The 50,788-nt window shown below is 66.2% G+C and carries 46 protein-coding genes (1 of these 46 only partly in view); 15 read left to right on the top strand and 31 right to left on the bottom strand.

The window, feature by feature from the left end; all coding sequences use genetic code 11:
* Positions 1-44: 44 nt before the first annotated feature.
* A complete protein-coding gene (locus ACFQXB_RS17300) occupies positions 45-1,274 on the bottom strand; it encodes an aminotransferase (RefSeq protein WP_377406379.1) in 1,230 nt (409 codons plus the stop codon).
* A gap of 290 nt (positions 1,275-1,564) precedes the next feature.
* Here ACFQXB_RS17300 and ACFQXB_RS17295 point away from each other — a divergent pair, with 290 nt between their 5' ends.
* Entirely contained in the window at positions 1,565-1,900 is a 336-nt protein-coding gene (locus ACFQXB_RS17295) for a hypothetical protein (protein ID WP_377406376.1), read from the top strand.
* An 81-nt stretch (positions 1,901-1,981) separates the two neighbouring features.
* Here the strand turns inward: ACFQXB_RS17295 and ACFQXB_RS17290 are convergent, their stop codons facing one another.
* Positions 1,982-2,776, bottom strand: a complete 795-nt coding sequence (locus ACFQXB_RS17290) for an IclR family transcriptional regulator (protein WP_377406373.1) — start codon at positions 2,774-2,776, stop codon at positions 1,982-1,984.
* A 93-nt stretch (positions 2,777-2,869) separates the two neighbouring features.
* Between ACFQXB_RS17290 and ACFQXB_RS17285 the strand changes: the two genes are divergently transcribed.
* Complete coding sequence (locus ACFQXB_RS17285) at positions 2,870-5,026, top strand: malate synthase G (protein WP_377406371.1); 2,157 nt, start codon at positions 2,870-2,872, stop codon at positions 5,024-5,026.
* Positions 5,026-5,451 (top strand): GlcG/HbpS family heme-binding protein, encoded by a 426-nt coding sequence (locus tag ACFQXB_RS17280; RefSeq protein ID WP_377406369.1) that lies wholly within the window; start codon positions 5,026-5,028, stop codon positions 5,449-5,451. The genes ACFQXB_RS17285 and ACFQXB_RS17280 overlap by 1 nt, the downstream gene beginning before the upstream one ends.
* A gap of 9 nt (positions 5,452-5,460) precedes the next feature.
* On the opposite strand, the gene ACFQXB_RS17275 is transcribed toward ACFQXB_RS17280, so the two are convergent.
* The 10 genes from ACFQXB_RS17275 to ACFQXB_RS17230 all read right to left on the bottom strand — a co-directional run bounded on the left by ACFQXB_RS17275 (position 5,461) and on the right by ACFQXB_RS17230 (position 16,497).
* Entirely contained in the window at positions 5,461-7,266 is a 1,806-nt protein-coding gene (locus ACFQXB_RS17275; protein ID WP_377406367.1) for an ABC transporter ATP-binding protein, read from the bottom strand.
* Entirely contained in the window at positions 7,263-8,027 is a 765-nt protein-coding gene (locus tag ACFQXB_RS17270) for a DUF1028 domain-containing protein (protein ID WP_377406365.1), read from the bottom strand. The genes ACFQXB_RS17275 and ACFQXB_RS17270 overlap by 4 nt, the downstream gene beginning before the upstream one ends.
* A complete protein-coding gene (locus tag ACFQXB_RS17265; RefSeq protein ID WP_377406362.1) occupies positions 8,027-9,811 on the bottom strand; it encodes a gamma-glutamyltransferase family protein in 1,785 nt (594 codons plus the stop codon). The genes ACFQXB_RS17270 and ACFQXB_RS17265 overlap by 1 nt, the downstream gene beginning before the upstream one ends.
* Before the next feature lie 16 nt (positions 9,812-9,827).
* Positions 9,828-10,721: an ABC transporter permease gene (locus ACFQXB_RS17260; RefSeq protein WP_377406360.1), complete on the bottom strand. Its 894-nt coding sequence runs from the start codon at positions 10,719-10,721 to the stop codon at positions 9,828-9,830.
* Positions 10,722-10,723: 2 nt separating this feature from the next.
* A complete protein-coding gene (locus ACFQXB_RS17255; protein ID WP_377406358.1) occupies positions 10,724-11,671 on the bottom strand; it encodes an ABC transporter permease in 948 nt (315 codons plus the stop codon).
* Between the two features lie 69 nt (positions 11,672-11,740).
* Complete coding sequence (locus tag ACFQXB_RS17250; RefSeq protein ID WP_377406356.1) at positions 11,741-13,261, bottom strand: ABC transporter substrate-binding protein; 1,521 nt, start codon at positions 13,259-13,261, stop codon at positions 11,741-11,743.
* Between the two features lie 4 nt (positions 13,262-13,265).
* Positions 13,266-14,027: a FadR/GntR family transcriptional regulator gene (locus ACFQXB_RS17245; protein ID WP_377406353.1), complete on the bottom strand. Its 762-nt coding sequence runs from the start codon at positions 14,025-14,027 to the stop codon at positions 13,266-13,268.
* Positions 14,028-14,182: 155 nt separating this feature from the next.
* A complete protein-coding gene (locus tag ACFQXB_RS17240) occupies positions 14,183-15,397 on the bottom strand; it encodes an MFS transporter (protein ID WP_377406351.1) in 1,215 nt (404 codons plus the stop codon).
* A 36-nt stretch (positions 15,398-15,433) separates the two neighbouring features.
* Positions 15,434-15,847, bottom strand: a complete 414-nt coding sequence (locus ACFQXB_RS17235) for a VOC family protein (RefSeq protein ID WP_377406348.1) — start codon at positions 15,845-15,847, stop codon at positions 15,434-15,436.
* Between the two features lie 41 nt (positions 15,848-15,888).
* Positions 15,889-16,497, bottom strand: a complete 609-nt coding sequence (locus ACFQXB_RS17230) for a CDP-alcohol phosphatidyltransferase family protein (protein ID WP_377406346.1) — start codon at positions 16,495-16,497, stop codon at positions 15,889-15,891.
* 97 nt (positions 16,498-16,594) lie between these two features.
* On the opposite strand from ACFQXB_RS17230, the gene ACFQXB_RS17225 reads away from it, so the two are divergent.
* From ACFQXB_RS17225 to ACFQXB_RS17215, 3 genes are all read left to right on the top strand, one after another.
* A complete protein-coding gene (locus tag ACFQXB_RS17225) occupies positions 16,595-17,803 on the top strand; it encodes an ABC transporter substrate-binding protein (protein WP_377406344.1) in 1,209 nt (402 codons plus the stop codon).
* Positions 17,804-17,902: 99 nt separating this feature from the next.
* Positions 17,903-19,516 (top strand): ABC transporter permease, encoded by a 1,614-nt coding sequence (locus ACFQXB_RS17220; RefSeq protein ID WP_377406383.1) that lies wholly within the window; start codon positions 17,903-17,905, stop codon positions 19,514-19,516.
* On the top strand, positions 19,513-20,163 hold the full coding sequence (locus ACFQXB_RS17215; RefSeq protein WP_377406341.1) for an ATP-binding cassette domain-containing protein: 651 nt from the start codon (positions 19,513-19,515) through the stop codon (positions 20,161-20,163). Before ACFQXB_RS17220 ends, ACFQXB_RS17215 begins: the two co-directional genes overlap by 4 nt.
* Here the strand turns inward: ACFQXB_RS17215 and ACFQXB_RS17210 are convergent.
* Entirely contained in the window at positions 20,153-21,382 is a 1,230-nt protein-coding gene (locus ACFQXB_RS17210; protein ID WP_377406338.1) for a c-type cytochrome, read from the bottom strand. The two genes, ACFQXB_RS17215 and ACFQXB_RS17210, sit on opposite strands and share 11 nt — an antisense overlap.
* Before the next feature lie 154 nt (positions 21,383-21,536).
* Here ACFQXB_RS17210 and ACFQXB_RS17205 point away from each other — a divergent pair, with 154 nt between their 5' ends.
* The 4 genes from ACFQXB_RS17205 to ACFQXB_RS17190 are packed head-to-tail and all read left to right on the top strand — an operon-like array spanning position 21,537 to position 25,677.
* Positions 21,537-22,427 carry a formate dehydrogenase accessory sulfurtransferase FdhD gene (locus ACFQXB_RS17205; protein WP_377406336.1) on the top strand — a complete coding sequence of 297 codons (891 nt, stop codon included), beginning with the start codon at positions 21,537-21,539 and terminating at the stop codon, positions 22,425-22,427.
* Positions 22,420-23,052, top strand: a complete 633-nt coding sequence (gene mobA / locus ACFQXB_RS17200; RefSeq protein WP_377406333.1) for a molybdenum cofactor guanylyltransferase MobA — start codon at positions 22,420-22,422, stop codon at positions 23,050-23,052. Before ACFQXB_RS17205 ends, mobA begins: the two co-directional genes overlap by 8 nt.
* A complete protein-coding gene (gene mobB, locus ACFQXB_RS17195) occupies positions 23,049-23,549 on the top strand; it encodes a molybdopterin-guanine dinucleotide biosynthesis protein B (protein WP_377406331.1) in 501 nt (166 codons plus the stop codon). The genes mobA and mobB overlap by 4 nt, the downstream gene beginning before the upstream one ends.
* Complete coding sequence (locus tag ACFQXB_RS17190; protein ID WP_377406328.1) at positions 23,539-25,677, top strand: molybdopterin-binding protein; 2,139 nt, start codon at positions 23,539-23,541, stop codon at positions 25,675-25,677. The genes mobB and ACFQXB_RS17190 overlap by 11 nt, the downstream gene beginning before the upstream one ends.
* A 3-nt stretch (positions 25,678-25,680) precedes the next feature.
* Here ACFQXB_RS17190 and ACFQXB_RS17185 read toward each other — a convergent pair whose 3' ends face one another.
* The 12 genes from ACFQXB_RS17185 to ACFQXB_RS17130 form a co-directional block, all read right to left on the bottom strand.
* A complete protein-coding gene (locus tag ACFQXB_RS17185; protein WP_377406325.1) occupies positions 25,681-25,836 on the bottom strand; it encodes a hypothetical protein in 156 nt (51 codons plus the stop codon).
* Positions 25,837-25,897: 61 nt separating this feature from the next.
* Positions 25,898-26,980 carry an Mrp/NBP35 family ATP-binding protein gene (locus tag ACFQXB_RS17180; RefSeq protein WP_377406323.1) on the bottom strand — a complete coding sequence of 361 codons (1,083 nt, stop codon included), beginning with the start codon at positions 26,978-26,980 and terminating at the stop codon, positions 25,898-25,900.
* Positions 26,981-27,046: 66 nt separating this feature from the next.
* Complete coding sequence (locus ACFQXB_RS17175; protein ID WP_377406320.1) at positions 27,047-28,063, bottom strand: formate dehydrogenase subunit gamma; 1,017 nt, start codon at positions 28,061-28,063, stop codon at positions 27,047-27,049.
* A 22-nt stretch (positions 28,064-28,085) separates the two neighbouring features.
* Complete coding sequence (gene fdh3B / locus ACFQXB_RS17170) at positions 28,086-28,682, bottom strand: formate dehydrogenase FDH3 subunit beta (protein WP_377406317.1); 597 nt, start codon at positions 28,680-28,682, stop codon at positions 28,086-28,088.
* A 15-nt stretch (positions 28,683-28,697) separates the two neighbouring features.
* Positions 28,698-31,658 (bottom strand): formate dehydrogenase subunit alpha, encoded by a 2,961-nt coding sequence (locus ACFQXB_RS17165; RefSeq protein WP_377406314.1) that lies wholly within the window; start codon positions 31,656-31,658, stop codon positions 28,698-28,700.
* Positions 31,659-31,661: 3 nt separating this feature from the next.
* Entirely contained in the window at positions 31,662-31,874 is a 213-nt protein-coding gene (locus ACFQXB_RS17160; RefSeq protein WP_377406312.1) for a hypothetical protein, read from the bottom strand.
* 81 nt (positions 31,875-31,955) lie between these two features.
* Positions 31,956-32,567 carry a TorD/DmsD family molecular chaperone gene (locus ACFQXB_RS17155; RefSeq protein ID WP_377406309.1) on the bottom strand — a complete coding sequence of 204 codons (612 nt, stop codon included), beginning with the start codon at positions 32,565-32,567 and terminating at the stop codon, positions 31,956-31,958.
* Positions 32,568-32,739: 172 nt separating this feature from the next.
* Positions 32,740-33,411 carry a DUF3306 domain-containing protein gene (locus tag ACFQXB_RS17150; RefSeq protein ID WP_377406306.1) on the bottom strand — a complete coding sequence of 224 codons (672 nt, stop codon included), beginning with the start codon at positions 33,409-33,411 and terminating at the stop codon, positions 32,740-32,742.
* Entirely contained in the window at positions 33,408-33,926 is a 519-nt protein-coding gene (locus tag ACFQXB_RS17145; protein WP_377406304.1) for a DUF3305 domain-containing protein, read from the bottom strand. The genes ACFQXB_RS17150 and ACFQXB_RS17145 overlap by 4 nt, the downstream gene beginning before the upstream one ends.
* Positions 33,927-33,935: 9 nt before the next feature.
* A complete protein-coding gene (locus tag ACFQXB_RS17140; protein ID WP_377406301.1) occupies positions 33,936-34,928 on the bottom strand; it encodes a DUF6352 family protein in 993 nt (330 codons plus the stop codon).
* Positions 34,925-35,497: a DUF6505 family protein gene (locus ACFQXB_RS17135; protein ID WP_377406300.1), complete on the bottom strand. Its 573-nt coding sequence runs from the start codon at positions 35,495-35,497 to the stop codon at positions 34,925-34,927. The genes ACFQXB_RS17140 and ACFQXB_RS17135 overlap by 4 nt, the downstream gene beginning before the upstream one ends.
* Positions 35,494-36,213: a biotin/lipoate--protein ligase family protein gene (locus ACFQXB_RS17130; protein ID WP_377406297.1), complete on the bottom strand. Its 720-nt coding sequence runs from the start codon at positions 36,211-36,213 to the stop codon at positions 35,494-35,496. The genes ACFQXB_RS17135 and ACFQXB_RS17130 overlap by 4 nt, the downstream gene beginning before the upstream one ends.
* A 146-nt stretch (positions 36,214-36,359) precedes the next feature.
* Here ACFQXB_RS17130 and ACFQXB_RS17125 point away from each other — a divergent pair, with 146 nt between their 5' ends.
* The gene (locus tag ACFQXB_RS17125; protein ID WP_377406295.1) at positions 36,360-38,315 is read left to right on the top strand and encodes a 4Fe-4S binding protein; all 1,956 of its coding nucleotides are present in this window, start codon (positions 36,360-36,362) and stop codon (positions 38,313-38,315) included.
* On the opposite strand, the gene ACFQXB_RS17120 is transcribed toward ACFQXB_RS17125, so the two are convergent.
* Positions 38,303-38,542, bottom strand: a complete 240-nt coding sequence (locus ACFQXB_RS17120; protein ID WP_377406381.1) for a sulfurtransferase TusA family protein — start codon at positions 38,540-38,542, stop codon at positions 38,303-38,305. The genes ACFQXB_RS17125 and ACFQXB_RS17120 overlap by 13 nt on opposite strands.
* 370 nt (positions 38,543-38,912) lie before the next feature.
* Between ACFQXB_RS17120 and ACFQXB_RS17115 the strand changes: the two genes are divergently transcribed.
* Positions 38,913-39,839, top strand: a complete 927-nt coding sequence (locus ACFQXB_RS17115; protein WP_377406293.1) for a ring-cleaving dioxygenase — start codon at positions 38,913-38,915, stop codon at positions 39,837-39,839.
* Positions 39,840-39,847: 8 nt separating this feature from the next.
* Here ACFQXB_RS17115 and ACFQXB_RS17110 read toward each other — a convergent pair whose 3' ends face one another.
* Genes ACFQXB_RS17110 through ACFQXB_RS17100 form a run of 3 tightly spaced genes read right to left on the bottom strand, consistent with a single transcriptional unit; the run spans position 39,848 to position 43,325 of the window.
* Positions 39,848-41,878: a TRAP transporter permease gene (locus tag ACFQXB_RS17110; protein WP_377406290.1), complete on the bottom strand. Its 2,031-nt coding sequence runs from the start codon at positions 41,876-41,878 to the stop codon at positions 39,848-39,850.
* A gap of 21 nt (positions 41,879-41,899) precedes the next feature.
* Positions 41,900-42,379, bottom strand: coding sequence for a DUF1850 domain-containing protein (locus tag ACFQXB_RS17105; RefSeq protein WP_377406288.1), 480 nt, complete (start codon positions 42,377-42,379; stop codon positions 41,900-41,902).
* Positions 42,369-43,325, bottom strand: coding sequence for a TAXI family TRAP transporter solute-binding subunit (locus ACFQXB_RS17100; RefSeq protein ID WP_377406285.1), 957 nt, complete (start codon positions 43,323-43,325; stop codon positions 42,369-42,371). The genes ACFQXB_RS17105 and ACFQXB_RS17100 overlap by 11 nt, the downstream gene beginning before the upstream one ends.
* A 181-nt stretch (positions 43,326-43,506) precedes the next feature.
* Here ACFQXB_RS17100 and ACFQXB_RS17095 point away from each other — a divergent pair, with 181 nt between their 5' ends.
* The 3 genes from ACFQXB_RS17095 (at position 43,507) to ACFQXB_RS17085 (ending at position 45,735) form a co-directional block, all read left to right on the top strand.
* The gene (locus ACFQXB_RS17095) at positions 43,507-44,274 is read left to right on the top strand and encodes a DeoR/GlpR family DNA-binding transcription regulator (protein ID WP_377406282.1); all 768 of its coding nucleotides are present in this window, start codon (positions 43,507-43,509) and stop codon (positions 44,272-44,274) included.
* Positions 44,275-44,406: 132 nt separating this feature from the next.
* A complete protein-coding gene (locus tag ACFQXB_RS17090; RefSeq protein WP_377406279.1) occupies positions 44,407-44,724 on the top strand; it encodes an H-NS histone family protein in 318 nt (105 codons plus the stop codon).
* Positions 44,725-44,832: 108 nt separating this feature from the next.
* Positions 44,833-45,735, top strand: a complete 903-nt coding sequence (locus ACFQXB_RS17085; protein WP_377406277.1) for a YihY/virulence factor BrkB family protein — start codon at positions 44,833-44,835, stop codon at positions 45,733-45,735.
* Here the strand turns inward: ACFQXB_RS17085 and ACFQXB_RS17080 are convergent.
* Both ACFQXB_RS17080 and ACFQXB_RS17075 read right to left on the bottom strand, forming a co-directional pair.
* On the bottom strand, positions 45,729-49,562 hold the full coding sequence (locus tag ACFQXB_RS17080; RefSeq protein WP_377406275.1) for a translocation/assembly module TamB domain-containing protein: 3,834 nt from the start codon (positions 49,560-49,562) through the stop codon (positions 45,729-45,731). The genes ACFQXB_RS17085 and ACFQXB_RS17080 overlap by 7 nt on opposite strands.
* Positions 49,562-50,788 carry the 3' portion of an autotransporter assembly complex protein TamA gene (locus ACFQXB_RS17075; RefSeq protein WP_377406272.1) on the bottom strand. 606 nt of this gene lie beyond the right edge of the window, so 1,227 of the gene's 1,833 nt are visible here — the last part of the coding sequence; its start codon lies off the right edge, out of view — the gene reads right to left on this strand; the stop codon is at positions 49,562-49,564. The genes ACFQXB_RS17080 and ACFQXB_RS17075 overlap by 1 nt, the downstream gene beginning before the upstream one ends.

Genomic DNA, 50,788 nt, shown 5'->3' with positions numbered 1-50,788 from the left:
GCCGCGCTAACAGGCCTGACAAGAGTCCGCACTCGATCACAAGTCTAACGTTCAGAAATTCCTTGCAAATGAGGGCGGCATCCACAAGAGAAGGTTCGACGGCTTTGCTTGTCGGCAACCAGCTCCAGCCCCGCGATCAGCCCGGCGCCGCGTACCTCGCCGACGAAGGGATGATCGGCAAAACCTGCCAGCCCTTCCTGCAGCAGCTTGCCCATCCGGTGCGCGTTTCCGATCAGGTCACGCTCTTCGATGATCGCCAGGTTCTCAAGGGCAACAGCTGTGGCGACCGGATGACCCGATGCGGTGAAGCCGTGGCCGAAGGTTCCGATCCGGGCGCTGTTGTCGGCCACTGCCTGATAGATTTCTTCCGTAAAAAGAACTGCGGCCAGCGGCATGTAGGACGAGGTGAGCTGCTTGGACAGCACCATGACATCCGGGGTAAAGCCATAGTGCACCGCGCCGAAGGACGAGCCCAGCCGGCCGAAACCGTTGATGACCTCGTCGGCGATCAGCAGGATATCATACTTGCGGCACAGGGCTTCGATCCCTTGCCAGTAACCCGCCGGCGGGGGCATGACACCACCGGCCGCCATCAGCGGCTCGCCAATGAAGCCCGCGATCGTCTCCGGCCCCTCGCGGAGAATGACGTCTTCGGCTTCTGCCAGCAGGCGGGCGGTAAAGTCGTTCTCGCTCTCTCCCTCGGCACCGAAACGGTAGAAATGTGGGCAGGTGAGGTGGTGCACGGGGATGGCTGGCAGATCAAAGTCACGGTGATTGTTCGGCAGGCCCGTTAGGCTACCCGAGGCGACGGTGATGCCGTGGTACCCCTTGATGCGCGCAAGAAACTTCTTCTTTTTCGTGCGCCCGAGGGCATTGTTCATATACCAGATCAGCTTGACTACCGTGTCATTCGCCTCGGATCCGGAGGAGGTGTAGAACACGCGGGTCAGCGGCGCCGGGGTCATTTCCACCAGCTTTTCGGCAAGCCGGATCGAGGGTTCATGGGCCTTGTGCGCAAAACTGTGGTAATAGGGCAGCTGCTCCATCTGCCGCCTCGCGGCCTGCACAAGCCGCGGCTCGCTGAATCCGACGGCCACGGACCAGAGACCGGCAAGCCCTTCAATATACTCCTTGCCCGCCTGGTCATAGACGTGAACCCCCTCGCCCCGCGCGATGACAAGCGGCCCGTTCACCTCGTGGGCGCGCGCGTCGGTATAGGGATGCAGCGTCGTCGCGATATCGACGGCGGCCAAGGAATTTGAAAGGTGGTTCATTTGGTCTCTCTCTCTCCTGGGAAGGGGCGCAGGGCAGGCGGGGCCCGGCGCACTTCTGGATAGTCTGCGCCAACTGGCGCGGGGTTTCCACTCGTTTCAGCTGCACAAGGCGCAGCGAAGCCGTCACTCCATCTTCATCTTCAAGGGCAATCGCGCGGAAGTTATGTGCATGAATGCGCAGTCCGTGGCCGTTTGGGTCAGTTTTCCGACTTTGTGCGCAAGCCTAGCTTCTTCTGCACGGGCACGGGATGCCCTGTCGCCACAATGGTGGCGGAGTGAAAGGATAGACAATGCAGAAGAAACTCGTTCTCGCAGCGCTTGCCGCATGCGTTTCCGCAGGCGCGGCTTCGGCCGGTCCGATCGGCGCTGGCAAGGCCCAGCTTGCGGCCCAGCTTGGCGTGGATGCCGCTGCCTATTCGGTCGCAGACCTGATCGCGCTGGACGTAGCGCGGCGTGACAACGATCAGCTGGCCGAAAGGTTCATCCTGAACGGCACTGGCAAAGCGGCTGCCAAGCGTTCGGCCGCAACCGTGGGCCGCAATCAACTTGCCGCCAGCCTTGGCGTCAGTGCAGCCGACTACACGCTGCCCGAGCTGGTCAGCATGTTGCCGGCAGGCGACGACTGAAAATGGTGAGGGGCCGCCCGATGGCGGCCCCTCCATTCGACCCCTGCGAGGCGGATGCTGTTGCGCAATAGTGGCGGGCGGCTAGGCACTCGCTTCGTCGGGTCTCCGTCCGCCCAGGTGTCGCGTCAATTCGGCCGCCGCATCGCGCACAGCCGCGCCGAACTCGGGCAGGCGCGCCTCGGTCAGGCGCCCGGCATGGGCCGAGACCGACAAGGCGCAGGCTGGCTCGGACGCCGGACCCCAGACAACGGCCGCAACGCAACGCAGGCCCGGAACGAATTCCTCATTATCCACCGCATGTCCCTGCGCCCGGATCCGGGCGATTTCGGCCCACACCGCATCGGCGCTGGTCAGGCTGCGGGCGGTCATCCTGCGCATGCCGCCACGATCAAGCAACCCACTGATCTCTGCATCGGGCCAGGTGGCAACGATGGCCTTGCCCATTCCCGAACACAGCCAGTGCGCCCGCCCCCCCACCGGTGAAATCGCGCGGACGATCTCGCGGCTTTCGGCCTGATGCAAGGTGGTGACATCGGTCCCCTCAAGCACGCCGAGGTTGGCCGTTTCGCGGGTGCGGTCGCGCAGTCGGCGCAGGATCGGCAGGGCCGGTGCCGCAAAGCTTTGACGGCGCAAATAGGCCGAGCCGGTGCTGAAGGCCTGCCGCCCCACATGCCAGCGCGCCGCAGGGGCGTCGAACTGGGCAAAGCCGCGCTGTTCAAGCGTCGTCAGCAGCCGGTGAACGGTCGAGGCCGCCAGGCCACAGCCCTTTGCCAGATCGGTCAGCCGCAACCCCTCGTCTTCCGCGCCGAGAAGTTCAAGCAGTCTCAGCGCCCGGTCGACCGCCTGAACGGTTCCATCACGCCTGTCGTTGGTCATGGGCTTTTCCGCATCGTGAAAAACTTTGACACTGTTGTGCCATCTGCGCCGTGCCGCGGCTAGAGGACAACCAAGTGAAACAGGAGGATTGGCATGACGACCTATGTGGAACGGGCCGGGCTGAAGGTGGCCGCCGGATTGGCCGATCTGGTGGAAAACCGGGTGCTGGACGGGCTGCCGGTGGAAGCCGACCGCTTCTGGCAGGGCTATGCGACGCTGCTGGAGGATCTCTGGCCGCAAAACCGCGCGCTGCTTGAGCGGCGCGATGTGCTGCAGGCCGCCATCGATGACTGGTTGAAGGCGCGCAAGGGCCAGCCGCATGACGCGGCCGCCTACCGCGCCTTCCTTGCGGAGATCGGGTATCTGCAACCCGAGGGGGCGCCCTTCGAGGTGACCACGGCCAATGTCGATGACGAGATTGCCCGGATCGCGGGGCCGCAGCTGGTGGTGCCGGTGATGAACGCGCGCTTCGCGCTGAATGCGGCGAACGCGCGCTGGGGATCGCTTTACGATGCGCTTTACGGCACCGATGCGCTGCCGGGCGCGGCGCAGGGGCCGGGCTATGATTCCGACCGTGGGGCGCAGGCTGTCGCCTGGGCTGCCGCTTTCCTTGACCGGGCGGTGCCGCTGGACGGGGCCGCGCATCGGGATGTGACCTCTTTCCGGCGCGAGGGCGCGACGCTGTTCGCCGAGGTCGCGGGCCGGACGGTCGGGCTCAAGGATCCGGCCGCCTTTGTGGGTTGGACCGAGGATGGCGCCCGTGCGCGCTATCTTCTGCGCCACAACGGGCTGCATATCGAACTGGTGATCGACCCCGATCATCCGGTGGGCAAGGCGCATCCGGCCGGCCTGCGTGATGTGGTGCTGGAAAGCGCCCTGACGGCCATCCAGGATTGCGAGGACAGCGTTGCCGCCGTCGATGCTGCCGACAAGGTTGCCGTCTATGCCAATTGGCTGGGCCTGATGACGGGAACGCTTGAGGAGACGTTCGAAAAGGGCGGCCGTGCGCTGACCCGGCACCTGAACCCCGACCGGACCTACCAGACGATGGCGGGCGAGCTGACCTTGCCGGGCCGGGCGCTGCTTCTGGTGCGCAACGTTGGCCATCTGATGACCACGGACGCAGTGCTGAAGGACGGCGCCGAAACGCCCGAGGGCTTTCTTGATGCGATCGTGACCACCGCCTGCGCGATGCACGATCTGCAAAAGTCCGAGGGGCCGCGCAATTCGCGCGCCGGCTCGGTCTATATCGTGAAGCCGAAGATGCACGGCCCCGAGGAAGTGGCCTTCGCCAATACGCTGTTCGATCGGGTCGAAGATATCCTGGGCCTGCCGCGCCACACGATCAAGATCGGTGTGATGGACGAGGAACGCCGCACCTCGGCCAATCTGCGCGAGTGTATCCGCGCGGTGAAGGACCGGCTCGTCTTCATCAACACGGGGTTCCTGGACCGCACCGGGGATGAGATTCACACCTCGATGCAGGCCGGGCCGGTGATCCCGAAGGGCGAGATGAAGGATGCCCCTTGGCTTGCCGCCTATGAGAACGGCAATGTCGATGCCGGGCTTGCCACGGGTCTGCGCGGCCATGGCCAGATCGGCAAGGGCATGTGGGCAAAACCCGATGCGATGGCCGAGATGCTGGCCACCAAGCAGAACCATCCGATGGCCGGCGCGAACACGGCCTGGGTGCCGTCGCCCACCGCGGCAACGCTGCACGCGACTCATTACCATGAGGTTGACGTGGCCGCGCGGCAGGATGCGCTTGCCGGGCGGGAACGGGCCAGCCTCGACGCGCTGCTGACGCCGCCGATCCTGCAGGGCCGCAACCTTTCCGACGACGAGGTTCGGCGCGAGGTTGACAACAGCTGCCAGTCGATCCTGGGCTATGTGGTGCGCTGGGTGGATCAGGGTGTCGGCTGTTCGAAGGTGCCCGACATCAACGACGTGGGCCTGATGGAAGACCGCGCGACGCTGCGGATCTCGGCGCAATATCTGGCGAACTGGCTGCTGCATGGCCTGACCACCCGCGATGAGGTCGAGGCTTCGTTGCGCCGCATGGCCGTTGCAGTGGACCGGCAGAACCGGGGCGACCCCGCCTATCGTCCGATGGCGCCCGACTATGACGCCTCGATCGCGTTCCAGGCGGCACGCGAGCTGATCTTTGAAGGCATCAACCAGCCCTCGGGCTATACCGAACCGATCCTTCACCGCCGGCGCCGCGATGTGAAAAAGAAGGAAGCCCTCTGATGCTGACGATCCGCAGACTTGACCTTGCCGATGCCGGGGTGCTGCTGGCCGGCGCCCGGGCCCGCGCCGATGCGATCGGCGTGCCCATGTGCATTGCGATCACCGATGAAAGCGGACAGCTGATCGCGTTCGAACGGATGGACGGGGGCAAGGTGACCTCGGCCACCATCGCCATCGACAAGGCCTTCACCGCCGCCGCCGCCCGCAAGGCAACCCATGAATACGGAACGGCAAGCCAGCCGGGCGCCCCCGCCTATGGGATCAGCTCGGCCATCCAGGGGCGGCTGATGGTTGTGGGTGGCGGGCTTCCCGTTCTGGTCGGCGGCGAGGTCGTTGGCGGCATCGGCGTCAGTTCCGGCACGCCGGCGCAGGATCAGGATGTGGCCCAGGCCGGTATCGACGCCTTCCTGGCCGGGCAGGCCTGACCCGCGCGGTCAGGCCACCATCACGAAATGGCCCGGCGCGACTTCACGATAGTCGCGCTGGGGCGGCACATAATCCGGCGCGCGCACCGGGCTTTTCAGATCGTCCACGGCAAGGTTTCTGCGCACCCCGCGCCGCGCGGGGTCAGGCACCGGCACGGCCGCCATCAGCTTGCGGGTGTAGTCATGTTGCGGATTGCTGAACAGCGCCGCGCGCGGGCCGATTTCCACGATCTCGCCCAGATACATGACGGCGACACGGTGGCTGACCCGCTCGACCACCGCCATGTCATGGCTGATGAACAGGAAGGCGAGGTTGAACTCTTCCTGCAGATCCATCAGCAGGTTGCAGACCTGCGCCTTGATCGACACATCCAGCGCCGAGACGGATTCGTCGGCAACGATCACCTTCGGCCCCAGTGACAGCGCCCGCGCAATCGCGATCCTCTGGCGCTGACCGCCCGAGAATTCATGCGGATAGCGCCCGAGCATGTCGGCCGACAGGCCCACGCGCTCCAGAAGATCCGCCGCCTTGTCCCGCGCTTGCGCCCGGCTGCCCAGCTTGTGATGCAGGAACGGTTCGGCCACAGCCTGCCCCACCGTCATGCGGGGGTTGAGGCTGGAAAACGGATCCTGGAAGATCATCTGCACACTGCGCCGCAGGCCGCGCAACCCGCGGGCATCCAGCCGCAGCACGTCATGGCCATCAAGCTGGACATCGCCCCCCTGCGGTTCCACCAGCCGCATGAGCGACCGCCCCGTGGTGGATTTCCCACAGCCGGATTCCCCCACAAGCGACAGGGTTTCGCCCTGATGCACGGTGAACGAGACGTTCTCGACCGCGTGCACGGCCCCTGTGATCCGGCCGAACAGCCCGCCCCGGATCGGGAACCGCGTGACAAGGTTCCTGACCTCGAGCACAGGGGTCTTGCGATGATCGACGGTATCGCGCATCTCGGTCGGTGCGGTCATTTCGCCGTTGGTCATGTCGACGCGGGGAAAGCGCAGCGGCAGCGCGCGGCCTTCCATCGAGCCCAGCTTGGGCACGGAGGCCAGCAGCGCGCGGGTATAGGGTTCGCGTCCGTTGTGGAAGATCTCGGCCGTGGGGCCGGTTTCCACCTGTTCGCCGCGCAGCATCACCACGGTGCGGTCGGCGATTTCCGCCACCACGCCCATGTCATGGGTGATGAACAGCACCGACATGCCCTCTTCTTCCTGCAACTGCTTGATGAGGTCGAGGATCTGGCCCTGGATGGTGACATCCAGCGCCGTGGTCGGTTCATCCGCGATCAGCAGCTTGGGGCGGGCTGCCAGCGCCATCGCGATCATCACCCGCTGACGCATGCCGCCCGAAAACTGGTGCGGGTATTCGTCAAAGCGCCCCTTGGCATTGGGGATGCGCACCTTTTCAAGCGTGCGGATGGTTTCGGCGCGGGCCTCCTCTGCGGTCATGCCGCGGTGTCGGGTCAGCACTTCGGCGATCTGGCGGCCGATGGTGAAGATCGGGTTCAGGCTGGTCATCGGTTCCTGAAAGATCATCGCCATTTCGTTGCCGCGCACGCCGCGCATCTCGCGTTCGGACAATTGCAGCAGGTCGCGGCCATTGAGGACGATCTTGCCTTCGGTTCGCGACTGGCCCTTGGGCAGAAGCCCCATCGCCGAAAGCGAGGTGACGCTTTTCCCCGAACCGCTTTCGCCGACGATGGCCAGCGTTTCACCCGGCATCACATCGAACGAGATGTTGCGGACAACCGATTTCCATTGGCCATCCACCAGGAACGAGGTGGTCAGGTTCTGCACGGACAGGACGGGGCTCATGGGCATATCCTCAGGTCAGGGGGGGTGGCGAACGAGGCCGAGCTGCGGCCTTCGGCCTTGCGGGCGGCGTCCAGTTCGGCGATGCGGCGGTCGATATGGCTGCGGTCGGTGGCGCCATGCGGGTTCTGCCGCGTGGGAAGCACCTCGGCCACGTGCAGGAAACGTTCCTGCGCCACGGCGTAAAGCCTGCGCAGTTCCGCCAGCGGATCGGCGTGGTCGTCAGCCCGGATCGAGAGCCATGGGTAATCCTGGTCGCGGTGGATCACCAGGGCGGCGGACTGGCGGCCCCGCTTGTCACCGCCTGCCGCCTCGCCGGCCTCCATTGCTGCCAGAAGCCGTTCGGCAAAGGGCAGTTCGGTCAGTGTTTCATAGCAGTCCAGCGTCGCGGCAATTACCTCGGGTCCGGCCAGCATGTTGCCTGCGACCGAAACGCCCTTGCCTGCGACATGGCCGGCCCAGTCGATGCAGGCGCTGCCGGTAAAGGCGCCGGTGCGTCCCTGGGCATCGACCAGATGCAGCTGCCGGTTCGCCCGCCCCTCGTCGGGGTTGGTCACAGCGGCGATGGTCGCCTCGGCACCGAGATCGGGCAGAAGACGCAGCGCCTCGGGCCCGTAAAGCGGGCTGATGAAGGCCTGCGTTGCAACGGCGCCCACGCCGGGCCGCACAAAGGGCACCAGCCCGCCCACCGCGAAAAAGCGGCTGGCGACAGCGACGCCAAGCGCGCCGGTCGTCTCGTCCCGGGCTGCGATGGACCAGGTCATCAGCGGCCCACCGCATAGGCCTGCATCAGCCGCGGCGTGGCGGCCGCGCGCAAAAGCCCGTCGGCGTTGCGCTTGGCCGCGGTCAGTCGGCCGATCGACCAGGGATCTGCCACCGTCAGCCGGTGACCGCGTGCGCGCAGGTCGTCCAGCACGGCCGGCGCAAAGTTCGCCTCGATCGTCACCCCGCCCGGTTCGCGGGTGCGCGGATGGAACGAACCCGGGAAATGGCTGGTGTGGAACAGCGGCATGTCGATCGCCGCCTGAAGGTTTTCGCGGTGGTGGACATGGCGCAGGAAGAACGACAGCTGCCACTGGTCCTGCTGGTCGCCGCCGGGCGTCCCGAAGGCAAGCGCGGGCCGGCCCTCGTGCAGCGCGATCGAGGGGGTGAGCGTGGTGCGCGGGCGCCGCCCGGGCGCAAGCGAGGTGGGCAGCCCTTCTTCCAGCCAGAACATCTGCGCGCGGCTGTTGAGGCAGAAGCCGAGCCCCGGAACGATCGGCGAAGACTGGAGCCAGCCGCCCGAAGGCGTGACCGACACCATGTTGCCCTCGCGGTCGATCACGTCGATATGGACCGTGTCGCCCTTCTTCTCGCTCAGATGGGCCATTGTCGGTTCATAGACCGCACCGATCCCGGACACCCGCTCCAGCATTGCAAGCGTCAGCGCGCGCTGATCCTCGAAGCCGGGGACGACGCCGGGGTTCAGATCCAGTGCCGCCCGGTCGGTGATCGCGCTGCGGCGTTCGGCGTTGTAGCTGGCGGACAGCAGGATATCGAGCGGCACCTCGGCATGGGCCGGATCGCCGTAATAGATCTCGCGGTCGGCATAGGCGAGCTTCATCGCCTCGACCACGCTGTGAACGAAGTCCGGGCCGCAGGGGTCCATCGCGGCGATGTCCATGCCCTGCAGGATCGCGAGCGATTGCAGAAGCACCGGCCCCTGGCCCCAGGCGCCGGTCTTGGCCACGGTCCAGCCGTGATAATCATGCGTGACCGGATCCTCGATCGTTGCCCGCCAGCCGGCCATGTCGTCGGCGCTCAGAACGCCCTTGTGACGTGCGCCGGAGCCGTCCATCACCTCGGTTTCGCGCAGGTAGCCGTCGATCGTCTCGGCAACGAAACCACGGTAGAAGGCGTCGCGCGCAGCCTCGATCTGGGCCTCACGCCCCTCGCGGGCCTCGGCTTCGCGCAGGATACGCTTCCAGGTTTCTGCAAGAGCCGGGTTCCGGAACAGCGATTGCGGCGCCGGTGCGGTGCCCCCCGGAAGCCAGGTTTCATACGAGGTCGGCCATTCGGTGCGGAAGAACTCGCCCAGTTCGGCGATTGTGGCCGAGACACGCGCAAGCGTCGGATGGCCATGTTCGGCATAGTGGATCGCCGGTTCCAGCACGTCGCGCAGCGAAAGCTGGCCATAGTCGCGCAGCATCAGCATCCAGCCGTCAAAGGCGCCCGGGATCACGGTGGCCAGCAGGCCATTGCCGGGGATCATGTCGATCCCTTCGGCCTTGTAATGATCGATGGTTGCCCTGGCCGGTGCCGGCCCCTGACCGCAGATCACCTGAACCTTGCCGGTTTTTGCCGAATAGATCAGCGCCGGCATATCGCCGCCGGGACCGTTCAGATGCGGCTCCAGCACCTGCAGGGTAAAGCCGGTGGCAACGGCCGCGTCGAAGGCGTTGCCACCGATTTCCAGAATGCGCATGCCGACGGCCGAAGCGATCCAGTGCGTCGAGGTGACGACGCCATAGGTGCCGAGGATCTCGGGGCGGGTGGTGAATTCGGTCATGTCCAGTCCTTCGGTTTCATGCTTCGCGCGGATCAAGCGCGTCGCGCAGCCCGTCGCCCATCAGGTTGAACCCGATGACGACCAGGAAGATCGCGGCGCCCGGCCACATGGCCATCCAGGGCGCCTGGGTCAGAAAGTTCTTGGCGGTGTTCAGCATCGAGCCCCAGCTGGGGTTGGGCGGCTGCTGGCCCAGCCCGAGGAACGACAGGCTTGCCTCGGCGATGATCGCGGTCGCGATGGTCAGGGTCGCCTGCACCAGGATCGGCTGGAACGCATTGGGCAGGATATAGCGCGTCATGATCTGCCAGTGGCCCAGCCCGATCGAGCGCGCACCTTCCACATAGTCTTCCTGCTTCACCGCCATGACCTGGCCGCGCGTCAGGCGGATGAAGATCGGCATCGCCGACAGGCCGATGGCGATCATCGCATTGGTGAGGTTCGGGCCCAGAAAGGCCGCAAGCGCAATCGCCGTGATCAGGAACGGCATTGCCAGGAAGGCTTCGGTGACGCGCGAGATGATCATGTCGGTCCAGCCGCCGAAATATCCGGCCAGAAGCCCGAACGGTACCCCCAGCGCCAGCGCGATCCCCACCGAGAACACCCCCGCCATCAGCGAGGCGCGCGCGCCCCAGATCATGCGCGAAAGAATGTCGCGGCCGATGTCGTCGGTTCCCAGCCAATGCTCGGCCGAGGGGGCCTGGCGGATCGCGGTCCAGCTGGTCTGCATCGGGTCGGCGATGGGAAGGAAAGGCGCGGCAATGGCCAGGAAGGTGAAGAACAGCACGATGCCAAAGCCTACGACCGCACCCTTGTTGGCGCGCAGCTTGCGCCAGGCGCGGCTGCCGCTGCGGGGCGGTGCCGGATCGGTGGCCGGAGTGTTCTGGGGCGTGCGGGGGGCGGTTTCGGTCATGCTCACAGGCTGGCCCTCATACGCGGGTTGAGAAGGACATAAAGCACATCGGCGAGGATGTTCATCACGATGAAGCCGAAGGCGGTGAACAGCACGACCCCCTGAACCACCGCATAGTCACGGTTGAACACGGCATCGACGATCAGCTTGCCAAAGCCGGGGATGGTGAAGATCTGTTCGGTCAGGACGGCACCTGCCAGAAGCTCTCCGAACAGCAGCGCCGACAGGGTGACGATCGGCAGCAGCGCGTTGCGGAAGCTGTGGCTCATCACCACGTCGCGGTCCGACAGGCCCTTGGCGCGCGCAGTGCGGATATAGTCCGACCGCAGCACGCCCAGCATCGACGAGCGGGTGTGGCGCATCAGCGTGGCGGCAAGCGCCGTGCCCAGCACGAAAGCAGGCATGATCATCGTCTGGATCGATCGCCAGGGATCGACGAAGATCGATTCATATCCCGAGGCAGGCAACCAGCCAAGATTGACCGAAATCAGCAGGATCAGCATGATCCCCAGCCAGAAGTTGGGAACCGACAGGCCCGACAGCGCCACCAGGTTGGCCAGGTAATCGGTGAGGGTGTTCTTCTTCACCGCAGCGAGGATTCCCGCCGGAATCCCCACAAGGAAGGCGAAGAACATCGACATGACCGCCAGTTGCAGTGTCACCGGCAGCTTTTGCAGGATCAGTTCCAGCACCGGCTGGTTCGTGCGCAAGGATACGCCCAGATCGCCCTGCAACGCATTGCCCAGCCAGTGCAGGTATTGCACCGGAACCGGGTCGTTCAGGCGGTATTTCTCGCGCAGGAACTCCAGCACTTCGGGGTTGCGATCCTCGCCGGCAAGGGCAAGCACCGGGTCACCGGGCAGAAGTTTTTGCAGCGCAAAGACGAAGACCGAGATGATGAGCAGCGTTGGTATCGCCACCAGCACCCGTTTTGCGATGTAGATCAACATGGGCAGTATCCCCAATAGGAGGACCGGGCGAAGGGTTCCGCCCGGTCCGGCGACGTGAAAGAAGGCGGGTCAGCCGTCCTTGCGGACGCCCTCGAGGCGGATCATCCCGTCGGGATAGGGCTCGAAGCCGGTCACGTTGTTGCGCATCCCCCAGATCCAGCTTTGGTGGCCAAGATAGATGATCGGCAGATCGTCGTCGAGGATCGCGCCGGCCTGATCGTAAAGCGCCTTGCGCGCGGCCGGGTCAGTCAGGGTGCGGGCCTCGTTCAGCAGCGCATCAACCTCTTCGTTGCAATACTTGCTGTCGTTGATGCCGCCGCCGCAGCTGACGAACTGATGGATGTTCCCATCGGGATCCACGCGCCCCGACCAGTCGGACCGCGACAGCTGGAAGTTGCCGGCGGTCTGTTCGGACAGAAGGGTCGCGAATTCCGTGGCGCGCAGTTGCACGTTGAAGCCCGCCTCGCCCACCATCGCCTGGATCACCTGCATCTGCTGCATGGTGACGGGGTTGTTGGCGGCCTGGATCTCGACATCGACGCGGTCATGGCCGGCCTCGGCCATCAGGGCGCGGGCGCGTTCAAGATCACGCTCGGGGACGGGGATCGCTTCGTTGAACCAGGGGCTGGTGGGCGGATAGGGCTGGTTGCCGGCCATGTTCGTGCCTTCCGACACGACCTGGTTCAGCGCCTCGCGGTCGATGGCCAGGCTGAAGGCCTGCCGCAACAGCTTTTCCTGCCCCATCGGGTTTTCCGAGCGCGCGCCATTGGCGATGTTCACATAGATCGCCTGATAGCCGATGCCCACCACATCGGCATAGGTCAGGCTGCTGTCAGCCCGCACCGTCGCCGCATCCGAGGCCGCGACCCGCTCGATCATGTCCAGATCGCCCGACCGCAGGTTGGCAAGCCGCACGGTGGTATCCGGGATCGGCAGGTAGATCACCCGGTCGAGGTGGATTTCATCCGCGTTCCAGTAATCGGCAAACCGCTCCAGCACGATGCGGTCCTGCTGCACGCGCTCGACGAATTTGAACGGCCCCGAACAGACCGGCGCGCTGCCGAAATTGGCACCCGCGGCTTCCGCTGCGGTCGGCGAAATCATCATGCCGGCGCGGTCGGAGAGCTGCGCGAGCAACGTCACATCGGGGCTGTGCAGGTGGAACGTCACCTCGTGTTCGCCCGTCGCCTCGACGCTCGCGACCGAGGCAAGCTCGCTCTTGCGGCGGGATTCGGGCAGGTTGATCGACCGCTCGATATTGGCGACCACGGCCGCGGCGTCGAAGGGCGTGCCATCATGAAAAACCACGCCTTCGCGGAGCGTCATCACCAGCCGCGCCGCGTCATCCTGCCATTCCCAGGCGGTTGCAAGCTGCGGAACGAAATCAAGCTCAGGCGTCAGGTCGATCAGCTTGTCGCAGAGCGCGGTATAGACGATCCGCCCGACGAAGGTGCGCGATTCGTCCGGATCCAGAACGTCCGCGTCATCCTGAAGGCCGATGCGCAGCGTCTGTGCCGCGGCCGGTGCCGCCAGCGCTCCGCACAGCAGCGCGGCAAGCAGCGGTGTGATACCGAGAGCTTTGTGTTTCATTATCTTATCCTGTTGGTTGCTGGTGCGTCGCGGCGGCCGCCATTGGTGCGGCCGCTGCAAAATCTGTCGAGCTTTGTTCGAGGAGGATTTCCTGCAGCATCATCAGGTGCTGATGCATCGCCTCGCCCGCGCGTTGCGGGTCGTGGGCGGCGATCGCCTCGATGATCGCCGCATGTTGGGCCTGGGCCAGACCGGCCGAGCCCGCAGTGCTTCGGGCGCGTTCCCGCAGCGCCTGCCATGCCTCATCCTGGCGCACGCGGTTCACCACGTCAAAGAGCGCGAGGAACAACTGGTTGTCCGCCGCCAGAGCAATCTGCCGGTGAAGGGCGCCATCCCACAGTTCGCGGGAATCCGCATCTTGGCTGCTGTCGAGCTTCTGGGCCAGCTCCCGCATCCGCGCGATGTCGGCCGGCCGGGCGCGCAATGCGGCAAGCTGCGCCAGTTGCGGTTCGATCCGCAGGCGGACCTCCATGATCTCCATGTAATCGGTCTCGCTGACGATCGCGCTGACATGATCGCTGAGACTGTCGGGGCGGCGCCCGGCATAGGTGCCCGACCCTTGGCGCCGCCAGATCTGGCCCTCGGCCTCGAGCACCTCGAGCGCGCGGCGGATGGCACGGCGGCTGACCCCCAGCCGTTCTGCCAGCCCGCGTTCTGGCGGCAACTTGCCGTTTGCGCCGAACTCGCTTCGCAGCAGGCTGCGCATCGCGGCCAAGGCAAAATTAGAGTTCTCGTTCGAGGCCGGTTCCGGCGCCTGATCTGTCATCTTTTCGCCATTGGTGCGGACCATTTATCTGATTGGTCCAAACAAGCGGAAACCCGCCGTTCTGGTCAAGCGAATTCTGGACCTCATCAAGGCTGTGGCGCGATTGATGAAAATTTGTGCAGACGCAGGGGCGATTGGTTTTCCGGGTGGCGCTTTCAGCGTCGCCCCTGCGCCATGCGCTGTGCATCGGGATGACGGCGCAGCAACAGCATCGCGGTCACTCCGGCAAGAGGTCCGGGCACCAGCACAAGGAAGGCCCAGCGCCAACTGCCAAGCCAGGTGGCAACAGCGGGTGTCAGCCAGATGGCCAGAACCGTCAGGGCGAAGCCCAGCCCAAGCTGGAGGGCCAGCGCCGAACCGACAAACCGGCTGTCCGCGAGTTCGGTCACCGCGGCGGAAAATTGCGCGGAATCCCCCACGATGGTCAGGCCCCAGATCAGGGCAATGGTGACGAAGGCCCATGTCGGCCCGTCGAAGGCAAGGCCGATCGCCAGCGCCGAACTGCCCGACAGCCCCATGAGGATCGCGGTCGTCAGGCTGCGTCCGATCCGGTCCGACAGGATGCCACCGAGGATGCAGCCCGGCACGCCAGCTGCGACCACCAGAAAGGTCAGAAGCGACGGATTCCCGCCAAGGGCGGCGGGGCTGGCGGCCGCGGCATAGGCCAGAAACCAGCCCCACATCGCGTAAAGCTCCCACATGTGCCCGAAGTAGCCGATATTGGCGAGCATGAGCGCCCGGCTGCGCAGAACCACGCCGAACTGGCGCGGATCAAGGCGCGCTGCGGCAAAGGGATAGGGGCCTTCGCGCAGGGTGAACAGGAACAGAAGCGCGGCCGCCAGGCTGCAGGCCGAACTTGTCGTCACGACCGTCTGCCAGTCGAGCGCCGCGCCAAGCCCGCGAAAGAGATGCGGCAGCGCCGAACCCAGCGTCAGCGCCCCGATCAGCAGGCCCAGCGCCAGCCCGCGCCCCTTGCGAAACCATGTGGACATGAGCTTGAGAGCGGGCGGATAGACCCCCGCCAAAGCAAAGCCCGTCAGGACCCGCGCCGCAATGGCCCCGGCCTGGCCGGGTTCGACAAGAAGCGTCAGGTTCGCAGCCGCCGCGAGCAGCGCCGCACCTGCCATCAGCCGTTCAGGCCGCAGCAGGTCCGGCAGGTTCAACCCGGCCGACAGAAGCGCGCCGCAGACGAACCCCAGTTGCACGCCATTCGTCATCCAGGCCGCACCCGAAACCGAAAGATCCCAGGCCACCGTCAGCTCCGGCACCACCGCCGTGGCGGAAAACCAGGTGGTCAGCGACAGAACCACCCCTCCACAGATCAGCACCAGGAAGCGCCACGCGGCCGCGCCGTTACCAGCCTCGGTCATCCCGGTTCTCCCTCTGCTGGGGCGCCTCCATCCCGCTTAGGCGGCAAAGACCGAGGCGAAATCGGCGAAACCCTTGATCTCGATCGGGTTTCCTGACGGGTCGAAGAAGAACATGGTGCGCTGTTCGCCCGGCTCGCCCGGAAAACGGACGACCGGCGGAATGTCGAAGGGAATGCGCCGTTCCTCGAGCCGCGCGGCAAGCGCCTTCCAGTCCTCCAGGGCCAGAACCACGCCCATATGCGGCATCATCACCATATGGTCGCCGACCTTGCCGGTGCGGTCGGTGCGGAAGGGTTCGCCCAGATGCAGCGACAGCTGATGGCCGAAAAAGTCGAAATCCACCCAGGTATCGGTGCTGCGCCCCTCGGTGCAGCCAAGCACGCCGCCGTAAAAGGCGCGGGCTTCGTCAAGGTCGGTTACATGGATGGCAAGATGAAAGACGGATTTCATGACGGCTCCTTTGATCTGGTCCCGAGCATAGACCGCGTGGATCAGCCACGGAATACCTGACGCGCCAGCAGCACCCGCGACAGCGCGGTCAGAAAGCAAAGCCCCGCAAAGATCAACGCTACCGGCCCAAAGCCCGCAGGCCAGAGGCAAAGCAGCACGAAGAACAGGATGGTTTCCGTTCCCTCAAGCAGCCCGCCGGTGAAATAGAGCGACTTCACGCCGCGCGCGCTGCTTTGCAATCCGCGCCGTTCGGCCAGAATTGCATAGCCCAGAAAGCTAGCGCCATTCGCGTAGAAACTTGTCAGAAGGATCGCGCCGGCTACACCGTTCGCCAGCGGGTCATGCAGAACGAAGGCCAGCGGAAACAGTCCGTAGAACAGAAAGTCACAGGTGATATCCAGATAGCCGCCAAAGTCGGTCGTCCGGCTGGCACGTGCAACTGCGCCATCCAGCCCGTCGGCCAGCCGCGAGGCCAGAAGCAGCCCAAGCGCCATGCCAAAGGCGCCGACGACCACCGCTGTCGAAGCGGCAATGCCCAGCGCCAATCCCGCCAGCGTCAGGGCGTCGGCAGTGATGCCCCGGCCTGCGAGGCTGCGTCCCAACCGGTTCAGGGTTGGATCGATCAGCGGCCGGAGGTGGCGGTCAAGCATGGGGTGCTTCCTCTGACTGTTCGCTCTGATAGGGTGATCCGATGCTGCCGGATCTTGATCCCGTCGTATCACGCTGCCTGAAGGAAAAGGAAACCGAATGAAACCAGTTCTTGCGGCCGGCGCTCTTGCGTTCGCCCTTGCCGCCCCGGCGGTTGCCGGCCCCGACCCGGCTGACTGGGACGCGGTTCTTGCAGAAGCCCGTGGCCAGACAGTCTACTGGAACGCCTGGGGGGGCGATCCGAGGGTCAATGCCTTCATCGAATGGGTGGGCGATCTGGCCGCGGCGCGCCATGGCGTGCGGCTGGAACATGTCAAGCTGGCGGATACCTCGGCCGCTGTCACACGGGTCCTGTCGGAAAAAAGCGCCGGCCGCGATACCGGCGGCGCGATCGACCTGATCTGGATCAACGGCGCGAACTTCGCGGCGATGAAGGAAAACGATCTGCTGTTCGGCGGCTTTGCCGAGGCTCTGCCCAACTGGCGGCTGCTGGATCCCGACGCGAACCCGGCGCTGGTGACCGATTTCACCGTGCCGATCGAGGGCTATGAATCGCCCTGGGCGCTTGCGCAGTTGGTCTTCGAACATGATGCCGACCGCTTGCCCGATCCGCCCCGCACAATCCGCGCGCTGGCGGATTGGATCGCGCAGAACCCGGGGCGCTTTACCTATCCGCAACCGCCCGATTATCTGGGCACCACCTTCCTCAAGCAGGTGTTGCTTGAACTGGCACCGGATGCTGGCGCCCTGTCCGCCCCGGTGGACGAGGCCGAATATGCGCGGCAGACGGCGCCGCTGTGGGACTGGCTGGACGAGGTGTCGCCACATCTCTGGCGCGGCGGGGCGGCCTATCCGGCCAATGAGCCTGCCCTGGCACAGCTTCTGGCGGATGATGAGATCGAGATCGGCTTTGCCTTCAACCCGGGTCGTGCCTCGGCGGCGATCGCCGCAGGGGAGCTGGCCGATACGGTGCGCACCTTCGTGCTGGACGGTGGCACGATCGGCAATGCGAGCTTCGTCGCCATCCCCTACAACGCCAGCAACATAGCCGGAGCACTGGTCATCGCCAACCTGTTGCTCGAACCCGAGGTTCAGGCCCGCGCCCAGGATCCGGCCGTTCTGGGATTTCAGACCGTTCTGGCCATGGACCGGCTTGAGCCCGCAGATGCGGAACGTTTCCGCGCGCTGGAGCTTGGCATCGCCACCCTCCCGCCCGAGGCGCTGGGTCCGGTGCTGCCCGAACCCCACCCCTCGTGGATGACGCGCATCGCTGCCGACTGGCTCGGCCGTTACGGCGTCGCGCAGTAGGTGGTGGCCAGGGCCTTACCCCGCCGTCCCATCGGGCGGTTTCCGGGCTGGGCGCCCAGCGCGACGGTGCTGCTGCTGGCGGGACCGGTCGTTGCAGGCATGGCGGGCGTGGCCCTGCCGGCCTTCGGCTACTTCCCGGCGCTGGGTCGTAACACTCCGGGGCTTGAGGCCTGGCGCGACCTTCTGGCCTCGCCCGGGTTCTGGCCGGCGCTGCGCCTGAGCTTCTGGACCGGAACAGCCTCGACCCTGCTCGCGCTGGGGGCGGCACTGCTGATCGTCGCCGCGCTTGAGGGAAGCCGGAGCTTCCGGGTGATGATGCGGCTGATCTCGCCGCTGCTTTCGGTTCCGCACGCCGCTGCAGCGATAGCGCTGGCCTTCGTGATCGCGCCCTCGGGGCTGGTGGCGCGGTGGCTGTCGCCCTGGGCAACCGGATGGACGCGGCCGCCCGACGCGCTGGTGGTGCAGGATCCGATGGGCCTTGCCCTGATCGGCGGGCTGACGATCAAGGAGCTTCCTTTCCTGCTGCTGATGATTCTTGCGGCGCTCGGGCAGGTGCGGGCGGGGGCGGCGATGCGTATCGGCGCAAGCCTCGGATATGGCCGGATCAGCGCGTGGTTCCGGCTGGTCCTGCCGCAGATCTGGCCGCAGTTGCGCCTGCCGGTCTACGCGGTACTTGCCTATGGGCTGTCTGCCGCCGAGATGGCGATGATCCTTGGCCCCACACGCCCGCCCACGCTCGCGGTCGTGCTGCTGCAATGGATGGGAGACCCGGATCTTGCCCTGCGCCTTCGTGCGGCGGCGGCGGCGCTTGTGCAGTTCGGCCTGGTTCTCGTCACGATCCTCGGGGTGCGCCTGGCCGAGGCCGCGATCGCGCGGCTTGCACGCGGGTGGCTCACAACCGGGGCGCGGGGGCAGGCCTGGGACGGCGCCGGGAGGGCTGTGGCGCTGGCGGTGGTTCTGGTGGTCTGTGTGGCGGCGGCACTCGGGCTGGCGGGGCTGGCGCTCTGGTCGGTGGCGGGGCTTTGGCGGTTTCCGGAGCCTTTGCCCGCCACCCTGTCTGCATCGGCCTGGACGCAGCCAGGGCTGTGGCGCGCGGCCGGGGAATCGGCGCTGATCGCCGCGACAAGCGTCGCCGTGGCGCTGGCACTCGTGGGCGCCTGCCTTGAGGCGGAATACCGCCGGGGTGCCCCCCCGCCGCATCGCGCCCTGTGGCTGTTATGGTTGCCGCTGCTGGTGCCCCAGGCGGCCTTCCTGCCGGGCATGCAGATCCTCATGCTTGCGACGGGGCTGGACGGCGGGCGCGGCGCGGTGATCTTCGCCCATCTGGTCTTTGTGCTTCCCTATGTGTTCCTGGCGCTTGCCGCGCCCTGGCGGGCCTGGGACACGCGCGCGGGGGTGGCTGCGGCCAGCCTCGGAGCCGGGCCAGGCCGCGTGCTGTGGCAGGTGCGGCTGCCGATGCTTTTGCGCCCGCTCCTGACCGCGGCCGCAGTGGGTTTTGCCGTGTCGATCGGGCAGTATCTTCCCACCGTGCTGATCGGAGGCGGGCGCGTCGTCACCCTTACGACGGAGGCGGTCGCACTGGCGGCCGGAGCGAACCGCCGGCTGGTGGGTGCCCTTGCCCTGATGCAGATGGTCGCGCCGTTGCTGGCCTTCATGCTGGCGCTGGGGCTGCCGGCGGTGGTGTTTCCGAACCGACGCGGGATGCGTCCATGAACGGGCTGGTGTTGCAGGGGCTGACGATCCGGCGCGATGGCGTGCCTCTCGTCGATCTGGACTTGTGTGTCGGGCGGGGGGAAATCGCGACGATCATGGGGCCCTCCGGGTCAGGGAAATCGACGCTTCTGGCGGCGATCATCGGCGATCTTGCGCCCCCGTTTGTGATGACCGGGCGGATCGAGCTGAACGGCCGTGATCTGAGCGGGCTTTCCACGCAGCGGCGCCGGGTCGGGATCCTGTTTCAGGACGATGTTCTGTTCCCGCATCTGTCGGTGGCGGGCAATCTGGCCTTCGCGCTGCCGGCAACGGTTCGGGGCCGTGCCGCGCGCCGGCGTCAGGTGGAAGAGGCGCTGGAGAGCGCCGGCCTTGTCGGGCTGGGCGGGCGCGACCCGGCGACGCTGTCGGGCGGTCAGCGCGCGCGGGTCGCCCTGATGCGGACGCTTCTGGCGGAACCTGAAGCCCTGTTGCTGGATGAACCCTTTTCACGACTTGATGCCGCGCGTCGCGCGCAGATCCGATCGTTTGTCTTTGAACGAGCGCGGGAATGGGCGCTTCCGGTCCTGCTCGTGACCCATGACGCCGAGGATGCGGCAGCGGCAGGTGGGCCGATCCTTGATCCGCTGGGTCGAAGCCTCAGCGCGTGACGCGGGCAAGATACTCCATCAGCGCCGCACGATCGGCGGGATCGGCGATGCGCTGATCGGGCATCCGGCTGCCGGGGGTGAAGCTGGCCGGCCCATGTTCGAACAGCGCCGACACGGTCTCGGGCGTCCAGACCAGATCCAGGGTGCGCAATGCGGATGAATAGGCATAGCCCGGCGCAGTTCCTGCCCTGCGCCCGAAGATCGCATGCAGCGTCGGGCCCGCGCGGTTCTGGTCATCTGGTCCGACGGTGTGGCAGGCGGCGCAAGCGCGCCAGACCTCGGCGCCGCGGCTGCCATCCTCGGGCTGCGCCTGCGCGCGGGTTGCACCTGTGCCGAGGGGGCGGCCGTCGGCCGCGCTCCAACGCCGGATGCGGCCATCGGCACCGCCGGTCAGAAGCTCTTGCGCCGACAGCGCCAGCGCCCAGACCGGACCCTGCCCCGCGTCCAGCATCGTCGGCGGGCTGGTTCCCGCCTCGTCCAGAAGCCAGACGGTGCCATCGATCCCCGCCACAGCGATCCGTCCGGCTGCGGCAGCCACGGCGATCAGTGGCCGCTCGGCCAGAAACCGCTCCCGCAGGATTCCCTCGTCCGGATCGAGGATCCGCAGCGCCCCGTCCGCAAAGATCACCGCCAGGCCTGCATTGCCCCTGGCCAGCCCGTTCGGCTGCGCGGGCAGGTCCAGCCCGCCGGCCGGATCCGTGCCGTCCCAGATCCGCAGCCGCAGATCGCCGCCGACCGACACGATCCGGCCATCCTCAAGATGCGCAACGCCCGTGACCTGGCTCTGATGCGCCTCGTGGTGATATGCCTGCCCGTCGGCACTGATCCCGCCGATGCGCCCGTCCCATCCGGCCGAGGCGATGCTGCCATCCGGTCCGATCGACAGGGCCGCGACCGGGGCCTCGTGCAGGGGGTGAAGCACCGGCGCCGCATCGCCTTCGGCTGCCCAGATGGCGACGCGCCCGTCCTGCCCAGCGGTAACCGCCGTCCCATCGGGGGCGAAGGCCACGGCCGAGACATTGCCTTCATGCACATGCAACACCCGGTCCGCCGCCGAGCGCTGCAGAGACCAGCGGATGGCCCGCGTATCGAACGAGCCCGACAGAACCGCATCCCCTGCCATGGCAAGCGCGCTGACCGGCCCGCCATGGCCCGCAAGATCGTCGCCGTGGACGGGCTGTACGCCCAGGGTCAGCAGCGCCAACAGGGCCGCGTGCATCTTCCGCATTCCTAGCCTCTCTCTATCTCGGTCCGGCAAGGGTAGGGCGCCGAACCCTTCGCGGCAATGGCAGATGCGACGCCGCGCGGGCTGGACAAAAGCCCTGCCGATGTTGCAGTTTCACGGACCGGCCCACAGCCGCAACAGGTGAGCGATGACCGCAGACGACCCCCTTCAGGTTCCCTTCCTCATCGGGCCTGCCCCACAGGATCCGCGCCTGACCCGTCCTCTTCGGGGCCGCGACCATACGGGTGCGGAAATCGATCTGCGCGTGGTCGAGGAGCGGCCGCTGACGATCTTTCTCAACAGTCAGGAAATTGTCACCGCGATGACGATCGGTGACTATCCCGAATACCTCGCGCTGGGATTCCTGCGCAATCAGGGGATGTTGGCGCCCGAAGAAACGGTCACCGGCGTCGATTACGACGAAGAACTGGAGACGGTCGTCGTGCGCACCGCCAGCCAGACCACCTACGAGGAGAAGGTGCGCAAGAAGACCCGCACCTCGGGCTGTGCGGTGGGCACCGTCTTTGGTGACATGATGGAGGGATTGCAGGGGGTCAGCCTGCCGCCGACGCCGCTGCGCACCTCGTGGCTTTACGCGCTGGCCCATCAGATCAACCGGACGCCAAGCCTTTATCTGGAAGCTGGCGCGATCCACGGCACGGTCCTGTGCCGGCAGGATCGCGCGCTGGTCTATATGGAGGACGTCGGGCGGCACAACGCCGTGGACAAGATCGCGGGCTGGATGCTGTCGGAAGCGGTCCCGGCGGGGGACAAGATCCTTTACACCACCGGGCGGCTGACCTCGGAAATGGTGATCAAGACTGCGATGATGGGCATTCCGGTGCTCGCAAGTCGTTCGGGCTTTACCGCCTGGGGGGTCGAGATTGCGCGTCAGGTGGGGCTGACCCTGATCGGACGGATGCGCGGCCGGCGCTTTGTCTGCCTGTCGGGCGAAGAGCGGCTGATCCGCGACGCCGATCCCGCCGCCGTGAGCGAGGACGAACCACGCCACCGCCGCAAGGGGGCCGCTGATGACTGAACGCGTGATGACAGACGCTTTTCTGGGCGTGATCCTTGCCGGCGGGCGCGCCACGCGCATGGGCGGTGGTGACAAGGGCCTTCTGCGCCTTGAGGGCGAGACGCTGCTGCACCGCGTCGTGGCGCGCCTGGCGCCGCAGGTGCAGGGGCTGGCAGTGAACGCGAACGGGGATCCAACGCGGTTCGCAGATCTCGGCCTTCCGGTTCTGGCGGATACGGTGCCGGATCAGCCGGGGCCGCTTGCGGGGGTGCTGGCGGGGCTGGACTGGGCCGCCGAGCAGGGGGCGGCAGCCATTGTCAGCGCCGCCGCGGACACGCCGTTCTTTCCGCGGGATCTGGTTGCGCGCCTGAAGGCTGCCGCCGGGGCGTCGGGGCTTGCGCTGGCTGCGGCGCCCGATGGCGAGGGGCGGTTGCGGCGCCATCCGACCTTCGGCCTCTGGCCCGTCGCGCTGCGCGAGGATCTGCGCGCAGCCTTGGAAGGCGGGCTGCGCAAGATCGTCCTCTGGACCGATGCGCATGGCGCGGGCACGGCAGTCTTTCCGGCAGGGGCGGTCGATCCCTTCTTCAATGTCAACACACCCGAGGACATGGAACGCGCCCGGACTTTGCTGCGGAGTCAGGCATGAGGGTCTATGGCGTCACCGGCTGGAAGAATACCGGCAAGACGGGGCTGATGGAGCGGCTTGTCTCCGAGATTTCGGGCCGCGGCTACGGCGTTTCGACGATCAAGCACGCCCATCACGGTGTCGATGTGGACCAACCCGGGCGCGACAGCTATCGCCACCGCGCCGCGGGCGCTCAAGAAGTGCTTCTGGCCTCGGCAGGGCGCTGGGCCTTGATGCATGAATTGCGTGGCCAGGCCGAACCATCGCTGCCCGATCTTCTGGCCCGTCTGTCGCCGGTCGATCTGGTGCTGGTCGAGGGCTTCAAGCGTGGCGCACACCCCAAGATCGAAGCGCACCGGCAGGAAGCCGGGCGCGACCTTCTGGCGTGGACCGAACCGACGGTGCGCGCCGTTGCAAGCAACGTGATCCTGGCGGGGCTGTCCGTGCCGGTATTCGGCCTTGACGATACGCGTGCCATCGCGGACTTCATCCTGCAGGAGGTCGGCCTTGCCGTTTGACCGGATCGTGATCATCGACTGGTCGGCGGCCTCTGCGCCCTCGCCCGCCCGCCCGAGCCCTGATGCGATCTGGCTGGCCGAGATCAGCGCCGAGAACCAATCCACACGGTATCACCGCACCCGCGCCGCGGCGGCGGCGGATCTTCAAACGCTTTGCGACCAGGCGATCACCAGCGGCGAGAGGCTGCTGATCGGTGCGGACTTCCCCTTCGGTTTTCCCACCGGCCTCGCTGCGGCGATTACCGGGCAAGGCGGGGCGATGGCGCTCTGGGACTGGCTTCGTCGGAATGTCGAGGATGGCCCCGACAACAGCAACAACCGCTTTGCCCTCGCGGCGGCGATGAATGCGCAGCTACCGGGAATCGGCCCCTTCTGGGGGCGGCCGGCCACGCTTGACCTGCCCGACCTTCCCGAACGTGGGGCAATGCGCAACGGTCACGGCTTGCCGGAACGGCGGCTGGTCGAGGAACATGTGCCCCGCGCCCAGACATGCTGGAAGCTTTATACGACCGGGGCCGTAGGCTCGCAGGCGTTGCTGGGCATCCCAATGCTCGCGCGGTTGCGGCAGAGGTTTGCCGGCCATGTCGGCGTCTGGCCGTTCGAACCTGCGTCGGCGCCGGTCGTCCTGGCCGAGGTCTATCCGTCGCTGCTTGCAGGGGCGGTCGCGGCAGAACAGGCAAGAGATCCGGCGTCGATCCGCGATGAGGTTCAGGTGCGGCTTCTGGCGCGGGCGCTCTGGCAGCAGGGCGAGGGGCTTGAGGCGTTGTTCCGGCCGCCGGTGCAATCGGCGCGGTTGGCGGAAGAGGGCTGGATCCTGGGCGTGGGCCATCAGCAGGCCCTGGAGCGGGCGCTGCTGCCGTCGCTGGAGCCGCCGCGGCTGTCGAACGATTGCTTCGCCCTGCCGCCGGGGGTGGACTGGACGCCTGTGGATGTGGCGCTGGGGCTGCTACGCCAGCGCCTGCATCCGATCACCGGCGCCCAGAGCCTGCCCGCCACGGAAGCCCTGGGACGGGTTCTGGCCACGGATGCGGTCACGTCACGTGCCAATCCGCCGGCGGCCAATGCGGCGGTGGACGGTTATGGCTTTGCGCATTCCTGTCTCGTCGGCGACGGACCCTATCATCTGCCGCTGCATCCGGGGCGTGCGGCGGCCGGCGCGCCCTTTGCGGGTGCGCTTCCGGCGGGGCGTGCGCTGCGGATCCTGACCGGGGCCATCCTGCCCGACGGCGTGGATACGGTGGTTCTTGAAGAAGACACCGCCACCGACGGCGCCCATATCGCCTTTCATGGGCCCGTCAAGGCCCGCGCCAATACGCGGCGCGCGGGCGAGGATCTGCCGCAAGGCACGGTTGCCCTTGCGGCGGGCCATGTCATTGCGGCGCCCGATCTCGCTCTGCTGGCGGCGACCGGGATCAGTGCCGTGCAGGTTCGGCAGCGCCTGCGGGTCGGCGTTCTGTCCACGGGCGATGAAATCGAGCCCGATCCACGAAGGGTGATCAAGCAGCCGCATCGCCTTTACGACGCGAACCGCCCCATGCTTCTGGCGCTTGCGCAGCGATGGGGCCATTGCCCCGTGGATCTGGGGCATGTGCCTGATGATCGAGGCGCGCTGCGCCGGCGACTTGATGCGGCGCGGCTGCAGGCGGATGTCGTGCTGACCTCGGGAGGAGCCTCGGCGGGGGATGAAGACCACGTCTCGGCGCTGCTGCGCGCCGAGGGGAAACTGTCAAGCTGGCGCATCGCGATGAAGCCAGGTCGACCGCTCGCGCTGGCGATGTGGGGTGACATGCCGGTCTTCGGTCTGCCGGGCAACCCGGTCGCGGCCTTTGTCTGCGCCCTGATCTTTGCACGGCCCGCGCTGTCGCTTCTGGCCGGTGCCGGCTGGCTGGAACCCCTGGGATTTGATGTCCCCGCCGCATTCGAGAAGCGCAAGAAGGCAGGCCGGCGGGAGTATCTGCGCGCGCGTCTGACGTCGCACGGCCATGCCGAAGTCTTTGCCTCGGAAGGGTCCGGCCGGATCAGCGGGCTGAGCTGGGCGCGCGGGCTGGTCGAACTGGGTGATGACGCCCGGCATGTGCGGCCGGGCGATCCGGTTCGTTATTATCCCTACGCGGGCTTCGGCGTCTGACCCTCAGTACTGGATAAGATTGCGGCCCGGTTCGCCGGGGCGCGCGCCTTCGGTGGTGAAGGCCTCGGGGCTTGTGATCTGGAACGTGTTGTCCAGAACAAAGGCCGCACCGGCGGCGACGCCGATCGCGACGACAATCGCTGCAAGAAACGCTTTCATTCCTTCATCCTCCTCTTTGGATGGCTAGTGTAGCGGAAACCCCGCCTGTTGAACCATGAAATTACGCAGGCAGGCGTGCGACAAGGTTGCGCGCGATATCCTGATAGACGCGCCCCAGAACGCCGTCGGGCTCGAAGGCCACCACGGGTCGTCCGCGGTCCGAGGCGGCGCGCAACTCCATTGTCAGGGGCACGGCGCCCAGATAGGGAACGCCGAGGCGCGCGGCTTCGGCTTCAGCGCCGCCCGAGCCGAATATGTCATGCCGCGCCCCGCAGTCGGTGCAGATGAAATGGGCCATGTTTTCGACCATCCCCAGAATGGGCACGTCCACCTTGCGGAACATGGTGATCCCGCGGCGGGCATCGATCAGGGCGAGATCCTGCGGCGTCGAAACGATGATCGCGCCGCGCAGGGGGGCGCCCTGCGCGATGGCAAGCTGTGCATCGCCGGTTCCCGGTGGCATGTCGATCAGCAGCACGTCCAGCGCGCCCCAGTTCACCTCGGCCAGCATCTGGGTGATGGCCGACATGACCATCGGCCCCCGCCAGATCATCGCGGTTTCCTCATCCACCAGAAGCCCGATCGACATGGCCTTGATCCCGTGCGCCTCGGAGGGAAGAAGCTGGCGGTTGGCATCCACGCGCGGTTTGCCATGCAGGGCCAGAAGCGTGGGCAGGGACGGGCCGTAGATATCGGCATCGAGAATGCCGACCTTCAGCCCAAGCGCGCGAAGCCCAAGGGCCAGATTGACCGTGGTGGTGGATTTGCCCACGCCGCCCTTGCCCGAGGCCACCGCAATCACATGGCGCACGTCGGGCAGGACCGGCGGCTTGGCCGCGGGCTTCGCGTCGGGTTTCGAAGGCGCACGCAGATCGGGTGGGGCGCCGCGCTCTGCGGTCAGCACCACCATTGCCCGCGTCACGGATGACATCTGTCCAAGGGCAGCCTCGGCCGCCGCGCGGATCGGTGCGAAGGTTGCGGCTTCTTCCGGGGTGATCCGGATCGTGGTGGTCAGGCTGCCGCCGTTCAGGCTGAAGCCCGCAAGCCGGTCCGATTGACCCAACGCAGTGCCATCGGGCAGCGGCACAGCCTGAAGTGCTGCGCGTATGCTTTGTTCCAGTTCTGCGGCGGCGCGATCAGACATGGGGGCTCTTTTCGTGACGAAGGCCCGGCAGCAGGTGCCGGGCCAACGGTAATGGCGGCGTGCCGGTTATTCGGCCGGGGTGCCGACGGTACCAGCGCGGGTTTGGGGTTTGGTGTCCTTGGCCATCATCTCATCGACCCAGAGCGAATGGTGCTCCTTGGCCCAGTTCAGATCGACCTCGCCCTTGCCCATTGCGTCAAAGGCGCCCTCCATGCCGACCGAGCCGATATAGATATGCGCGATGATGATCGCCGACAGGATGGCAGCCACGACACCGTGGATCACCTGATAAAGCTGCCAGTCGGCGGGCGTGCCGGCCAGATGCGGGAAAAGCAGCATGACGCCGGTGAAGGAAAGCGCCGCACCACCGATCACCACTGCCCAGAAGATCATCTTCTGGCCAAAGTTGAACTTCTTTGCCGGCGGGTGAACGCCCTTCTTGAGGATACCGCCGCCCTGCTTGATCCACTCGAGATCGACCTTGTTGGGGATGTTGTGCACCACCCAGACAAGGAACACGATCGCCAAGGCAATCATGAACGGCCAGGCCAGATAGTTATGCGCAAGCTTGCCCCAGGCGGTCATCGTGCCAAAGGCGCCTTCGCCGATGATCGGACGGATCACCGCCCGTCCGATCACGAGGTTGAGACCGGTGAGCGCCAGGATGATGAAGCTGGCCGCCAGCATCCAGTGAGCAAAGCGTTCAAGCCCGCCGAAGCGCGGAATCATGCGCCCCGAAAGCCCGCTGTCCACCCGGATCCGACCGCGGATGAGGTAGAACAGCAGAAGAGCAGCAAGAACGCCCACGACCGATACGACGAAAAGCGTCGTGATGGTGCCGCCATGCAGGTTTGCCCAGCCGGGGTTGCCCGGCTTGATCAGGTCGGCGGCGCGCTGGTCCGGGATGGTGACCCGGCCCGACAGGTTCTGCCCGCCCTGCAGCGCCTCGAGAAGCTGCTGTTCCTGGACCGAGCTTTGGGTGGGGTTGATCTGTTGCGCCGAAAGCTGGGGCGCCGATACTGCCATGAGCAGCACCACCGCCAGCAGGCCCAGGCACCGCGCTGCGAGTGTCTTGAGTGTCATTTTCCGTCTCCCTCGCTCGCGATCAGACCGCAACGGTTTCGCCATAGGCCGTGCGCCAGCCCCAGGCACCCGAGCCATAGCCACGCGTGACCACGCGCTCACGGTAGATGTCGGCGATGATGTCACCGTCACCCGCGAGAAGCGCCTTGGTCGAACACATCTCGGCACAAAGCGGCAGCTTGCCCTCGGCCAGGCGGTTCGTGCCGTAGCGGACATATTCTGCCTCGGTCATGTCGGCTTCGGGCCCGCCCGAGCAATAGGTGCATTTGTCCATCTTGCCGCGTGTGCCGAAGTTGCCGACGCGCGGGTACTGCGGCGCGCCGAAGGGGCAGGCGTAGAAGCAGTAGCCGCAGCCGATGCAGGTGTCCTTGGAGTGAAGCACCACACCGTCGCCGGTGGTGTAGAAGCACGACACCGGGCAGACGCTGGCGCAGGGCGCATCGGTGCAATGCATGCAGGCCATCGACACCGATCGTTCGCCCGGCAGGCCGTCATTGATGGTGACGACGCGCCGACGGTTGATGCCCCAGGGCACTTCATGTTCGTTCTTGCAGGCGGTGACGCAGGCGTTGCACTCGATGCAGCGGTCGGCGTCGCAAAGGAATTTCATCCGTGCCATTGTTGTTTTCCTCCCTTATGCCGCTGCGATCTGGCAAAGGGTGACCTTGCCTTCATGCATGCCGGTCACCGGGTCATAGCCATAGGTGGTGATGACGTTCACGGATTCCCCCAGAACGTAGGGATCGGTGCCCTGCGGATAATTGCCGCGTTGATCCTGCCCCTGGAACCACCCCGCAAAGTGGAAGGGCATGAAGGCCACACCGGGTGCGACGCGCTCGGTCACAAGCGCCTTGACGCGGGCCCGGCTTTCGCCTTCCGGCCCGGTCACCCAGACCCAGCCACCATCGGTGATGCCACGCGCACTGGCGTCGGCGGGGTTGATCTCGACGAACATGTCCTGCTGCAGTTCGGCCAGCCAGGGGTTCGACCGGGTTTCCTCGCCGCCACCTTCGTATTCGACAAGCCGGCCCGACGTCAGCACGATCGGGAAGGACTCGCTCAGGCGGCGTTCGATCGCCGATTGCTGCACCGAATGGCCGACGTTCGGCATCCGGAACTGGCGCCCGTCCTCGCGCGTCGGGTAATCGGCCACCAGATCGGGGCGCGGCGTGTAGATCGGTTCGCGGTGAACCGGGATCGGATCGGGCAGGTTCCAGGCGATGGCCCGGGCCTTGCCGTTGCCGAAGGGCACGCAGCCATGTTCGATGGCGACACGCTGGATGCCGCCCGACAGGTCCGTGGACCAGCTGACGGCGTCGATCTTTTCGGGGTCGCCGCCGCCGATGCGCTCGATCACCGCAAGCTCTTGCGCGGTGAGGTCGCCATCCCAGCCCAGACGCTTGAGCAATGCCATGGTGAACTCGGGATAGCCGTCCTCGATCTCGGATCCGACCGGCCAGCTGCCTTCAGCAAGCAGCGTCTGCCCTTCGTGTTCCAGGCCGAAACGGGGGCGGAAGGCGCCGCCGCCGTCCTTTACAGGCACGTCGGTGCTGTAGAGGATGTGCGTGCCGGGATGACGGAATTCCGGCGTCCCCCAGCAGGGCCAGGGCAGGCCGTAGAAATCGCCGCCCACTTCCGGGTCATCCGCCGGGGCACGCAGCGTCACCAGGTCGAACTTGTCCTGGTTGCGCATATGCGCCTTCAGACGTTCCGGGCTTTGGCCGGTATAGCCGGTGGACCAGCCGCCGCGGTTGATCTCGCGCAGGATCGACTCGGGCGTCGGCTCCAGGCTGAACTTGCCCTCGACCATCTCGAAGTTCTTGAACATCGGCTCGGCAAAGCCAAGCTTCTCCGACAGGCGATAGATCACCGCATAGTCGTTGTCGGCCTCGAAGATCGGATCGACGACCTTTTCGCCCCACTGGACCGAGCGGTTCGACGCGGTGCGGCTGCCGGAGCATTCGAACTGCGTGCCCATGGGAAGCAGATAGGTATTGTCGGTCCGGTCATGCAGCGCGGCAAAGGTGGTCGGATGCGGGTCGGCCACGACCAGCAGGTCAAGGGCATTCATGCCCTTCTGCGCATCCTGCATCCGTGGCACCGTATTGCCGCCATGGCCGAAGATCACCATCGCCTTGACGTTGTCGCGCTGATCGACTTCTTCGCTGTCGATCAGGGCTGCGTCGAACCAGCGGGTAGATGGGATGCCCGGGATCGTCATGTTCTGGTCGGGCGTGCGCGGATCGCGGCCACCCTTGGCCGGAACGGCATCGAAACGGCCCACGAAATAGTCGTAGGGTACGTCCCAAACCCGCGCCCAGTGCTTCCAGGCGCCTTCGCCGAGGCCGTAGTAGCAGGGCAGGTTGCCGATATCGAGGCCGAAGTCGGTCGCGCCCTGCACGTTGCAGTGGCCGCGGAAGATGTTGGCGCCGGTTCCGGCCGAACCGACGTTGCCGGTGGCCAGCAGCAAGGCGCAATAGGCGCGCACGTTCGCGGTGCCCACGGTGTGCTGCGTGCCGCCCATGCACCAGATGAAGGTTGACGGCTTCTGCGTCGCAAAGGTTTCGGCCACGCGGCGCAGCTGGTCTTCCGGAATGCCCGTGACGCGCTCGACCTCGTCCGGCGTCCATTTTGCCACTTCGGCGCGGACCTGATCCATGCCGTAGACGCGCGCGTTCAGGAAGTCAGTGTCTTCCCAGCCGTTTTCAAAGATGTGCCACATGATGCCCCAGATGATGGCAATGTCGGTGCCGGGGCGCATGCGGATGTAATCGGTGGCGTGGGCGGCGGTGCGGGTGAAACGGGGATCGATGACGATCACGTTCGCGCGTTGGGTTTCCTTGCCGGCAAGGATGTGCTGCATCGCGACGGGATGCGCCTCGGCCGCGTTCGAACCCATGAAGATCACGGTCTTCGAGTTGCGGATGTCGTTGTAGCTGTTGGTCATCGCACCATAGCCCCAGGTGTTCGCAACACCTGCAACCGTGGTCGAGTGGCAGATCCGCGCCTGGTGATCGACGTTGTTCGTGCCCCAGAAGGCGGCGAACTTGCGGAACAGATAGGCGCCTTCGTTCGAGAACTTGGCCGAGCCGAGAAGATAGACCGAATCCGCGCCGCTGTTCTGACGGATTTCAAGCAGCTTGTCGCCGATCTCGTCGATGGCCTGATCCCAAGTGATGCGCTGCCACTGGCCGCCGACCTTCTTCATCGGGTACTTCAGGCGACGGTCGCCATGAACAAGCTCGCGCACGCTCGCGCCCTTGGCGCAATGGGTGCCGCGGTTGATCGGGCTGGTCCAGCTGGGCTCCTGCCCGGTCCAGACGCCGTTCTGCACTTCGGCGGTCACCGTGCAACCCACCGAACAATGGGTGCAGATGTTCTTCTTGATCTCGACGTCGAGGTTCGGGTTGGTGTAGCCGGCTTCGGCCTTGCGCACCATGCCGGCACCAAGGGTCGAGACGGCCGCCAGGCCGCCAACGGCAAGCCCGGAGGAGCGAAGGAACGAGCGGCGGTCGATCGTCTTGGCGGCCAGACCGGTCGCCATCGAGGCAAGCCGTCCGCGCGCGGCTTCAGCGGTTCTGCGTTTGACCAGCATGCGTCATTCCCCCTGCTTGTAGTAGCGATTGGTGCGGTAAAAGGCCTGCACATGCTCCGTTTCCTGGTAGCGGGCCTTGGTGCGTTCGTCGCCGACCTCTTGTGCCACCACAGGGCGCGCGCCGCCTGCCGTGAGGGCCGCTGCCGAGGCTGCGCCCAAAGCCGCGCCAAAGAAGCCACGCCGACCGATGCGGTTGGTGCTGTCTTGTTTAGCCATTTCTGCCTCCCTTTCAGTCGGGGCGAGAGGCCCCGTTCCAGTCTTGTTCATGCTTCATCCGACTTAGTGAACCGGTCGTTCCTAGCCTGAAAAGGCGAAGGCGCGACTTTCGATATCAACAAAAACCCTGCCGACCTCGGCCAGCGGGCGGTAGAACCCGGCGCTGGGGGCGATCGCCAGATCATCAAAAAACTGCGCGGCCCAGGGGGCGATGTGACGCGTGAAGAACACCCGGTCATCCAGGCCCTCGACGCCATGTTCGCCGATGGCAAGGCCCGACATCACCTCGAACAGGAACGCGATGTGATCTTCGGGCTCGTGCCGGTCGGCGGCGCGGGCAAGCCCCAAACGGGCAAGATCGCCACGCAGATCCGCCAGCGGGCGCTCGTTCAGGAAACCGGTAAGGTAGAAAGAGGCATAGGGCAGCAATTCGCCCCGGCCGACGCCGATGAAAAGCTCGAAGTATTCCCGTTCCACGGCCTTGGGCGCTGTTTTCGCGGCAGCCTGGCGCAGCGCATCATAGGCTTGGCCAAGTGGCGTTCCGGAATCGCCATCCATCCGCGCGATCGCCGACAGCAGGTCTGCGTCCGGTGCAGATGCCAGGGCGCGCGCGAGAAAGCCGTATTGCTGGCCCCTCAGCACGTCATGATCAGCGATGGCTGGCCCGGCATTCGCCGGGCTGGCGGGTGACATCCTCGAAGCCCTTCCTGACTTGCTATGCCGTTTTCCGGCCTTTGCTTGCTGCGTTGATGTTAGCGCATACCACGGTATCCACAAAGGAGGAAATAGCGTTTCTCGACGTTTTTTGTGAAATGGTTCCGCGCGGTTAGGCGAAATGGCCCTTGGTTCCTGCGTCAACTTGTCGCTACTCGGGGCGGGCCCTTCCGTGTCGGCGAGAGACGGTTTTCATTTGTCTGGAACGACTTGCTTCCTCAACGTCATCTTCTGACCGCGCGGTGGCGGCGGCAGGGCCCTTCGCCGGAGCCTCGTCCGGGACAGTCGTCGCGGGCAGCGGCTGCAGGTCGGCCGATCCGGCTGCCTGTGGTAGCGCTGCATCATCGGAATCGGCCTTCACGGCCTTCGGCTGCGGCTCCTCCTCGCTGCCGGAAAGGCTGCGCAGCACCCGTGCCACACTGTCGTTCGAGATTGTGCCGCTGCTGCCGGGAAGCCCGCCGGGTGTGTTCCAGTCCCAGGCGTAATCGACCGCGATGTCCTTGTGCGTGCTGATCACCGGGTCTAGCGCCCACATGCGGCGCATCGCGGCATTGCGCAGCGCGGCGGGCACGCCCTTCTGCAGAAAGAGCGTCAGATCGCTGTCCTTGGTGAGGCTGTCGATATCAGGCAGATCCGGAAGGGGCGCGGGCTCGACCTCGGGCACGGCCTCTTGCGGGGGGTGTTGCTCGGGCGTGGCCGGCGATGCGGGTTGCGCATCGGTGACGGACAGCTCGGCATCGGCCGAAGGCCCTGGCGGGGCGTGCTCGGCCACGGCGCCTGCCTTGCGCTTGCGTTGCGACCAGCGTTCCAGAAAGCCGCTCATTTCCGCTCCCATTTGTCCTGGGGGTGCAGGATGCGGGGCGCACGTGGATCGGTGGTCAGATCGACGGGCTTGCGCTTGCGCTTCTTGAACTCCAGCTCCACATGGTGCTGCGCGACAAATGATGCCAGGGCGCTGCGCAGGGCATCGGGTATGGGCACGGCCTCGACCAGAAGCGCCGTGTCGCTGGCGAGTCCCTCGCCCTCGTAGGGGTCGGCGGTGACCATATGCACCCGGGCCCTGGCAGGCGACTGCGCATCCTGAAGCGCAACCCAGACCGCAGGCCGGGCAGCGGCAAGGTTGTCGCGGTAATAGGCGGTGTCGCCGGAATGCAGCACCAGTTCGTGCGGCCCGAGATACCAGGTTTCGATCCCGTCCTCATCGCTCAGAAGCGTTCCGGGCGCGGTCGCGGGCACCAGCGGCAAGAGCGCGAGCGGGCGCAGAATCCGTTCGCCCCAACGCGAAACGGGCGGGCGCGACTGGGCGAGGACACCGACTTTGATTGTTTCCCTGGGCATGGCGGCAGTCTAATGCAGTTGCGCTGTTGGGGCCAGAGGCAGGCCCATCACCAGGTTCTGTGGTTTGAGCCGGATCGACATGTCATCGGGCAGGCCCATGATCAACCAGATCGGATGTCCCTGAATCTCCGGCAGCAGCGGCGCGGGGTCCAGGAAATCAAGCGTGAACAGCCCGACCATCGCCGCCGGCGGTGGCTCTGCCTTCCAGAGCGCGTTGCCGATGGCCGTGCCGGTCTGGTCAAGCCCCACGAACCAGCGCAGATCCACCCCTTCCGCGCCGGGTTTCGGTGCCACCAGAACCGAATGGCCCAGCAGATGCGTGACAAAGGCGGAAAGCGCCACCGCAAGCCCCTGACGCGCCTGGGGATCGCCGCCGAAGTTCAGCACCATCGTATGCGCGTCCGATCGGCTCCAATATGTCCAGGCATTGGCCTCTGACAGGACATCAAGCCCTTCGACCCCGCCGCCCAGCATCGCGGTCAGGGGCGAGCTATGCCGCTCGGCCTCCAACTCGGCCACGATCTCGGCATCGGCAAGCATCAATGCCCCGTCCTTCACATGCGCCCGCTGCGGCCGGAACAGAAGTTCGGCGGCGCGCAGCGTGTGCACGTCTTCGCAGCCCTGCAGCGCGTTGCGCAGGACAAGCTGCACAAGCTGGTCATAAAACACCACCGGCAGGCGTCGCCCCTGCCGCACAAGCGCAAGATACCCGGCCTCGACGGTGCCCGCCCCGACCAGCGTGTCGCGCAGGCTGATGAGGAACTCCCAGTTTTCCCGCGCATCGGCATCGGCAAGCGCGGCGATCTCGGCCGTGTCCACCGGGGCCCGCGGGTCGGCACGCAACCGCGCGTGAAGCGCGCGTTCGGCCGCACAAGCCTCGGGCGGGGGCAGGACCTCGGGCCGGGCCAGCCAGGCCAGCAGCAGTTCGTCGGTAACGACCATCCAGCCCCGCTTGTCGAGCCGGGTCAGGTGATGGCCGCTTGCAACCCAGAATTCCCTCATGTGCCGTCGCCCTTCAGGTTCAGCAGATCAATGTGATGGGGCTCGTCGTCCGCGTCGGTTTCGACGATGAAGAAGGCGCGGTCGTGCCCCTGAAGATGGCCCGCCGAAAAGGCGGTCTGATCGCGGGGCCGAAGCGTGCGGAACTGTTCGCGGATGTCCTCGCCCTCGCGGCTGCGGTGCAGGGCGATCAGCGTGCCCTGGTCGTGACCGCGGCAGATATCTTCGGCGAGGCTGACTTCCTCTTCGGCGGCGGGGCGTGCCGTGGCCAGATCCGGCGCCCCGAGAAGCGCCACGAACTGTGCTGCAAGCGTCTCGACCAGGGCCGCGCGTTCCTCGGCGCGGGCGGGGGTCACGGTGACAAGGGTGGAATGGCCAAAGCTCGTGACCCCCAGAAACCCGCTGCGGAAAGCGATCTGTTCCTTGCGACCCAGCGTTTCTGCCGGGCGTCCGGCGAACAGGAACGTGCCGGGCACCGCCCATTCGCCCGGTTCGGCCGCTGGCGCAAAGATCACTGCGTCCGAACCGTCAAGCCGGATGGTGCGCGGCAGAAGGGTTCCGCCACGCGTCACAGGCGCGGCCCCTGCGCATCGCGCCAGCTGCAGGCGGCAAGGCCTTCAAGAAGGCTGATGCGGCGCACAGCCCCGGCGGGGCTGCGTTCGACCAGATCGCCCTCTTCGATCATGCGGGTGCCGCGCAGCATCGGCGGGTCGATCCGGCCGAGGTAGCGTTCTGTCACCGCGCCCAGCCCCTGATGTGCCCAGCGGTCGAAATAGAGCATGAGATAGGAAGCGAAGCTTTCCAGAATCGCCGCGGGCGCGTCGAACTCTTCCTCGGCCAGCGAGGTGCTCTCGGGAAAGTGACCGGGATCTGTCAGGTGGCTGCGGCCTGCAATCAGTTCGATTCCGAACACCAGCCACTGCGGCACGTCGGCCTCGCCACAGTCCGGCGGGGCAACGAAGCGCCCGCCGCCCAGCCGCGCCTTGTCATAGATCAGCCCGTCGGGGAACTGGAACCGCACGGCACGTTCCGGGGCGCAATGGGCGGCCAGCGCATCGGCAATGGCCGCCATGCCCACGAAAAACGCCATCCGTGCCGTCGCAAGCGGCTCTTCGGGTTCAAGCACCACGGCAGCCGACACCAGCGCAGGATCAATCCGGTAGATGAAGGTTCCGGCTCCGTCCAAAGGGGCGCGGCGCACCGCTTCCTCCAGCACGCAGCCTTTCGGATGCGGGTGCTGCGCAAAGGGCGGGGGCAGCGTGAGGCGCGTGATCTCTGCCGTGGACATGGTGACAATTCCGTTCCGGGGGACTAGATAGTGCGCGTAACCCACCTTGCCCCCCTGCGGCAAGGTTCTTCGGACAGCCAGCCACAGGACAGCCAGCCATGCCCGCATCGCCGCGCCTCATCATGACCTGCACGTGCGAGGGGACAATGCCGCTGGATCCGGGGGCGCTGGACCGCGCCGGCTGCGGGCGGATCGCAGATGCGGCCAGCCAGCTGTGCCGTGCCCAGCTGGACCGGTTCCGCGCGGCTTTGGCCGAGGGCGGCCCGGTCACCGTGGCCTGCACCCAGGAACAGCCGCTGTTCCAGGAGGTGGTCGATGAAATGGGTGCGCCCGATGTCGTCTTTGCCAATATCCGCGAAACGGGCGGCTGGTCGGCCCAGGCGCGCGACGCCGGCCCGAAGATGGCGGCCCTTCTGGCGGCCGCCGGTGAAGAGGCTGCAGCCTTCGAAGTGGTATCGCTGGAAAGCGAGGGCGTTGCGCTGATCCTTGGTGCGGGCGAAGAGGCGGTCGCGGCCGCAGCGGTTCTGGCCGAAACGCTGGATGTGACGGTGTTGCTGCTGCCGGGCGCCGATGTCACCCCACCCCGGCAAACCGGCTTTCCGGTCCTGCAGGGGCGGGTGCGGCAGGCGCGCGGCCATCTGGGCGCGTTCGAGCTGGCAGTCGATGCCTATGCGGCGCCTGCGCCCTCGTCGCGGGCGCGCCTTGTGTTCGAGGGGCCGCGCGATGGTGCCGTGTCGCGCTGTGATCTGGTGATCGACCTCACCGGCGGGCAGCCCCTGTTTCCGGCGGATGATCTGCGCCCGGGTTACCTTCGCGCCGATCCCCGCGATCCGGTCGGGGTGGCGCGCCTCCTGCGCGAGGCCGCGGGCATGGTCGGCACGTTCGACAAGCCGCGCTTCATTTCCTTCACGCCGGATCTTTGCGCCCATTCCCGCAACCGCCAGACCGGCTGCACAAGATGTCTGGATCTTTGCCCGACGGGAGCGATCCTGCCGGCGGGCGATACCGTCGCCATTGATCCGAACATCTGTGCCGGTTGTGGCCAATGCGCCGCCGCCTGCCCGACCGGTGCGGCCAGCTATGCCTTGCCGGATGTCGGCACGGTTGCGCGGCGCCTGCGGGCGATGCTGCGCGCCTGGTATGCGGCCGGCGCTGACCACGCGCCGGTGATCCTTCTGCATGACGATGCCCACGGCACCCCGCTGATCGATGCTTCAGCGCGGTTCGGGCAGGGGCTTCCGGCCCATGTGCTGCCGCTGATGGTGAACGAGATCACCCAGATCGGCCCCGAGGTTCTTGCCTCGGCCCTTGCCTACGGGGCAGGGGCGGTGCGGCTGTTGCTGCCGCTGCGTCCGCGCCATGATACATCGGGCCTGGAGGCAACGCTTGCCCTGATGAGCGAGGTTCTTCTGGCCACGGGACACCTGCCCGACACGGTGGCGCGGCTGGAGGCGGATGACCCTGACCTGTTCGAAGCAGCGCTTCACGCCTTGCCGCGGCGGGTCGTGGGGGCCCGGTCGGCCTTCCTGCCGCCCGAGGACAAGCGCAGCCTGCTGACCTCGGCCTTCGAAGAGCTCAACCGCCATGCGCCGCAGCCCGCCGATCTCATTGGCCTGGCCGCGGGTGCGCCCTTCGGGGCCGTGGTGCTGGATACCGCAGCCTGCACGCTCTGCCACGCCTGCGTCGGCGTCTGCCCCACCGGCGCGCTGTCCGACAACCCCGATCTGCCGATGCTGCGCTTTACCGAAAGTGCCTGCGTGCAATGCGGCCTGTGCGCCGGAACCTGCCCCGAGGCAGCGATCACCCTTGCACCGCAGATCGATTTCGCCGCGTGGGAAACACCGCGCCGGGTCCTGAAGGAAGAAGAGCCCTTCTGCTGCACCGCCTGTGGCAAGGCCTTCGGCACCCGGTCCAGCATCGAGCGGGTGCAGGCCAAGCTTGCCGGGCACTGGATGTTCTCGGGCCCAGCAGGGCAGGAACGGCTGCGTGTTCTGGCGATGTGCGAGGATTGCCGCGTTCAGGCGGTGGTCAACGAAGGGTTCGACCCGCACGAGGACAATCCGCGCCCCCGCGTCCGCACGGCCGAAGATTACCGCAACTGATCCTTCTTGCGGATCAGGAACACGAGCGTATCGCCCTCCTGTTCCGAACCGATCAGGTCATGCCCGGCTTCGGCGCAGTAATGCGGCACATCCACATGCGCGGCGGGATCGGTGGCCAGAAGGCGCAGAACCGCACCCGGAGGAAGGGCTGACAGGCGCTTGCGCGCCTTCAGCACCGGCAGCGGGCACAACAGCCCGATCGCATCAAGTTCGGCATCCCACTTCATTGCGCGACCATAGGCGCGGGCAACAGGCTTGTCCACGGGGCGTGGGGCTTCGGCGCCGTGGCGGATACCGCCGGCGCTGCCCGCCTGCGGCAGGGGAGGCGCTTCGGCTCGGGCCGCGCGGCCTGCGCCCTGTCGAACCAAGGGCGCCGGAAGAACCTGGTGTCGCAGGCGAGAGGGCAAGGGGGCCTGACCCGGCGCTGACGCCCGCCCACCCTCGGTGCCTCGGTGCCGGATGAGGTTCCGGTTGCGAGGGCGGACTGGCTGTGCAGGCGTGCACAGACGCCGCGCGGCACGTGCCAAGGGACGCACCTTGCCGCCGGACGCGTTGCGCACCAGTTTGCTTGCAAGCGGTTAGCGCAAGGAGGCCACGATGACGACACCTACCACCCCCGGGTTGCACCATGTGACAGCCATTGCAGGCTTGGCGCAGGCAAACGTCGATTTCTATACCCGGCGGCTTGGCCAGCGGCTGGTCAAACGCACCGTCAACTTCGATGACCCGGGCACCTATCACCTTTACTATGGCGACCGGACGGGCGGCCCCGGCTCGGTGCTCACGTTCTTTCCCTACGCAACGGCGCGCAGGGGCCGCGCCGGATATGGCATGGCCGAAAGCTTTGCCTATGACATCCCCGCCGAGAGCCTCGACGATCAGGCGGCGGCCCTGCGCGCCCAGGGGGTGACGGTTCTGCCCGAGGAAGAGCGCTTTGGCGCCCGCGTTCTGCCGCTCGTCGATCCCGACGGGCTGAAGGTCGAACTCGTCGCCAGCGCCACGGGAACAAGCGAGGGCTTTCATTCGGCAACGTTGTGGCTGCGCGATCCCGAAGCGACGGCGCGCATCCTGACCGAGGGGCTTGGCTATCGCGAAGCCGGGCAGGAGAGCGGCGGAGCGCGGGAACGACTGCGCTTCGTTGCGACACCGGGTCCGGATGGCCCTGCACGCGGCGCGATCATCGACCTTCTGCGCGTGGACGGCGCTCCGGCCGCCCGCCCCGGGGCTGGTACGATTCATCACATCGCCTTTCGGGCCACCGATGATGCGGCGCAAGAGGCGCTGCGCAGCCGGCTCGGGGCGATGGGGCAGCAGGTCACGCCGCAGATAGACCGGCAATACTTCAACGCGATCTATTTCCGCGAACCCGGCGGCATCCTGTTCGAGATCGCCACCGATCCGCCGGGCTTCACGGTGGACGAGCCGATCGAGATGCTGGGCCAGGGGTTGATGCTTCCGCCGCAATACGAATCCCGGCGGGCCGAGATCACCGCCCATCTCCCGCCGCTGGTGCTTCCGGCCTGACCGTCGGGTCAGGCCACGGCCGACTTGGTCCGTGATCGCCACCAGTTGAGACCGACGATTCCGGCCAGAAGGGCTGCGCCTGCGATCTCGACCGGCAGGGCAGGATAGAAGATCCCGATGGTGCCCGGCACCACCGCCACGCGCGAGACCAGATCCATCCGCGTGAACAGCCACCCCTCCAGCGCGGCGGCAAAGCAGACAAGCGCCAGGACGGCCACGGCGCCGGTCCAGATCACATAGGGCAGCGGGCCGCCCATGATGATTTCCGGGTTGAAGACCATGAAGGCCGGAATGAGATAGAGGCCCTTGGCGAATTTCCACGCCTGGATGCTGGTTTCCATCGGTTTTGCGCCGGCAATCGCGGCGCCGGCAAAGCCCGCCAGCGCAACAGGGGGCGTGACGTTACTGTCCTGACTGTACCAGAATACGACCAGATGCGCGATCAGCAGCGGAATGCCGAATTCGTTGGCAAGCGCCGGCCCGACCAGCACGATCAGCACGATATAGGCAGCTGTCACCGGCAGCCCCAGCCCAAGAACCAGGCTGGCGAGAAGCACAAGCACCAGCGCCAGGACGATATTGCCGCCGGACAGCGCAATCATCATCGAGGAGAACTTGAGCCCCAGCCCCGTCAGCCCGACAACGCCGACGATGATCCCCGCCACAGCACAGGCCACCGACACGGAGACCGCATTGCGAGCCCCCAGCGCCAGCGCCTGGAAGAAAAGCGTCACGCCGCTGCGCAGTGCCTCGGCAATCCGTTCGGCAGTCAGCGCGCGGCCGTGGCGCGGGTCGATCAGGACCAGTTCCACCACCTTGCGCAGCACGCTGACCGCGATCACCGAAACGATCGCCCAGAAGCCCACCCGCATCGGCGAGACATTCATCACCAGAAGCCAGACCAGAACCACCAGTGGCACGATGAACTGCCAGCCCGCAGCCATGACAGCGCGCACGGCCGGCAATTCGGCCGCCGGCATTCCCTTCATGCCGGCCTTCATCGCGACCAGATGCACGAACAGATAAACCGTGCCCAGATAGAGCACCGCCGGAAAGATCGAGACGAGCACGATGTCGATATAGGGGGTGCGGGTGAATTCCGAGATCAGGAAGGCCCCCGCGCCCATCAGCGGCGGCGTGATCTGCCCCCCGGTCGAGGCTGCGGCCTCGATTCCGCCGGCCTGGGCGGGCCGGTAGCCCAGCCGTTTCATCAGCGGAATGGTGAAGGCGCCCGTGGTCACCACATTGGCAATGGCCGAGCCGGAAATCGATCCCATGCCCGCCGAGGCAAGCACGGCTGCCTTGGCCGGTCCGCCCGCCTTCCGCCCCGTCGCCGCATAGGCCAGATCAATGAAGAACCGCCCCGCGCCCGTGACCTCCAGAAACGCGCCGAACAGCACGAATATGAAGATATAGGTCGCGGCCACCCCAAGCGGCAGGCCGAAGATTCCCTCCTGCCCGAGGTAAAGCTGCCCGACCAGACGATCGACGCTGTTGCCCCGATGGCTGAGGATGCCGGGCATCCATTCGCCCAGCCAGGGAAGCGCCCCACGCGGCCCCGCAAGGGCATAGAGGATCGCCACCGTGCCGATCACGGTCATGCCAAAGCCGATCGCCCTGCGGCTGGCTTCAAGCACGGCGATGGTGGTGATGATGCCCATCGTGATGTCCATCGGCGACCAGAACCCCGCCCGGGCAATGATCGCGTCAAGGTTCAGCACGATATAGGCGCCGCTTGCCGCCCCGGCGATCACAAATCCCGTATCGATGATCCACCCGAACGGGCCGCGTCGGCGCAGCGGGCCGAAGACCGGGAAGATCAGGAAGGCCAGCACCATGATGAAGGCCAGGTGGATGGAGCGCTGGTAGAACAGGCCCAGCGGCCGGATGCCCGCCGAATACAGTTGGAACAACGACAGCGCGATGCCGATCAGGGCGATCAGGCCGATGACCATGCGCGGCTGGAACCGCGCGTCCGTCCTCAGCGCGTCCGGGATCTCTGCCGTCGCAGTGTCGATGTGCTGGGTCTGTCGGGCCATCCAGGGCTATCCTTCATCCTGTCATTGGGCGCAGGCGGAGGCCGCCTGTCCATCGCTGTGCAGCGAAATCTCGACCCGTTCGCCCGCGGCCAGGGCCGACAGCGGGATCACATGGCCGGCGATCCGCAATTCATGTCCGACGCGCAATGCCCCGACCCGCAGGATCAGGCGGTTGCAGGGCAGCACCTCGTTGATGCCTTCGATCCAGTAACCACCGCCGGCTGCCGGGCGCATGTCGCCCCGGCCCGGAATATGGCCAAGACCGGCGGCGGCGTCATGCAGAAAACTCCGGACCAGAACCATCCGGCCATCGCGATCGGCAAAACAATCGGCCACCGCACCTCCGGTCACCGAATGCGACCAGTGCAGGCACCAGTCATCCGCGGCATCCTGCCGGACCAGCAGCCGGTCGGCCGAACGCACTTCAAGCACGCCGGCGCCGGCTGCGCCGGGCAGCACCAGCAGGGCGGCCAGAAGCCGCCCGGCCAGACTACGGAACAAGATGGCCCGGCACCTCGGCGCCGATTTCCTCATAGTAGCGGATGGCGCCGGGGTGGAACGGAATGGGGGTGGAGCTCAGCGAGAAATCGACCGTCGTGTCGTTCGCAGCCGGGTGAATCGCGATCAGTTCGTCCACATGCTCGAACAGGGTGCGGGTGATCTGATAGGCCAGATCCTCGTCCATCTCGGCGTGGACCACCAGAACGTTGGGGATGGCGATGGTTTGCACATCCTCGGCCATCCCGTCATAGGTTCCGGCGGCAAGGGTGTAGGAGGTGAACACCGGCTCCAGCTCGACCGCATTGGCGATTTCCTCGTCGCTGATCGGGATGATGCGGATCGCGCGCGTGGCGGCAAGGTTCATGATGCTGCTGGTCGGCGGTCCCACGCTCCAGAACCCGGCGACGATGTCGCCATCGCGCAGTGCATCGGCCGTTTCGTTGAAGTTCAGCCGTTCTGCCGTCAGATCGTCATAGGTGATGCCGTTCGCCTGCAACAGTGCCTGCGCGTTGACCTCGGTGCCCGATCCCGGCGCGCCCACGGAGATGCGCTGTCCGCGCAGGTCGGCGAGGCTGTTGATCGGGCTGTCGGCCAGCACCACGAGCTGAACCGCATTGGGATAGATCGCGGCCAGCGCCCTTGCTTCGGGCATCGGGCGGTCGGCGAAGGGGTCGGTGCCGTTGTAGGCGGCATAGGCCGTATCGGCCAGAACCGTCGCGATATCGCTGTCCATGCGCGAAATCAGCGCCATGTTTTCCACCGAGGCGCCCGTCACCTCGGCCGAGGCGGTGTGGCCTTCGACATGACGGTTGATCAGTTCGGCCAGACCGCCGCCATAGGGGTAGTAAACCCCCCCGGTGCCGCCAGTGGCGATCGAAAGCTCGAAGGCCTGAACGGATGTGGCAAACCCCAAAGTGGCAGCGAAGGCCAGTCCCAGATGTTTCATCACTCTCTCCCTGTCTGTCAGCGGCATGGCCGAAGGAGCGGCCCGCCACGGTTGCCGCGCCATTGACCCCGAAAACGGCGTCCCTTGTCAACCGTAACGCGCAGCGAACGCCTGATGTCGTTCTGGCTGCTTTTCCTTCCATCGGATCCGTGATTTGCTGCAAGCAAAGAGGGAGGGTCCTGTGCCTCAGAATTTCCGTCAGTCCGAAATCCTTCAACTGGCGCGCGACCGCGGCAAGGTTGTCGTGGAAGAACTTGCTGCCCATTTCGGCGTCACCCTTCAGACAATCCGGCGCGATCTTTCGGAACTTGCCGATGCGGGCAAGCTCAACCGCGTTTATGGCGGCGCAATTCTCAGTTCGGGGGTGGAGAATATCGGCTATGAAGAACGTCGCAAGCTCAACCCCGACGAGAAGGACAGGATCGGCAGGCTTTGCGCCTCCGAAATACCGGATGATGCCTCGCTGTTTCTGAATATCGGCACCACAACCGAGGCGGTTGCGCGCGCCCTTCTTTCGCATCGCAATCTCATGGTGGTGACCAACAATCTCAATGTTGCGAATATCATGGCGCAAAATCCCACGGCCGAAGTCATCGTGGCGGGCGGGGTTTTGCGGCGCGCGGATGCCGGCCTTGTGGGTGACATGACGCTGGAAATCGTGCGGCATTTCAAGGTGGATTTTGCCGTGATCGGAGCCTCGGCGCTGGATGAGGATGGCGATCTTCTCGATTTCGATTTCAGGGAGGTGCGGGTAAGCCAGGCCATTCTGGCGCAGGCGCGGCGGCGGTTTCTGGTGGCCGACCGGTCCAAGTTCAACCGAACGGCGCCCGTCCGGATTGCATCGCTTGCTGAAATTGATGTCTTCTTTACCGATGTCGCGCCGCCACCGCCGGTTGTGAAACGTTGTGCAGAATGGGAAACCGAAATCCGGCATCTTGCACAGGAATAGACGCCCGGCACGAAGGAAAGCGCGGCCTATTTGAAGCCAGCCATTTTTTATATTGAACTGCGGTGCGCATCTGATTATTGGATCAGTCGTTTTAATGACCTATTTAAGCATTTCCGTATAAAGGATGGACCCATGGCCATGAACCTGAATGACCTGTCGCTCAAGGAGCTCAAGCAGCTTCAGAAGGACGTGACCCAGGCGATCGAGACCTACAAGGATCGCCAGCGCGAGGAAGCCCTGCGCGAGATCGAGAATATCGCCCGGGAAAAGGGCTTTTCGCTTTCGGAACTGACCGGAGCGCTCAAGAAGCGCCGCAAGACGGTAGCGCCCAAATACGTTCATCCCGAAGAGCCCGACCTGACCTGGACCGGCCGTGGCCGCCAGCCGCGCTGGGTCGGCGAGGCGCTTGCCGCCGGCAAGACGATGGACGATCTGCGCATCAGTGCCTGATCCGGCGCCTGGCTTGCAGGTGACGGCGCGGAACTTTTGGCGGCAGATGCCATTGAACCCTAGCCGCGGAATGTGTCGCGGTTCCCGATCCCTTGCAGCGAGGCACGGATGAAGATTACCGACGCGAGGTGGTTCCGGATCCTGCATGGCATGTGGACGGTCATCAGCGAACGCCACATCGGCCTGATTTCCTCGGGCGTCGCCTTCTGGACGATGTTCTCGATCTTTCCCGGCGTGGCGGCGCTGATCTCGTTGTTCGGCTTTCTTGCCGATCCGGTGGTGATCGAGCAGCAGATGCAGCTTCTGGCCGAGTTCGTGCCGCAGGATGCCTACGCGGTGCTTCAGGCGCAGGTGCGGGCATTGCTGCGGGCGCGGGAAACGACGCTGGGCTGGACCACGGCCATTTCGCTTGGCGCGGCACTCTGGACGGCGCGGCTGGGCGTTGCGGCGCTGATGCGGGGGCTCAACGCCGTTGCGGGCACCGAACTGCGGGCGGGGGTGATGGAGATCGTCGTTGCCCTCCTGCTCACGCTCGCGCTGATCGCTGTGGGGATCATCGCGCTGGCCTCGCTTGTGGTGGTGCCGGTCATTCTTGCCTTCGCCCCCGTGGGGCCGGTGGCAGGCCTTTTGCTGAGCGTGCTGCGCTGGGCAATTGCCGTGGGGGCGCTGGTGTTCGGCATCGGGCTTTTGTACCGCTACGGGCCGAACACGCCCCTGAAGCGCGCGCCCTGGCTTTCGCCGGGGCTGGTGCTGTCGGTGGTGATCTGGGCGGGTGCCTCGGTGGGCCTGTCGTTCTACCTGTCGAACTTCGGAAATTACAACGAGATCTACGGTTCGATCGGCGCGGTGATCGCCCTGCTGATGTGGCTTTACCTCAGCGCCTATGCAGTGCTTGTCGGGTTCTGTCTCAATACCGAACTTGGGCACGTGGCCGCAAACGAGCGCCGGCACGAGGATCTGCTGGCCCCCTGCCCGGACGAGGGTGAGGGCCAGCGGGCCGCGGCTCAGTAATCGCGCTCGTAATAGACGCCAAGCCCGGTCTCGCCGCTGTTGTCCAGCCGCCCCCGCACCGTGACCGAGCGTGAAACATCGAGGTTGAGGTTGATCTCGGTCGTGCCGTCCGAACCCACCGTCACATCCGTATAGATGTTTTCCGACAGATAACGGCCCAGGCGCACGCCGGTGCCGCCGTCTTCGTCGGTCGTGATATCCAGATCATCCAGCCCGAAGTTCTGGCGCAGCCGTCCCACGATGCCCTCGCCACCCCGTCCGGCAAGTGTCGCCACCGCGCCGGCGAGCTGTGCGGCCTGCAGCGGCGACAGATTGGTCAGCCCGCGCCCGAACAGCAGCCGCGCAAGCACCTCTTCCTCGGGCAGGTCGGGCGAGGAGAGGAAGCGGATCTCGGGCTCGTTCGCCTCGCCCTCGACAAGGATGGTGACGCTGACCCCTTCGGATTCGGTCGAGGCTGCCAGCCGGATGTAGGGGACGAACCGCCCCTGCAGGCGCGCAAGCCCTTCATCCAGCACGAAGCGTTGCCCCAGAAGATCAAGCCGCCCGCGGATCAGGGAGAACTCACCGATCGGGATGATGTTGGCGGTTGTTCCGGTGAGCTGGATGGCACCTCCCAGTTCCGCATCAAGGCCGCGGCCGCGGATGAACACCTGGTTCGGCGCGCTGATCGTGACATCGAGGCTGAACGGGGCGGCCCCGCCGCCCGTGGCGCCGTTGCCGCGGCCATCCCCCAGAAGCCCGGCGCGGCTGCGCGTCTCGCGCACGGCGGCAGGTTCATTCACATGGGTCATCGGCTCGGGGATATAGCCGGCGGGGCCGAAACCGGTCGACGGGATGCGCAGGTTGGTCTCGCCGAGACGCAGCTCCCCGGTGATCCTGCCGCCTCCGGCCAGGGGGCCGGTGATGGCCACCGTGCCGGAAACGCTGGTTTCATAAAGCTCCGGATCCACAAGCCGCGCATCCTGCAGCGCAAGCCGGAGGTCGGCATTGAAGGGGGCGGTCAGGCTGATGGGGCCGCTCAGGCTCAGTTGCCCGCCCTGCGGAAAACCGGCCGAAGCGGCAATCGTCGCCTGCCCGCCCGCCAGATCGGCGCGGACATTCCCCTGTTCGAGGGTCAGGCCAAGCTCGGGATCAACGATGCGCAGGCCCTGGCCGGTCAGATTCCCCGAAACCGATGCAAGTGCGGGCGGGCCGTTCAGGCGCAGATTGAAGTTCAGCGGCCCGGTGACGCTTCGCGGCTGGATGAACAGGTTGGCAAGCGCCGCCTGGGCGCTGCCGACTACGGCAAGATCCACCGCCGAGAGGTCCGAGGCGGCGCTGCCGGTGATGCGGGCATCAATCCCGCCTGGTCCCTGCGCCGTGACATCCACACCGTAGCTGCCGTTTTCCGTGATCGTGCCGGCGATTGTCAGCGGCCCCGGAAACTCTGGCTGGATAACCGCAAGGTTTGCCAGACGCGCGGTCAGATTCACCAGTCGGCTGTCACCTTCGGCGGCGCCGGTGGCGCTGGCGGTCAGTTGTGGATTGCTCAACGTGAAGGCCTGCACGCGCAGCCGCCCGTTTTCCTCGGTCGCATCCAGGGCCAGCTGGGTCGGACCCCGCAGAAGCGCGTCTGCCTGAGTCTGGCCGATGGCGAGGTTCGTTCCCTGTGCCTCAAGCTGCAGTCTGCGCAGCGCGCCGTTCTCGTTCAGCTGGGCCTCGGCTTCCAGCGCACCGGCGAAACCGGGCCCCAGCACCGACAGATCGCTGAACCCCAGTGAGGCGGCCAGCGCGCTGGCCCCCTCGGCCAGGGTACCGGTCACCCGGGCCGCGAGGGTCGCCGCATTCACCTGAAGGGCCTCGACCGTGATCACCTCGTCGGCGCGGGTGGCATCAAGGCTGATGGTGCTTTCTCCCGCCAGAAGGCGGTCCGCCTGGTCCTGTCCGATGGCAAGGCCCTGCGCTGTCGCCTCGAGCCGCAGCCTTTGCGGCCCGCCCTCGGTTTCGGTAAACCGCGCGGTGCCGACAAGGGCGCCACGGAAAGGGCCGCCCAGCACCGAAAGGTCCGAGAAATCCAGTTCCGCGGTAATATCGCTTCCGGCCGTCGCCAGTTGCCCATGCGCCAGCGCAGACAATGTTGTTGCCGTTGCGCGAAGGCTGCGCAGCGTCAGCCCGTCGGTGTTGCGTCGCGCCGAAAGCTCGATCCGGCTTTCCCCCGCCAGCAGCCGGTCCACCTCGGGCTGATCAAAGCGCAGGTCGGTGCCGGTTACTGCCGCGACCGCGTCAAATGCACCGGTCAGGGTGGCATAGCTCCCGGTTACCTCGGCCGCGGCCGTGCCCGACAGATCCCGCTTCGCCAGATCGGACAGCCGGGCGATGTCATCTCCCCGCGCAGAGATCGTTCCATTGATCGTAAGCGCCTCTTCAAGCCCCGCGATGATGGCGTTTCCGGCCAGTCCGTAATCCTCGCCCGAGAGGGTGAACCGGGGCAGTTGCACCTGCCCGTCGTCCTGCCAGAGAATTTCCATCTCGCCGCCGATATCGTCCCCCAGGGCGCGGCGCAGCGCAGCGTCGCGCGGATCGATCCCCTGTGCGGCATAGGCGAGCGTGCCCCCGATGAAACGCCCGTCTGCATCGCGCCGGATCGTGCCCGCCCCGGTCAGACGCAGCGCCTCGATGCCAAGGCTGCGGCGGTCCAGTCCTGCGATCTGCAGCCGGAGATTCCAGTTGTCATCCGCAAGTCCATCCAGGGCCAGAACCAGATCGGCCGATGTGATGCGGGTGCGTGGCCGGATCGGCAGCAGGATGGGGCTGCCATCGGCAGTGCCGATGCGCCCGGTAACATCCACACGTTCCGGGAGGCCATCGGCGCCGATCTCCAGTTCACCGCGCAGGATCAGGGCCTGTGCCCGCAGATCCAGTTGCGAAAGAACGACGCGCCCGTCCGGCAGGCGGGCCCCTTCGGATTGCAGCACGATCTCGGGGCCAAAGAAGTCCTGGTAGTCGGGGGCGAACAGCGGTGCGATATCGCCCGCCACATCGGTCGAGAACCGCCGCGTCGCGCGGCCCTCGGCGTCGGTTTCCGTTATCAGCGTGACACGGCCAGCCAGCCGCTCGACGTCGTCTGTCACCAGGCTGATCCGGGCGGCGAAGTCGTCCAGGGTGCCGCTTCCGTCGATTGTAAGCGACAGGGCCGGGGTTCCCGGCACGCCGATCAGCCGGGATATGATCCCATCCTGATCCTCGGACAGATCCAGATCAAGGTCGAGTTCCCGCGTGGCGTTGTCGTAATGCCCCTCAAGGCGGAACCGGGCCTCGGGTCCGTCGATGCGGCGGATGTCCAGCGCTGCCGTTCCTTCGCCCCGTTCCAGTTGTACCGATCCGCCTGCGGTAAAGGTCGCCTCCTGGCCGAACAGCGCCGCACCCAGGTCCAGCCGTGCCACGTCCAGGCGGTTGATCCGGACCGCGACCGGAAGCTCGGGCAGGGCGAAGGGTCTGGCTTCGGGGGCGGGGCCGGCAGGCTCGGCGGTTTCGGGGGTCCGGGTGATGGCGATGTGCTCGGCGGCAAGTTCGCTGATCTCGATCCGCCCGCGCAACAGGGCCGTGCGGTTCCAGTCCAGCACGGCATCGTCGATCGTCATCCAGATGCCTTCATCATCGGCAAAGGTCATTCGTTCGATCGTCGCGCGCGAGGACAGCGCCCCGGAAAAGCCGGTGATGACGACGTTGCGGTTTTCACCCGAAAGCGCGTTTTCAACAAAGCGGGTCAGGAAGGTGCCGCCGCCCTCGTCTTCCTGGGCAAGGGCAAGCGAGGGCAGGAAGCAGAGGAGGAATACCATAAACCGCATCAGAAGGCCTGCCCTATCCCGATATACACCTGAACGCCGTCATCGCTGTCTCCGCGCACGGGCGCGGCCACATCCAGCCGGATCGGCCCGATGCCGGTGTCATAGCGAATGCCGATCCCGGCACCGGCGTGCCATTCGCCATCTCCGAAGCTGTCCGCGCCCACAAAGCCTGCGTCGGCAAAGCCCACCAGGCCGATGCTGCGCCAGACCCGGGCGCGCAGTTCCGCCGAAGCACCAAGGAAACTGCGCCCGCCGGTGCGCAGGAACGTTGCGCCGTCACTGGGGCGGGTGCCGGTATAGGGGGTTTCCACGCCCAGCGACTGGAAGGGATGGCCGCGCACCGTGCCGCCGCCACCCGAATAGAACAGGAATTCGCGCGGCGTCTCGAACAGCCCCGCCCCGATTACCGAGCCGCCCTGCACCCGTCCCGCCACCACAAAGCGGTCATCGCTGCCGAAACCGCGATAGGCGCGGCCATCGAAGGACAGGCGCGCGCCATGCCCCGCCGCGTCGGACAGGCCGGCGAAAGGCGTCACCGTTGCCTCCAGGAAGGTCCCGCCGGTGGGGTTGAGCGTGCTGTTTCGCCGGTCCCAGATGCCGCGGGTGGGCAGGGCAAGGGTGCTGTAGGTGATGCGGCCCAACTCATCCTCGACACGTTCATAACGCAGATCGAGCGCGACCTCCCCGGTGATGCGATCCGTGAACTGATGGGCAAGGCCGACGCTGACGAAGGCACGGTCGGCATCGTAATCGCGTTCGCTGGTCCGTTCGACACCGGTGAAGACAAAGACCGATGTGTCGGGTGTAAAGGTGGCGGGGCGATCAAGCCGCGCGGTTAGCCCATAATCCAACCCGCCCGACTGCGCGCCGATGCCGCCAACCTCGGCGTCAAGCCGCAGCCTTTCGCCGCCGCCGCGCAGGTTGCGGTGCATCCAGTAGGCCGTGACCCGCGCGCCGTCGGTCGAGGCGATCTCGGCCCCGAAGCCAAGGCGGCGGGGCAGTTCCTCGACCACAGCGGCGGTGACGTCCAGCACATCGCCCGGGCGCAGGTCGTCAGCCTCGCTCAGCGCGACCGAGCGGAAGACGCCGGTGCGGCGCAGCCGATCGGCCGAGCGTGCAATCGCCTCGGGGTCAAAAACCTCGCCGGTCGGAAAGCCTGCGATCTCCTGGATGCGTTCGGGGCGCATCCGGCGTTGCCCGGTCACGACCAGATCGCCAAAGGTGAC

Source organism: Halodurantibacterium daqingense (assembly GCF_042666235.1).
GTDB lineage: Bacteria > Pseudomonadota > Alphaproteobacteria > Rhodobacterales > Rhodobacteraceae > Halodurantibacterium > Halodurantibacterium daqingensis.
Note: the sequence above shows the minus strand (reverse complement) of the source record. Positions and strands in the feature narration are given on the sequence as shown.

What these genes read in the sequence shown, in the direction of transcription:
- ACFQXB_RS17300 (WP_377406379.1), bottom strand. Translation starts at nt 1,274, where the DNA reads ATGAACCACCTTTCAAATTCCTTGGCCGCCGTCGATATCGCGACGACG.
- ACFQXB_RS17295 (WP_377406376.1), top strand. Translation starts at nt 1,565, where the DNA reads ATGCAGAAGAAACTCGTTCTCGCAGCGCTTGCCGCATGCGTTTCCGCA.
- ACFQXB_RS17290 (WP_377406373.1), bottom strand. Translation starts at nt 2,776, where the DNA reads ATGACCAACGACAGGCGTGATGGAACCGTTCAGGCGGTCGACCGGGCG.
- ACFQXB_RS17285 (WP_377406371.1), top strand. Translation starts at nt 2,870, where the DNA reads ATGACGACCTATGTGGAACGGGCCGGGCTGAAGGTGGCCGCCGGATTG.
- ACFQXB_RS17280 (WP_377406369.1), top strand. Translation starts at nt 5,026, where the DNA reads ATGCTGACGATCCGCAGACTTGACCTTGCCGATGCCGGGGTGCTGCTG.
- ACFQXB_RS17275 (WP_377406367.1), bottom strand. Translation starts at nt 7,266, where the DNA reads ATGAGCCCCGTCCTGTCCGTGCAGAACCTGACCACCTCGTTCCTGGTG.
- ACFQXB_RS17270 (WP_377406365.1), bottom strand. Translation starts at nt 8,027, where the DNA reads ATGACCTGGTCCATCGCAGCCCGGGACGAGACGACCGGCGCGCTTGGC.
- ACFQXB_RS17265 (WP_377406362.1), bottom strand. Translation starts at nt 9,811, where the DNA reads ATGACCGAATTCACCACCCGCCCCGAGATCCTCGGCACCTATGGCGTC.
- ACFQXB_RS17260 (WP_377406360.1), bottom strand. Translation starts at nt 10,721, where the DNA reads ATGACCGAAACCGCCCCCCGCACGCCCCAGAACACTCCGGCCACCGAT.
- ACFQXB_RS17255 (WP_377406358.1), bottom strand. Translation starts at nt 11,671, where the DNA reads ATGTTGATCTACATCGCAAAACGGGTGCTGGTGGCGATACCAACGCTG.
- ACFQXB_RS17250 (WP_377406356.1), bottom strand. Translation starts at nt 13,261, where the DNA reads ATGAAACACAAAGCTCTCGGTATCACACCGCTGCTTGCCGCGCTGCTG.
- ACFQXB_RS17245 (WP_377406353.1), bottom strand. Translation starts at nt 14,027, where the DNA reads ATGACAGATCAGGCGCCGGAACCGGCCTCGAACGAGAACTCTAATTTT.
- ACFQXB_RS17240 (WP_377406351.1), bottom strand. Translation starts at nt 15,397, where the DNA reads ATGACCGAGGCTGGTAACGGCGCGGCCGCGTGGCGCTTCCTGGTGCTG.
- ACFQXB_RS17235 (WP_377406348.1), bottom strand. Translation starts at nt 15,847, where the DNA reads ATGAAATCCGTCTTTCATCTTGCCATCCATGTAACCGACCTTGACGAA.
- ACFQXB_RS17230 (WP_377406346.1), bottom strand. Translation starts at nt 16,497, where the DNA reads ATGCTTGACCGCCACCTCCGGCCGCTGATCGATCCAACCCTGAACCGG.
- ACFQXB_RS17225 (WP_377406344.1), top strand. Translation starts at nt 16,595, where the DNA reads ATGAAACCAGTTCTTGCGGCCGGCGCTCTTGCGTTCGCCCTTGCCGCC.
- ACFQXB_RS17220 (WP_377406383.1), top strand. Translation starts at nt 17,903, where the DNA reads ATGGCGGGCGTGGCCCTGCCGGCCTTCGGCTACTTCCCGGCGCTGGGT.
- ACFQXB_RS17215 (WP_377406341.1), top strand. Translation starts at nt 19,513, where the DNA reads ATGAACGGGCTGGTGTTGCAGGGGCTGACGATCCGGCGCGATGGCGTG.
- ACFQXB_RS17210 (WP_377406338.1), bottom strand. Translation starts at nt 21,382, where the DNA reads ATGCACGCGGCCCTGTTGGCGCTGCTGACCCTGGGCGTACAGCCCGTC.
- ACFQXB_RS17205 (WP_377406336.1), top strand. Translation starts at nt 21,537, where the DNA reads ATGACCGCAGACGACCCCCTTCAGGTTCCCTTCCTCATCGGGCCTGCC.
- mobA (WP_377406333.1), top strand. Translation starts at nt 22,420, where the DNA reads ATGACTGAACGCGTGATGACAGACGCTTTTCTGGGCGTGATCCTTGCC.
- mobB (WP_377406331.1), top strand. Translation starts at nt 23,049, where the DNA reads ATGAGGGTCTATGGCGTCACCGGCTGGAAGAATACCGGCAAGACGGGG.
- ACFQXB_RS17185 (WP_377406325.1), bottom strand. Translation starts at nt 25,836, where the DNA reads ATGAAAGCGTTTCTTGCAGCGATTGTCGTCGCGATCGGCGTCGCCGCC.
- ACFQXB_RS17180 (WP_377406323.1), bottom strand. Translation starts at nt 26,980, where the DNA reads ATGTCTGATCGCGCCGCCGCAGAACTGGAACAAAGCATACGCGCAGCA.
- ACFQXB_RS17175 (WP_377406320.1), bottom strand. Translation starts at nt 28,063, where the DNA reads ATGACACTCAAGACACTCGCAGCGCGGTGCCTGGGCCTGCTGGCGGTG.
- fdh3B (WP_377406317.1), bottom strand. Translation starts at nt 28,682, where the DNA reads ATGGCACGGATGAAATTCCTTTGCGACGCCGACCGCTGCATCGAGTGC.
- ACFQXB_RS17165 (WP_377406314.1), bottom strand. Translation starts at nt 31,658, where the DNA reads ATGCTGGTCAAACGCAGAACCGCTGAAGCCGCGCGCGGACGGCTTGCC.
- ACFQXB_RS17160 (WP_377406312.1), bottom strand. Translation starts at nt 31,874, where the DNA reads ATGGCTAAACAAGACAGCACCAACCGCATCGGTCGGCGTGGCTTCTTT.
- ACFQXB_RS17155 (WP_377406309.1), bottom strand. Translation starts at nt 32,567, where the DNA reads ATGTCACCCGCCAGCCCGGCGAATGCCGGGCCAGCCATCGCTGATCAT.
- ACFQXB_RS17150 (WP_377406306.1), bottom strand. Translation starts at nt 33,411, where the DNA reads ATGAGCGGCTTTCTGGAACGCTGGTCGCAACGCAAGCGCAAGGCAGGC.
- ACFQXB_RS17145 (WP_377406304.1), bottom strand. Translation starts at nt 33,926, where the DNA reads ATGCCCAGGGAAACAATCAAAGTCGGTGTCCTCGCCCAGTCGCGCCCG.
- ACFQXB_RS17140 (WP_377406301.1), bottom strand. Translation starts at nt 34,928, where the DNA reads ATGAGGGAATTCTGGGTTGCAAGCGGCCATCACCTGACCCGGCTCGAC.
- ACFQXB_RS17130 (WP_377406297.1), bottom strand. Translation starts at nt 36,213, where the DNA reads ATGTCCACGGCAGAGATCACGCGCCTCACGCTGCCCCCGCCCTTTGCG.
- ACFQXB_RS17125 (WP_377406295.1), top strand. Translation starts at nt 36,360, where the DNA reads ATGCCGCTGGATCCGGGGGCGCTGGACCGCGCCGGCTGCGGGCGGATC.
- ACFQXB_RS17120 (WP_377406381.1), bottom strand. Translation starts at nt 38,542, where the DNA reads ATGAAGTGGGATGCCGAACTTGATGCGATCGGGCTGTTGTGCCCGCTG.
- ACFQXB_RS17115 (WP_377406293.1), top strand. Translation starts at nt 38,913, where the DNA reads ATGACGACACCTACCACCCCCGGGTTGCACCATGTGACAGCCATTGCA.
- ACFQXB_RS17110 (WP_377406290.1), bottom strand. Translation starts at nt 41,878, where the DNA reads ATGGCCCGACAGACCCAGCACATCGACACTGCGACGGCAGAGATCCCG.
- ACFQXB_RS17100 (WP_377406285.1), bottom strand. Translation starts at nt 43,325, where the DNA reads ATGAAACATCTGGGACTGGCCTTCGCTGCCACTTTGGGGTTTGCCACA.
- ACFQXB_RS17090 (WP_377406279.1), top strand. Translation starts at nt 44,407, where the DNA reads ATGGCCATGAACCTGAATGACCTGTCGCTCAAGGAGCTCAAGCAGCTT.
- ACFQXB_RS17085 (WP_377406277.1), top strand. Translation starts at nt 44,833, where the DNA reads ATGAAGATTACCGACGCGAGGTGGTTCCGGATCCTGCATGGCATGTGG.
- ACFQXB_RS17080 (WP_377406275.1), bottom strand. Translation starts at nt 49,562, where the DNA reads ATGCGGTTTATGGTATTCCTCCTCTGCTTCCTGCCCTCGCTTGCCCTT.